The sequence below is a fragment of the Mycobacterium sp. E1386 genome, from assembly GCF_001672745.1.
Classification (GTDB): Bacteria; Actinomycetota; Actinomycetes; order Mycobacteriales; family Mycobacteriaceae; genus Mycobacterium.
In genome coordinates this window covers 1-56,228 of record NZ_LZKH01000173.1, presented here as the reverse complement: position 1 = coordinate 56,228, position 56,228 = coordinate 1, and the positions used below count along the sequence as shown (strand labels likewise).

The 56,228-nt window shown below is 66.5% G+C and carries 56 protein-coding genes and 1 riboswitch (1 of these 57 running past the window's edge); of the genes, 31 read left to right on the top strand and 25 right to left on the bottom strand.

Annotated elements, in window-relative coordinates; all coding sequences use genetic code 11:
* Positions 1–446, top strand: partial view of a carboxylesterase/lipase family protein gene (locus A5709_RS17470; protein WP_068121110.1) — the final stretch only. It extends 1,108 nt beyond the left edge of the window; the window shows 446 of its 1,554 coding nt (coding positions 1,109–1,554); its start codon lies off the left edge, out of view; it ends in the stop codon at positions 444–446.
* A gap of 16 nt (positions 447–462) precedes the next feature.
* Here A5709_RS17470 and A5709_RS17465 read toward each other — a convergent pair whose 3' ends face one another.
* From A5709_RS17465 to A5709_RS17445, 5 genes are all read right to left on the bottom strand, one after another.
* A complete protein-coding gene (locus tag A5709_RS17465; protein WP_068121107.1) occupies positions 463–825 on the bottom strand; it encodes a VOC family protein in 363 nt (120 codons plus the stop codon).
* A 54-nt stretch (positions 826–879) separates the two neighbouring features.
* A complete protein-coding gene (locus A5709_RS17460) occupies positions 880–1,980 on the bottom strand; it encodes an NAD-dependent epimerase/dehydratase family protein (RefSeq protein ID WP_067949735.1) in 1,101 nt (366 codons plus the stop codon).
* A 61-nt stretch (positions 1,981–2,041) separates the two neighbouring features.
* Entirely contained in the window at positions 2,042–2,278 is a 237-nt protein-coding gene (locus tag A5709_RS17455; RefSeq protein WP_068121104.1) for an exodeoxyribonuclease VII small subunit, read from the bottom strand.
* Complete coding sequence (gene xseA / locus A5709_RS17450; protein WP_082974138.1) at positions 2,268–3,518, bottom strand: exodeoxyribonuclease VII large subunit; 1,251 nt, start codon at positions 3,516–3,518, stop codon at positions 2,268–2,270. Before xseA ends, A5709_RS17455 begins: the two co-directional genes overlap by 11 nt.
* A complete protein-coding gene (locus A5709_RS17445; RefSeq protein ID WP_067949739.1) occupies positions 3,515–4,096 on the bottom strand; it encodes a lipid droplet-associated protein in 582 nt (193 codons plus the stop codon). The genes xseA and A5709_RS17445 overlap by 4 nt, the downstream gene beginning before the upstream one ends.
* Positions 4,097–4,185: 89 nt before the next feature.
* Here A5709_RS17445 and A5709_RS17440 point away from each other — a divergent pair, with 89 nt between their 5' ends.
* Positions 4,186–5,184 carry a 4-hydroxy-3-methylbut-2-enyl diphosphate reductase gene (locus A5709_RS17440; RefSeq protein WP_067210529.1) on the top strand — a complete coding sequence of 333 codons (999 nt, stop codon included), beginning with the start codon at positions 4,186–4,188 and terminating at the stop codon, positions 5,182–5,184.
* 22 nt (positions 5,185–5,206) lie between these two features.
* Here A5709_RS17440 and A5709_RS17435 read toward each other — a convergent pair whose 3' ends face one another.
* Positions 5,207–6,361, bottom strand: coding sequence for a DUF6542 domain-containing protein (locus A5709_RS17435; protein WP_197520184.1), 1,155 nt, complete (start codon positions 6,359–6,361; stop codon positions 5,207–5,209).
* A 131-nt stretch (positions 6,362–6,492) separates the two neighbouring features.
* On the opposite strand from A5709_RS17435, the gene ychF reads away from it, so the two are divergent.
* The 3 genes from ychF (at position 6,493) to A5709_RS17420 (ending at position 8,859) form a co-directional block, all read left to right on the top strand.
* The gene (gene ychF, locus A5709_RS17430) at positions 6,493–7,566 is read left to right on the top strand and encodes a redox-regulated ATPase YchF (protein ID WP_068007058.1); all 1,074 of its coding nucleotides are present in this window, start codon (positions 6,493–6,495) and stop codon (positions 7,564–7,566) included.
* Positions 7,567–7,605: 39 nt separating this feature from the next.
* Positions 7,606–8,181 (top strand): dihydrofolate reductase family protein, encoded by a 576-nt coding sequence (locus tag A5709_RS17425; protein ID WP_068121100.1) that lies wholly within the window; start codon positions 7,606–7,608, stop codon positions 8,179–8,181.
* A gap of 123 nt (positions 8,182–8,304) precedes the next feature.
* Positions 8,305–8,859 carry a VOC family protein gene (locus A5709_RS17420; protein WP_067949746.1) on the top strand — a complete coding sequence of 185 codons (555 nt, stop codon included), beginning with the start codon at positions 8,305–8,307 and terminating at the stop codon, positions 8,857–8,859.
* 170 nt (positions 8,860–9,029) lie between these two features.
* Here the strand turns inward: A5709_RS17420 and A5709_RS17415 are convergent, their stop codons facing one another.
* Positions 9,030–9,683, bottom strand: a complete 654-nt coding sequence (locus A5709_RS17415; RefSeq protein ID WP_068121097.1) for a TetR/AcrR family transcriptional regulator — start codon at positions 9,681–9,683, stop codon at positions 9,030–9,032.
* A 68-nt stretch (positions 9,684–9,751) separates the two neighbouring features.
* Positions 9,752–10,687: a metal-dependent hydrolase gene (locus tag A5709_RS17410; RefSeq protein ID WP_068007153.1), complete on the bottom strand. Its 936-nt coding sequence runs from the start codon at positions 10,685–10,687 to the stop codon at positions 9,752–9,754.
* A gap of 152 nt (positions 10,688–10,839) precedes the next feature.
* On the opposite strand from A5709_RS17410, the gene A5709_RS17405 reads away from it, so the two are divergent.
* The 7 genes from A5709_RS17405 (at position 10,840) to A5709_RS17380 (ending at position 15,433) form a co-directional block, all read left to right on the top strand.
* The gene (locus tag A5709_RS17405) at positions 10,840–11,856 is read left to right on the top strand and encodes a hypothetical protein (protein WP_068007068.1); all 1,017 of its coding nucleotides are present in this window, start codon (positions 10,840–10,842) and stop codon (positions 11,854–11,856) included.
* A 62-nt stretch (positions 11,857–11,918) separates the two neighbouring features.
* A complete protein-coding gene (locus tag A5709_RS27615; RefSeq protein WP_197520183.1) occupies positions 11,919–12,302 on the top strand; it encodes a hypothetical protein in 384 nt (127 codons plus the stop codon).
* 107 nt (positions 12,303–12,409) lie between these two features.
* Positions 12,410–12,808, top strand: coding sequence for a VOC family protein (locus A5709_RS17400; RefSeq protein ID WP_067949800.1), 399 nt, complete (start codon positions 12,410–12,412; stop codon positions 12,806–12,808).
* A gap of 85 nt (positions 12,809–12,893) precedes the next feature.
* On the top strand, positions 12,894–13,550 hold the full coding sequence (locus tag A5709_RS17395; protein ID WP_068121094.1) for a DUF998 domain-containing protein: 657 nt from the start codon (positions 12,894–12,896) through the stop codon (positions 13,548–13,550).
* Positions 13,551–13,725: 175 nt separating this feature from the next.
* Positions 13,726–14,085, top strand: coding sequence for a hypothetical protein (locus A5709_RS17390; protein ID WP_068121089.1), 360 nt, complete (start codon positions 13,726–13,728; stop codon positions 14,083–14,085).
* 145 nt (positions 14,086–14,230) lie between these two features.
* Complete coding sequence (locus tag A5709_RS17385) at positions 14,231–14,785, top strand: glycoside hydrolase (protein WP_068007074.1); 555 nt, start codon at positions 14,231–14,233, stop codon at positions 14,783–14,785.
* A gap of 324 nt (positions 14,786–15,109) precedes the next feature.
* Complete coding sequence (locus A5709_RS17380; protein WP_067949756.1) at positions 15,110–15,433, top strand: putative quinol monooxygenase; 324 nt, start codon at positions 15,110–15,112, stop codon at positions 15,431–15,433.
* On the opposite strand, the gene A5709_RS17375 is transcribed toward A5709_RS17380, so the two are convergent.
* Positions 15,430–16,119, bottom strand: coding sequence for a guanylate cyclase (locus A5709_RS17375; protein WP_068121085.1), 690 nt, complete (start codon positions 16,117–16,119; stop codon positions 15,430–15,432). The genes A5709_RS17380 and A5709_RS17375 overlap by 4 nt on opposite strands.
* Before the next feature lie 100 nt (positions 16,120–16,219).
* Here A5709_RS17375 and A5709_RS17370 point away from each other — a divergent pair, with 100 nt between their 5' ends.
* Positions 16,220–16,429, top strand: a complete 210-nt coding sequence (locus A5709_RS17370; protein ID WP_067949760.1) for a hypothetical protein — start codon at positions 16,220–16,222, stop codon at positions 16,427–16,429.
* Here A5709_RS17370 and A5709_RS17365 read toward each other — a convergent pair.
* Positions 16,381–17,205 carry an adenylate/guanylate cyclase domain-containing protein gene (locus A5709_RS17365; RefSeq protein WP_067949762.1) on the bottom strand — a complete coding sequence of 275 codons (825 nt, stop codon included), beginning with the start codon at positions 17,203–17,205 and terminating at the stop codon, positions 16,381–16,383. The genes A5709_RS17370 and A5709_RS17365 overlap by 49 nt on opposite strands.
* A 124-nt stretch (positions 17,206–17,329) precedes the next feature.
* On the opposite strand from A5709_RS17365, the gene A5709_RS17360 reads away from it, so the two are divergent.
* The gene (locus A5709_RS17360) at positions 17,330–18,733 is read left to right on the top strand and encodes a glucose-6-phosphate dehydrogenase (protein ID WP_068121126.1); all 1,404 of its coding nucleotides are present in this window, start codon (positions 17,330–17,332) and stop codon (positions 18,731–18,733) included.
* Between the two features lie 15 nt (positions 18,734–18,748).
* Positions 18,749–19,771, top strand: a complete 1,023-nt coding sequence (gene gnd / locus A5709_RS17355; protein ID WP_068007081.1) for a phosphogluconate dehydrogenase (NAD(+)-dependent, decarboxylating) — start codon at positions 18,749–18,751, stop codon at positions 19,769–19,771.
* Between the two features lie 68 nt (positions 19,772–19,839).
* Here gnd and A5709_RS17350 read toward each other — a convergent pair whose 3' ends face one another.
* A complete protein-coding gene (locus A5709_RS17350; RefSeq protein WP_067949766.1) occupies positions 19,840–20,706 on the bottom strand; it encodes an alpha/beta fold hydrolase in 867 nt (288 codons plus the stop codon).
* A 122-nt stretch (positions 20,707–20,828) separates the two neighbouring features.
* On the opposite strand from A5709_RS17350, the gene A5709_RS17345 reads away from it, so the two are divergent.
* The 3 genes from A5709_RS17345 to A5709_RS17335 all read left to right on the top strand — a co-directional run bounded on the left by A5709_RS17345 (position 20,829) and on the right by A5709_RS17335 (position 23,561).
* Positions 20,829–21,302, top strand: coding sequence for a VOC family protein (locus A5709_RS17345; RefSeq protein ID WP_068007083.1), 474 nt, complete (start codon positions 20,829–20,831; stop codon positions 21,300–21,302).
* A 111-nt stretch (positions 21,303–21,413) separates the two neighbouring features.
* Entirely contained in the window at positions 21,414–22,319 is a 906-nt protein-coding gene (locus A5709_RS17340) for an alpha/beta fold hydrolase (protein ID WP_067949770.1), read from the top strand.
* A complete protein-coding gene (locus A5709_RS17335) occupies positions 22,320–23,561 on the top strand; it encodes a WS/DGAT domain-containing protein (protein ID WP_068007087.1) in 1,242 nt (413 codons plus the stop codon).
* On the opposite strand, the gene A5709_RS17330 is transcribed toward A5709_RS17335, so the two are convergent.
* Positions 23,562–24,176, bottom strand: a complete 615-nt coding sequence (locus tag A5709_RS17330; protein WP_068007090.1) for a hypothetical protein — start codon at positions 24,174–24,176, stop codon at positions 23,562–23,564.
* The gene (locus A5709_RS17325) at positions 24,173–25,813 is read right to left on the bottom strand and encodes a pyruvate, phosphate dikinase (protein WP_231971932.1); all 1,641 of its coding nucleotides are present in this window, start codon (positions 25,811–25,813) and stop codon (positions 24,173–24,175) included. The genes A5709_RS17330 and A5709_RS17325 overlap by 4 nt, the downstream gene beginning before the upstream one ends.
* 140 nt (positions 25,814–25,953) lie before the next feature.
* Here A5709_RS17325 and A5709_RS17320 point away from each other — a divergent pair, with 140 nt between their 5' ends.
* Entirely contained in the window at positions 25,954–26,463 is a 510-nt protein-coding gene (locus A5709_RS17320) for a DoxX family protein (protein ID WP_068121078.1), read from the top strand.
* 208 nt (positions 26,464–26,671) lie between these two features.
* Here the strand turns inward: A5709_RS17320 and A5709_RS17315 are convergent, their stop codons facing one another.
* The 3 genes from A5709_RS17315 to A5709_RS17305 form a co-directional block, all read right to left on the bottom strand.
* Positions 26,672–27,160 (bottom strand): hypothetical protein, encoded by a 489-nt coding sequence (locus tag A5709_RS17315; RefSeq protein ID WP_231986996.1) that lies wholly within the window; start codon positions 27,158–27,160, stop codon positions 26,672–26,674.
* Between the two features lie 69 nt (positions 27,161–27,229).
* Entirely contained in the window at positions 27,230–27,556 is a 327-nt protein-coding gene (locus A5709_RS17310; protein WP_067949782.1) for a hypothetical protein, read from the bottom strand.
* Positions 27,557–27,640: 84 nt separating this feature from the next.
* Complete coding sequence (locus A5709_RS17305; protein ID WP_068007098.1) at positions 27,641–29,005, bottom strand: FAD-dependent oxidoreductase; 1,365 nt, start codon at positions 29,003–29,005, stop codon at positions 27,641–27,643.
* A gap of 117 nt (positions 29,006–29,122) precedes the next feature.
* Between A5709_RS17305 and prpD the strand changes: the two genes are divergently transcribed.
* Positions 29,123–30,631: a 2-methylcitrate dehydratase PrpD gene (gene prpD / locus A5709_RS17300; RefSeq protein ID WP_082974107.1), complete on the top strand. Its 1,509-nt coding sequence runs from the start codon at positions 29,123–29,125 to the stop codon at positions 30,629–30,631.
* Between the two features lie 92 nt (positions 30,632–30,723).
* Here prpD and A5709_RS17295 read toward each other — a convergent pair whose 3' ends face one another.
* Positions 30,724–30,942 carry a hypothetical protein gene (locus A5709_RS17295; RefSeq protein WP_067949788.1) on the bottom strand — a complete coding sequence of 73 codons (219 nt, stop codon included), beginning with the start codon at positions 30,940–30,942 and terminating at the stop codon, positions 30,724–30,726.
* A gap of 123 nt (positions 30,943–31,065) precedes the next feature.
* On the opposite strand from A5709_RS17295, the gene A5709_RS17290 reads away from it, so the two are divergent.
* Positions 31,066–32,790: a DUF3556 domain-containing protein gene (locus tag A5709_RS17290; RefSeq protein WP_068007103.1), complete on the top strand. Its 1,725-nt coding sequence runs from the start codon at positions 31,066–31,068 to the stop codon at positions 32,788–32,790.
* 68 nt (positions 32,791–32,858) lie between these two features.
* On the opposite strand, the gene metE is transcribed toward A5709_RS17290, so the two are convergent.
* Both metE and A5709_RS17280 read right to left on the bottom strand, forming a co-directional pair.
* Positions 32,859–35,129, bottom strand: a complete 2,271-nt coding sequence (metE, locus tag A5709_RS17285) for a 5-methyltetrahydropteroyltriglutamate--homocysteine S-methyltransferase (protein ID WP_068007105.1) — start codon at positions 35,127–35,129, stop codon at positions 32,859–32,861.
* Between the two features lie 135 nt (positions 35,130–35,264).
* Positions 35,265–35,458: riboswitch (cobalamin riboswitch) on the bottom strand.
* Positions 35,459–35,523: 65 nt separating this feature from the next.
* Positions 35,524–36,165 carry an SDR family oxidoreductase gene (locus A5709_RS17280; RefSeq protein WP_068121069.1) on the bottom strand — a complete coding sequence of 214 codons (642 nt, stop codon included), beginning with the start codon at positions 36,163–36,165 and terminating at the stop codon, positions 35,524–35,526.
* Positions 36,166–36,356: 191 nt separating this feature from the next.
* Here A5709_RS17280 and A5709_RS17275 point away from each other — a divergent pair, with 191 nt between their 5' ends.
* From A5709_RS17275 to A5709_RS17265, 3 genes are all read left to right on the top strand, one after another.
* Positions 36,357–37,319, top strand: a complete 963-nt coding sequence (locus A5709_RS17275; RefSeq protein ID WP_197520181.1) for an AraC family transcriptional regulator — start codon at positions 36,357–36,359, stop codon at positions 37,317–37,319.
* Between the two features lie 207 nt (positions 37,320–37,526).
* Entirely contained in the window at positions 37,527–39,155 is a 1,629-nt protein-coding gene (locus A5709_RS17270) for a GMC family oxidoreductase (protein WP_156744945.1), read from the top strand.
* A 525-nt stretch (positions 39,156–39,680) separates the two neighbouring features.
* Positions 39,681–40,388 (top strand): cytochrome P450, encoded by a 708-nt coding sequence (locus tag A5709_RS17265; RefSeq protein WP_156768089.1) that lies wholly within the window; start codon positions 39,681–39,683, stop codon positions 40,386–40,388.
* Here A5709_RS17265 and A5709_RS17260 read toward each other — a convergent pair.
* The 5 genes from A5709_RS17260 to A5709_RS17240 all read right to left on the bottom strand — a co-directional run bounded on the left by A5709_RS17260 (position 40,366) and on the right by A5709_RS17240 (position 45,598).
* Positions 40,366–41,208, bottom strand: a complete 843-nt coding sequence (locus A5709_RS17260; RefSeq protein WP_067947619.1) for an SDR family oxidoreductase — start codon at positions 41,206–41,208, stop codon at positions 40,366–40,368. The two genes, A5709_RS17265 and A5709_RS17260, sit on opposite strands and share 23 nt — an antisense overlap.
* Before the next feature lie 77 nt (positions 41,209–41,285).
* On the bottom strand, positions 41,286–42,566 hold the full coding sequence (locus A5709_RS17255) for a TetR/AcrR family transcriptional regulator (RefSeq protein ID WP_068121061.1): 1,281 nt from the start codon (positions 42,564–42,566) through the stop codon (positions 41,286–41,288).
* 139 nt (positions 42,567–42,705) lie between these two features.
* The gene (locus A5709_RS17250) at positions 42,706–43,353 is read right to left on the bottom strand and encodes a nitroreductase family protein (RefSeq protein ID WP_068007125.1); all 648 of its coding nucleotides are present in this window, start codon (positions 43,351–43,353) and stop codon (positions 42,706–42,708) included.
* Positions 43,353–44,456, bottom strand: a complete 1,104-nt coding sequence (locus tag A5709_RS17245) for an acyl-CoA dehydrogenase family protein (protein WP_067947604.1) — start codon at positions 44,454–44,456, stop codon at positions 43,353–43,355. The genes A5709_RS17250 and A5709_RS17245 overlap by 1 nt, the downstream gene beginning before the upstream one ends.
* Positions 44,453–45,598, bottom strand: coding sequence for an acyl-CoA dehydrogenase family protein (locus tag A5709_RS17240; RefSeq protein ID WP_067947603.1), 1,146 nt, complete (start codon positions 45,596–45,598; stop codon positions 44,453–44,455). The genes A5709_RS17245 and A5709_RS17240 overlap by 4 nt, the downstream gene beginning before the upstream one ends.
* A gap of 165 nt (positions 45,599–45,763) precedes the next feature.
* On the opposite strand from A5709_RS17240, the gene A5709_RS17235 reads away from it, so the two are divergent.
* The 7 genes from A5709_RS17235 (at position 45,764) to A5709_RS17205 (ending at position 54,482) form a co-directional block, all read left to right on the top strand.
* Positions 45,764–47,455, top strand: coding sequence for a nitric oxide reductase activation protein NorD (locus A5709_RS17235; protein ID WP_068121057.1), 1,692 nt, complete (start codon positions 45,764–45,766; stop codon positions 47,453–47,455).
* 109 nt (positions 47,456–47,564) lie between these two features.
* Entirely contained in the window at positions 47,565–48,419 is an 855-nt protein-coding gene (locus A5709_RS17230) for a CbbQ/NirQ/NorQ/GpvN family protein (protein ID WP_068121054.1), read from the top strand.
* Between the two features lie 20 nt (positions 48,420–48,439).
* Positions 48,440–49,552 (top strand): ABC transporter substrate-binding protein, encoded by a 1,113-nt coding sequence (locus A5709_RS17225; protein ID WP_068121051.1) that lies wholly within the window; start codon positions 48,440–48,442, stop codon positions 49,550–49,552.
* A gap of 7 nt (positions 49,553–49,559) precedes the next feature.
* Positions 49,560–50,702 carry a spirocyclase AveC family protein gene (locus A5709_RS17220; protein ID WP_068121048.1) on the top strand — a complete coding sequence of 381 codons (1,143 nt, stop codon included), beginning with the start codon at positions 49,560–49,562 and terminating at the stop codon, positions 50,700–50,702.
* Positions 50,695–51,684 (top strand): SDR family oxidoreductase, encoded by a 990-nt coding sequence (locus tag A5709_RS17215; protein WP_068121044.1) that lies wholly within the window; start codon positions 50,695–50,697, stop codon positions 51,682–51,684. The genes A5709_RS17220 and A5709_RS17215 overlap by 8 nt, the downstream gene beginning before the upstream one ends.
* Positions 51,685–51,692: 8 nt before the next feature.
* Entirely contained in the window at positions 51,693–52,907 is a 1,215-nt protein-coding gene (locus tag A5709_RS17210; RefSeq protein WP_067947596.1) for a cytochrome P450, read from the top strand.
* A 90-nt stretch (positions 52,908–52,997) separates the two neighbouring features.
* A complete protein-coding gene (locus tag A5709_RS17205; protein WP_067947595.1) occupies positions 52,998–54,482 on the top strand; it encodes an aldehyde dehydrogenase family protein in 1,485 nt (494 codons plus the stop codon).
* Between the two features lie 136 nt (positions 54,483–54,618).
* Here A5709_RS17205 and A5709_RS17200 read toward each other — a convergent pair whose 3' ends face one another.
* Positions 54,619–56,172 (bottom strand): MCE family protein, encoded by a 1,554-nt coding sequence (locus A5709_RS17200; protein ID WP_068121042.1) that lies wholly within the window; start codon positions 56,170–56,172, stop codon positions 54,619–54,621.
* Positions 56,173–56,228 lie beyond the last annotated feature (56 nt).

The following is a 56,228-nucleotide window of genomic DNA, read 5'->3' as shown; positions in this document are numbered from 1 at the left end:
GGCGCAGGGCAAGGAGTTTGAGCATCGCAACCGACGTCGGGTTCCGGATGCCCTCGGTCTGGCTGGCCGAGGGCCATAGCAGGGTGGCGCCGGTGTACCTGTACCGGTTCGATTATGCGACCCCACTGCTGAAGCTGCTGTTGGTCAATGCCGCCCACGCCACCGAATTGCCTTACGTTTGGGGCAATCTCGGGGCGCCGAAGGATCCCACGCTGAAACTGGGTGGCAGAAAGACGGCCAAGGTGGTCTCCAAGCGAATGCGCACCCGGTGGACCAACTTCGCTGCGCAGTCAAAGCCGGCGGGCCCGGCCGGCGAGCCGGACTGGCGGCCCTACGGGGAGGCCGATCGCGCCTGCCTGATCATCGACAAGCGTGACATAGTCGCTGACGATGTCGATGCGAAGATCCGCGCCGCCTGGGGCAGCGAGATGGTGGGTTTCCGCTAGCCTCGCCAAGGCCTCGTTACAGCGGCTCCGAGAGCATGAACCGGTGCCCGTCGGGCGATCGCAGACCCATCTCGCGCCGGCCCCACGGTTCGATCGTCGGGGGCTTGAGAATGTCCGCTCCTTCGGCGAGAGCGCGCCTGTAGTACTCGTCGATTCCGGAAACGGTCAAATACGCGATGTAGCTGTGGTCCCCGAGGTCGGACGCCGGCAACGACTCCGGACAGCGGCCGAGCCGAAACGTCACCGACCCGGCCGAGCAGAACGCCCAGTTGCCCGGGTCGGGCTCCGTCACCGTGCAATCCAGGATTCGGGTGAACCACCCCGCCGCGCGGTCAAGGTCGTGCACCGCGAGGACGGGATCGGCGCAGAGGAGCGTCATGGTTCCAGTCTGTCGCATTGGTTTGCCGGTGCTGACACAATGGGAATCGCGGTGCTACCCAGCCGTCTTAGCCTGCTGCGCCTGGCTTTTCATCCGATTGAACATCTCGACGTAATAGGGCAGGCATTCCGCCATCGCCTGTTCGGTGGTGAACAGGGGTTCATAGCCCAAATCGCGGCGCGCCTTGGCGATCGAGAAGTAGTTGTCCAGATAAAGCCGCTCGACGGCCAGCGGCTCGAGCAGCGGCGCCGGTATGCCGAAGCGGAAATGCAGCCGCTGCCAACCGGTCATCGCCACGCGGACCATCGGGCCATTGACCCGCATCCGGGGCCAGTTCACGCCGCAGGCCTCGACCACCGGCCGCGCGAACTCGAACATGTTGATCGGTTCGTCGTCGTTGATGAAGTACGCCTGACCCGGTGCCGTGCCCCCGGGGACGAGGTGCTGGGCGGCCAGGATGAACCCGTGAATCAGGTTGTGCACGTACGAGTTATCCAGTCGAGCGGACTTGCGGCCGATCAGCACTTTGACGTGGCCGGCGATCACGCTTTCGAACAGCCTGCGGAACATCGTCTGATCACCGCGGCCCCAGATCCCGCTGGGCCGAATTGCACAGGTCAGCATGTCGCCAATGCCGTTCTGCGACAGCACGAACCGCTCGGCGACGACCTTCGTCTCGGTATACAGATCGTTGAACCGGTTGGTGTAGGGCAGCGTCTCGTCCCCGCCGGGGATGTTCTGGCCACCCATCACGACGCTGTTGGACGACGTGTAGACGAATCGCTTCACCCCGGCCGCCTGCCCGGCGTGCACCAGGTTCTCGGTGCCGCCGACGTTGACCCCGAAGCTGCGCTGCCGGTATGCGTCGGTCACCGACGCGCCACCCATCAAATCGATGATCGCCGCGGTGTGAAAGACGGTGTCGATGCCGTCCACCGCTTGGGCGCAGATCGCTGTGTCGGTGATGTCGCCCTCGAGCACCTCCAGTTGCGGGTGCTGCGCAAGCGGCGACGGCGCCCGGTCGAACGAGCGCACTTGGTGGCCGCGCTCCAGCAGCGTGGTGACCAGGTTGGCCCCGACGAACCCGGAGCCGCCGGTGACGAGGACGCGGCCGAGTTCGGTGGTCAGTGATGCATCAGCCATGGGCCGCAGCATAACTGAAACGTGTTCCAATTTCGAAAGTGGTCATAGTTTGTGTACCGCAAAAGGGCCGAAATCAGGCGTCATCCGCCTGGCCGGCCGCGAGCGCATCCTCGATCCGCTTGCGAGCGCCAGCTAAGTGTTCTTCACACCGTTTTGCGAGTTCCTCGCCCCTTTCCCACAATTTCAGCGACGCGTCGAGGTCCAGGCCTCCCTGCTCCAGCAGGCGGACGACTTCGATCAGTTCGTCCCGGCACGCTTCATAGCCGAGCTTACTAATAGGCGTAATTGACTGTTCGCCTTCACCGGCCATCGGTCTGCCCTTCGCTCACCGCGGCTATCGCGCCGTCGGCCACCCGCACCCGCAGCCGGCTGCCGGCGGGCGCGTCGGCGGTCGACCGCAGCACCACTGGGGGCCCGGAGTCCGGCACCGCCTGTACCACGGCATAGCCGCGGGCCAGCGTGGCCGCCGGGCCCAGAGTCGCCAGCCGCGCGCTCAGATGGCCGATGCGCTCCGCCTCCGCGGCGGCCAGGCGGGTGACGTCGCGGCGGATCGCCGACCGTGCGCGATGAATCTCGTCGGCGCGCGCCGTCAGGACCGTCAGCGGTTCGGCGAGCACCGGTCGGCTGCGGACCTGGGCCAGCGCCCGCTGTTCGCGAGCCACCCAGTTGCGCAGCGCCTGCGCGCTGCGCCGGCGCAGATCATCGATCAGGCGCTGCTCGGCGGCGGTGTCGGGTACGACCTTCTTCGCCGCGTCGGTCGGGGTGGCGGCGCGCAGGTCGGCGACCAGGTCGCACAGCGGATTGTCGGGTTCGTGACCGACCGCGCTGATGACCGGGGTGCGGCAGGCCGCGATGGCGCGGCACAGTGTCTCGTCGGAGAACGGCAACAGGTCCTCGACGCTACCGCCGCCGCGGGCCACCACGATGACGTCGACCTCGACGTGGCGGTCGAGTTCGTATAGCGCCTCGACGATCTGGGCCACCGCGTTGGGTCCCTGGACTGCGGTGTTGCGCACGGCGAAACGCGCCCCGGGCCAGCGGCCGGTGGCCACCGTCGTCACGTCGCGTTCGGCGGCGCTGGCCCGGCCGGTGATCAGGCCGATCATGTTGGGCAGGAAGGGGATTGGTCGCTTGAGCCGGGGGTCGAAGAGTCCTTCGGCGTCCAGCAGCCGGCGCAGCCGATCGATCCGCGCCAGCAGCTCACCCACACCTACGGCGCGAATCTCGCTGAGCCGCAACGAGAACGTGCCCCGACCGGTGTAGAACGACGGCTTGCCGCACACCACCACCTGCGTGCCCTCGGTCAGTTTCACCGGCGCGTTGGCCACCAGGTCGCGTGAACACGTCACGGTCAGCGACATGTCGGCGGCCGGATCGCGCAACACCATGAACACCGTCTTGGAGTCGGGCCGCGCGCTGATCTGGGCGAGCTGGCCTTCGACCCATACCGTGCCGAGCTTGTCGATCCAGCTGGCGACCCGAATTGCCACCGCGCGCACCGGAAATGGGTTCTCGGCGGAGTTCGGTTCGGATTGTGCGGGCGGGGTCACTTCGCGTTCGCGCGGGTGATCCTGTTGGCGAGCAGCGTCTGGAAAGGCGCGCGGGCCTTGGTGGCCTGCTCGTATGCCAGCAGGGCTTCGAGTTCGTCGACGCTCAGCGATTGCAGACGGGCACGCAGTTGCGCCAGCGTCAGTGCCGCGTAGTCCAACTCGGTCACCACCGACGGTTGCGCAACCGCCGGCGCGTCCGAAGATTTCCTGCCCTGCTTCAAGGGGGCGGCATCGGACGCGGCGTCGGCGAGCGAGTACAACGCGAACCGCCCCTCGGTTCGGCGGTCCCCCTCGCCGATACCCTCCTCGGCAGGTGCTTCGAACGCTTCGGGCAGGTCCTCATCGAAGGTTGCCCATTCGGGCTGCTCGTCTTTTGGCGGGAAGATGTTCTCCAGGGTGCTGTCACCCTTGATCGCCAGCTCGGCGAGGTTCTGCTGAAATCGCATCACAAGGTGCGCCGCCTGACTGGCTAATGTCATGGGGTACATCAGGATGGTTTTCGGCAGCTTCATGGTCTCCTCGACGGCGACTGTCGCCGCGCCGACCAATAGCCGAACTCCATACGGTGCAGTAGCCATGGGTCCAAGATTGCCTTAAGCGACGGCTAACTCCAAGCCCGCCGGCGCGAGCTGGCAAGCCCGTGTCCGCAGAACGTACCCTGGGTGTCATGCCGCCGACTGTCGACATGGGAATTCCCGGCGCGTCCAGCTCGGTAGCCAGCGATCCAGCCCGTAAGCGAGTGCTTCTGGCCGAGCCGCGTGGTTACTGCGCGGGCGTGGATAGAGCCGTCGAGACGGTCGAGCGCGCGCTGGAAAAGCACGGCGCGCCGGTGTACGTGCGTCACGAGATCGTGCACAACCGGCACGTGGTCACCACCCTGGAAAAGGCCGGTGCGGTGTTCGTCGAGGAGACCGACGAGGTCCCCGAGGGTTCCATCGTCGTGTTCTCCGCGCACGGCGTCGCGCCCACGGTGCACGCCGCGGCCGCCGCACGCAACTTGCACACCATCGACGCCACCTGCCCGCTGGTGACAAAGGTGCACAACGAGGCCAGGCGGTTCGCCCGCAACGACTACGACATCCTGCTGATCGGCCACGAGGGCCACGAGGAGGTCATCGGGACCGCCGGCGAGGCGCCCGACCATGTGCAGCTCGTCGACGGGGTCGCCGCCGTGGACAACGTGACAGTCCGGGACGAGAACAAGCTGGTCTGGCTGTCGCAGACCACGCTGTCGGTCGACGAGACCATGGAGATCGTCGACCGGCTGCGCCAGCGGTTCCCGAAGTTGCAGGATCCGCCCAGCGACGACATCTGTTACGCGACGCAGAACCGGCAGGTCGCCGTCAAGGCGATGGCCCCGGAGTGCCAGCTGGTGATCGTCGTCGGTTCACGGAACTCCTCGAACTCGGTGCGGCTCGTCGAGGTGGCGCTGGGCGGCGGCGCCGCGGCCGCCCACCTGGTCGACTGGGCCGACGATATCCAGCCCGCATGGCTGGAAGGGGTGACCACCGTCGGCGTGACCTCCGGTGCGTCCGTCCCCGAGGTCTTGGTGCGAGGTGTGCTGGAGCGGCTCGCCGATTACGGCTACGACGTGGTGCAACCGGTCACCACGGCACAGGAAACCCTGGTGTTCGCGCTGCCGCGCGAGATCCGGTCACTGCTCTGACACGTCGGGCGCCGGTTGGCGCTCAGCCGTCGTATTCCCATTCCGTCGGGGGTCGCTGAGGCCGGCCGTATGCCCGTGAGCGGTTCCGCCGCTCGGCCTCCTCTGGTGCGCCCGCCCCCCGGTAGCGCACCTGCGAGATGGGGTGATGCGTCCCGTTGCCGTTCGGCGCGGGGCGGCGTCGCCTCGGCTCGTAGGCGGAGTCGTAGCTGTCGTAGCGGCCGAAACGCTCCCCGGGCGGGTCAAACGGGTCCCCGTACCGATCCGAGCCTTCGAAACGCGACCTCGGCTGGTCGTAGGGCCGTTCGTAGGGGCTACGGCGGCCGCGCGGCTCCCGACGGCCTTCCCGAGGCGATTGGCCGCGCGCGTCCGGATCGGCATCCGGCCTGGGGCGGCGCCGTGACCGGCGGGGCGGTTCAGCGGCGCCGTAGTCCCGGGCGCTCGTTGAGCCTCTCCGAGTCGAGCGCCGCTCGCTCGGATCGCCCGTGTCGTCCAGCGGTTCCCGCGGACGCCGCGACCGGCTTCGGGCGGAGCGAGTGGCGGTCCGATCATTGCGCGCCGTGCGGCGGGCCTGCGCGGCCGAGCTGCCCCCGCGGGTGCGCCGCGCCTTGGCCGGGGCCGCCTCGTCGGCATCGTCCTCGTCGGATTCCGGGCGCACGATCGCGCGGAGTTTGGCGACAATCCCGCCGACGACGGACTTGACGTCGGTGGACTCCGCGTCGTCGGAGCTCTTCGTCGTCGCGGTCGCCCCGTGCGACATCCCGAAGTACCACCTGGCCAACCCGATCAGCAGCACCACGCCGGCGGTTCCCAGCATCAGCGGGAAGCGCTCGATGAGCGGATAGCCGCAATTGATCAACAGATCTTTGAGATGGCCGACCTTGGCGTCGTGGAACAACCAATAAGCGCCGGGCACCGCGCAGAAAAGTATCAACGGGGGCTGGATCATCGCGGTGAAAAGCCCGTCTTGGCGCACCGCCAGCACCGCCGCCAGACAGCCGGCTATATAGAAGCCGGCGAAGACGTGCGTCAGCTCCTTGTGGCCGGCGTCGATTCCGTAGCCGATCGCGGTGGCGGTAACGGCGAGGAGCAGGGCGGCGTACCACGGCACACCTGGGATATCTGGGTGGATCGAGCGGTGGGAGGCCTCCACCGTCGACTTTGCCCGCTGTCCTGACACATGTAGACCGTACCGGGAAAGGGCGGAAAGCCCCGTAAATACCTCGTAGGGATCCCGGGCGTGCCATGACGATCGTGCACGAACGGTCCACAGCGGCCGGTGCCGCAGCCGACCCCTAGACTTGGGTCCCTGTGAGCCTGAGCCTGGGAATCGTGGGTCTGCCCAACGTCGGCAAGTCGACCCTGTTCAACGCGCTGACCCGCAACGACGTACTGGCGGCCAACTATCCGTTCGCGACGATCGAACCGAACGAAGGCGTCGTTCCGCTGCCGGATCCGCGCCTGGACAAGCTGGCCGAGCTGTTCGCATCCCAGCGCACCGTGCCGGCGCCGGTGACGTTCGTCGACATCGCCGGCCTGGTGAAGGGCGCGTCCGAGGGTGCCGGGCTCGGCAACAAGTTCCTGGCTCACATCCGCGAATGCGACGCCATCTGCCAGGTGGTGCGGGTGTTCTCCGATGACGATGTGACCCATGTGGCCGGTGAGGTGGATCCCCGATCGGACATCGAGGTGGTCGAGACGGAGTTGATCCTGGCCGACCTGCAGACGCTGGAACGTGCTCTGCCGCGCTTGGAGAAGGAGGCCCGCACCAATAAGGAGCGCAGGCCGGTGTACGAGGCGGCGGCCGCGGCACAGGAGACGCTCAACGGCGGGAAGACGTTGTTTGGTGCGGGGGTGGATGCGTCCTTGCTGCGGGAGCTGAACCTATTGACCACCAAGCCGTTTCTGTATGTCTTCAACGCCGACGAGGCGGTGCTGACCGACGCGGCGCGGATCGCCGAGCTGCGTGAGCTGGTCGCGCCCGCCGACGCGGTGTTCCTGGACGCGGCCATCGAAGCGGAGCTGAACGAGCTCGACGACGAGTCGGCCGCCGAACTGCTGGAGTCGATCGGGCAGAGCGAACGCGGGCTCGACGCGCTGGCCCGCGCCGGTTTCCACACCCTCAAGTTGCAGACATTTTTGACGGCCGGCCCAAAAGAGGCGCGCGCGTGGGTGATTCACCAAGGCGACACCGCACCGAAGGCCGCCGGGGTGATCCACACCGATTTCGAAAAGGGCTTCATCAAGGCCGAGATCGTGTCCTATGACGACCTGATCGCCGCCGGTTCGATGGCCGCTGCCAAGGCCGCGGGCAAGGTCCGGATGGAAGGCAAGGACTACGTGATGGCCGACGGCGACGTGGTGGAGTTCCGCTTCAACGTCTAGGGCTCGATGAATTCTGCCGATCGCGGAGGTCTACATACCATGGGAACCCTCTGTTACACCGCGACCATGTCTCTCGACGGCTACGTTGCCGACGGCAGCGGCGACTTCCAGTGGTCGGCCCCAAGCGATCCGGTGTTTACCGCGCATGTCGACCGCATGGCTGAGGTGTCGACCGAAGTGTTAGGGCGGAAGACTTTCGCGCTGATGCAGTACTGGGAGACCGATCCCGAGGACGAAGAATGGGCCTCGGCGGAGCGGGAGTTCGCCCAGCGCTGGCGAGGCATCCACAAAGTGGTGGTTTCGTCGACGCTGACGCACGAGATCGAATCGGACCGTGTCCGTTTGGTACCCGACCTGCGCTTGGACGAATTGAAGCAGATCGTCGCGCAGGCCGAGGGCGTAGTCGAGATCTTCGGGCCCACCACCGCGGCCGCCGCGATCCGAGCTGGCCTGATCGATGAGTTCCAGTTCTTCGTAGTGCCGAAGATGGTGGGCGCAGGTCTACGTGCCCTACCTGACGGCATGTGCCATGATCTGAGTCTCGCCGGGCACCGCCTTTTCGACGACGGCACCGCTCACCTGCGCTACCTGTCTGGCCGCGACGTTGCTCGGTGACTGAATGCGGCGGAGTTCGGCTTCAACATCGGACGTGGTGGCGCGCCGGCAGATTAGAAGGGGCTTCATTGTGAGGGTGGCGGCGCACTAGATTGCGCAGTAAAGCGGTGTTGAGGGGGCGCGATGCGGTGGCGGGGTGTGTGTCATGTCGAGTTCGCGGTGCTGGACTACGACGACTCGGTCGCGTTCTATGACGCATTGTTCGGCTGGCTTGGATACAGCAGCTTCTCATCGCTGAACATGGAGTACCAGTCGATCTATTACATGACGCGTAATGCCCACCCGCACAGCTACATCGGCATTCAGCCTGCCCGTACCGGCGGGAAGCTGACGCACCGGGATCAGGCGGTCGGGATCAACCACATTGCGTTGTGGGCACGCAGTAGGGCAGAGGTCGACCGTTTTCATCGGGAATTCCTGATCGGTCGAGATGTCCCGGTCACGGACGAGCCGAAGGAGTACCCACAATACTGGCCCGGCTACTATGCCGTGTTTTTCGACGACCCGATAAACGGCATCCACTGGGAATTGGCTTGGATGCCGAAAGTCCCTACACCGCGCCAAATTTGGTCGTTCTATCGCGCAATTCGTGCCTTCGCGGGAAGTCGGCCAGACTTGGCCAACACCGTGCCGGGCGTTGTCTCCCAGGCGCGGAGAACCCTGCCCAGCCGGCGGTGACGCGGTGGAGATCCGCTTACCAACCCAGGTGGCGTCAACGTGCCAGAACAGCTTGATGGCACCGAAACGACCGTGGCGTTGTCACTCCGCAGTTACGATGCGACAGTCGTGTAACGCGTGTCTTGCGTTCCGTCTAGGACAAATAAGGCGAATGGGGTGCCGCCAGGATGTCACGGCTGCCGAATCGGAGCGGCGCCATACGTCAGTGCATCCACTACTTGAGCCAGGCGCCGATAGATGATCGCGGGGCCGAGCCAGCGGGCAATGAACCTGCGCAACTCGATACCGTCTCGATGCGGCTGGCCTGGGTCGACAAGGATCGAATGCAAAGTGCGTAGGCCCATTTCGGCGAGCTCGTCGAGCGCGGCTTCGTCGAATCCGTGCATGTCCCAGTCAACGTCGAGACGATGCAGCATTGAGCGGGAGAACGCCCGAGCTGTGTCGGAGGTCAGGGACACCGTATGACCTTCTGGCGCTCCGCTTCTCAACAGGCGTTCGATTTGGCGTTCTCCGGCAAGGCTTTCGACGGCGAATGCGACACCTTCGACGAGCGCCGCGGCGGGTTCGGTGAGTCCGCTGATATGCTCGGCGAGCTGGTCGAGGAAACCGTGGGCCGAGCGCATCGCGCTGGCGATCATGAGAGCCTCGGTTCCCGGGAAATAGCGATAGACCGTCTGCCGGGTGACGCCCAAGGTGCGCGCCACGTCGGTGAGCCGCATCGAGAATCCTTGTTCGGCGATGATCTCGTCGGCCACGTCGAGGATCCTGTCGATGGCCTCTTCGTCACTCGCTGGGGCGTTGCCCGCCCATCCGTGGCTACGCATGGTTGAACTCTAGGGCAGCGTGGTGGCCGCGCGAGCGCTGGATGCGTTGGGGCGAAATGTGTTAACGATCATCGACCGTCCAAGCCAGTTACGGCCCCGACGGAGTACCAACGCGCCGCGCTCTTCGGTTCCTCCGCGTACCGCTGGATCCATCTGGTGGCGAATTCGGGAATGATCTCGTGTTCAGGAGTGTGGCGCGGACCCTGTGAGCGGATCAGACCGGCGATCATGGCGAGGACTTCCCTTTTGGGCACACCCGCGTAGGTCGACTGACCCGGTCGAGTAAGCGCATGCGCGGCCCCCAGTGCGGCCCGAACTGCCTTCGCGGAGAGCCCATTTGGTAATAGTTGGCCCAGATCGCCGCCGTCCTCCTTCGGCACATGCTTCTGAAAGCCGCTGGAGATGATCCCCAGGATCTCATTCATATGCCTGAGCACGCCGACTATCGTCTTTGCGCGATACAGATAGCTGTCGTGCACGGCGTTGTAGACGATGAGCGCGGAACTGCGATGCTCGATTTCTTCGACAAAGTGCCAGAGGAACAGCGACGCTACTCGCTCGTCCCCGGCCCGAAACAGCTTGTCCTCGTGGTCGAGGAAGACTTTGAAGTAGGGCGTGAACGTGGCTTCGACAACTGCGGGATAAGCGAGACGCCAGGCGAGCGGCTTGGTGGCGGTGAGGCAGTCGTAGGAGGCCACGACGTCGGCCATCGTTTCCTGCAAGCCGGGCCAACGTCGGATCAGCGCACGGATATGGCTTTGGTGAGCGGCTGAGTGCTGTGCCTCCTGACGCAAGTAAGACTCTGCCTCCTCCGCCGTGGCCGGGTCCCGCATCAGCGGTATGGCTTCCCGCGTCGCGTCGACGATGAGTTTCTCGAAGCCGGGCGCGAAGAACGAAATGGCATTGCACTGCATTGCAAACGCGGGGCGCTCCGGCTGCCAGTTGAACGGGACATCGGCGCTCGCGAAGTCGAAGCGAACGCGCCTCACCTGTAGCTCCGTCATGGCGTCGACGTTAGCGGCCAAGATCGCCAGTGACAAGACAATGATGCATAGATGTATGGCGTTATGCTGGGACGACGCCGGTCAGCCTTGACGGCCAGGCCCTAGAACCATACGTTATACACAAAACGTCTAGTCAGATGGCAGGTGTCCAGATGAACCTGATCGTGTTCAACAGCCCCGCCGGTCTTCCCTGGCAGACGAATCTGTGCGACATCATGCTGCTGACCATGTTCCTGGCGGCAGTGGCGTACAGCGTCGTCCAGTTCCGCCGCGGAAGGCGCGTCTACTGCGCATTGCTGGCGGCAGCGGCAATCTACGGGCTCGTGCTGGAACTGGTCGGGATGGCCACACTCAACATGTACAAGCAGGGCGACTTCATGTTGATGATCAACTGGCCTGCCTTCCCGTTGTGGCACGGCACCACGATGATGCCCGCGTACGTTGTGATCTTTTACCCGGTCTTTCTGTTCACCGGTTTCAAGGTCGTCGAGGCGATCGGGACCGAAAAGCGTTGGCAGGGAGCCGTCACCGGTGGGCTATTCATGATTGCGCTTGACGCCCCCTACATCATTGAGGGCAACCTGCGCCACGTCGTGTGGTGGACCTGGAATCCAAACTTTGAGTACTTCCAGTTCTGGGTCGGCTGGCCCCTGCTCGATCTCTGTTGGCAGGGCATCTGGGACGCCGTCTTCATTTACATCATGCTTTGGGCCGCACCCCGAATCGACGGCTTGGCCGGTAGCGGTATCGCACGATGGTCGAATGCGAAGGCAATGGGCGCTTTTCCACCGCTCGCAGCCCTGATGGTCCTGGTGACCGGGCCCATCCTGATGTCACCGGTCACCGTCGTCACCGCGCTCGGCGGACGTCAGTGGCCTGTGGTCGTGATGCTCGTGGTCGGCTACTGCGCGGTCACTGTGACCGCACTGCGCTCTGCCAAAGCTAATCCGTCATTCGAACCGTTCACCCTCGGTCTGGTCGTCCTATACGTGGCAAGCCTTGGGGCGATGGTGATCGCCAACGTGGTCTACGAACGCGGTCTTACCCGGTACATCCTGGTTCAGGCCGTGGGCCTGATCGTGGTGAGCGGTCTTGCATCGTTCCCTTGGATTGCCACCCGCGGAGGCTCCCGTGAACTGGCCGGGCAGGCAGTTCAAGCCGTGGCCTGATGCGTCAAAAACCTTGACCTCGCCGTCTAGCGGACGGGTCTCAAGTCGACCATGCTTGACAGATGGCGAATGTCGAGCGGGCGGAACCGTTGGTCCGGCGGTCTACGAGGATCGTGGCGGGTTGTGCGTTGGTGCTGTCGGCTTTAGGGATGGCGGGTGGCGTGGCCCAGGCCGTCCCGGCCCCGACCTCGCATTGGTGCCCGGGCAATCCGTGGGACCCGAGCTGGGGCAAGGTCTACGACTGGGACTGGAACCACTGCCACGACTGGCAAGGTCCGGCGGGCCAGAGTTTCCCGGCCGGTGCGGGCCCCTGGGGTCCACCGCCGGTGTGGGCGCCCCCGGCGCCACCCCAACCGGCATCGGCACCGGGGGCTCAGCTGATGTGGAATCCGACTGGCCCGGGCAATTGGGGGTTCTGGAACAACGGAATCTGGACGCCCGCCTGAGGGAACGCGCTGTAGTTCGCCCTTTGAGGCGGGCATGTTGTCGGTATGGCTCCTTAGCATGCCCTCGTCGCACTAACGTGCACCGCCACGGCCGCCAGGAGGGCTCCATGAAGTTCGTTTCCACCCGCATCATCACCGCCGACGTCAAGCGTCTCGTCGATTTCTACGAGACGGTCACCGAGAGCCCCGCCGTGTGGGGCAACGAGCTTTTCGCCGAAATCCCGACGCCGGTTGGCACGCTGGCGATCGGCAGCGACAAGACCGTTCCGCTGTTTGCGGCTGGATCGGCCGAGCCGGCCGCCAACCGCAGCGCGATCGTGGAGTTCATGGTCGACGACGTCGACGCGGAATATGAGCGGCTCCATGAGCGCGTCGGGGAGGTGGTGACAACGCCAACCACGATGCCGTGGGGTAACCGCGCGCTGCTTCTGCGCGATCCCGACGGGAATCTTGTCAACCTGTTCACCCCGATTACGGACGAGGCCCGTGCCAAGTTCGGAATATGACTGGTGTGCAACGAACTTCGGCTGGCTGCGTCTCGGTGGAGCTGTAGAGGCGCGGTCTAACTCAACGGTTAAGTAGGCTGGACTGGTGTCAGTTGGCGGCCGCTTACCACGCGCGCGTTCTGTTCAGCTCCTCTGTGGCGCCCTCGCCGGGCCGCTCTTCGTGACTGCTTTCACCGCGATCGGAGCCGCGCGTCGGGGCTACGACTGGCGGCGCTACCCGGTCAGTTCGCTTGCGGTCGGTCGTCAAGGCTGGGATCAGCGCATCAATTTCATCCTTGCCGGACTTCTATATTCATGTGCGGCTGCGGGTCTCGCACGTTGCGATCGGCGGCGCATTGGACCGCGTGCCGTTCCGGCGGTCGTCGCTGGAGCGGGCATTGGGTTGATCGGCTCGGGAGTCTTCGTCACCGATTATGTTGGTGATCGTCTCGGCGAGCTCTCCGCCCCGACCCGGCGCACTCGTGCGGGGCGGATGCACGACCTCTGCGGGATCCCGGTCTTTGCGGGCATCCCGGTTGCCGGCCTGGCCAGCGCGGCCACCGCCGTGCGTACCGGGGACTACCGTTGGGCCTGCTACTCGGCAGGATCGAGCACGGTGATGGCGGGGACCCTGCTCCTGTTGGGTGCCGCTATCAAGGGTCGATTCGGCCTCAGCGGCAAAAGCGGTATCTTCCAACGTATCTCGATCATTGTCGGGCTCGGATGGCTGAGCTCCGTGTCGCTCCGCGGCCTTGGTGAATGACGAACCTCCGCCGGGCGTCCACCGATTTGGCGGCGGGCCGATGGATTGGCTCGTTGCCGGCTGCGAAATCTCGGCTACTTGGTACGAATTAGTCGGAGACATGCACGGCGGGGTCGGCGCCCACGGGTATCCAGGCACTCATGCGTGGTGGGCGGCGCGGCGTTAAGATCTCGTCGTGGTCGGTGAGGACTGCCCTGAGACTCCTGAGGAGTTGGAACGCCGGGCCGAGGCGCTCGACGAGCGCGAGCGGGAACTCGCGGACCGCGATGCCGAGGTCGGACGGCGCGAGTGGATGGCCGACAGACGAGATCGGCTCGCCGACCGGCGGGACCAAATCGCTGACGAGCGCGAAGAATTAGCGGACGAACGGGAGCGCCGCGCGGACGAACGCGAGGGCACGTCCGAACAGCGTGAGCGCGACCGGATCCGGCGCGTGGGCGAACAATCGAAGCGCACCGAAGCGACGGCTCGACGCGAGCAGGCGGACATCGACCGCGAGATAGCGGACACCGAGCGCGGGTCCGAAAGCCGCTGATCGTCCGCGCAGACGTTTGCTGGTAGGCGCATCTGCCGGGGCGTCCGATTTGCTGAAAGTGCGGCGAAGGCCATTGTCCGGTTTGCGAATGACGTGCGCCACAAATTTTGGCGGATAATAACTGGCATTGCTAGCGTCCCCGGCCATGGTAGTACTTGCAACATTGATGTCATTGATCAATCAGGTATCCGGAACGCCTTATATTGCGGGTGGGGATTCTCCGTCCGGGACGGATTGCTCGGGACTCGTTTCCTGGGTTGCCAACGCGGCATCCGACAGGCCCGTCTTCGGAAACCGGTTCAACACCGGCAATGAAGAAGCGGCTTTGTTGGCGCGCGGCTTTCAATACGGAACCGCCCCTAACGCCCTCGTGATCGGGTGGAACGGCGGCCACACGGCCGCGACCCTGCCGGACGGGACCCCGGTGTCCAGCGGTGAGCACGGTGGAGTGCACATCGGTGGCGCCGGCGCCTACCAGGCCGGGTTCACGCATCACATGTTCCTGCCGATGCCGCCGGATGGCGAAGGCGCCCTTCCGCCGCCGCCGGACGCGCCGCCACCGCCGCCGGACGCGCCGCCGCCACCGCCGGAGGCGCCGCCCGTCCTGGTCGACGCCATGGCTCCCGCACCGCCCGCACCACCGGCCCCGCCGGCGCCCGAAATGCCGCCGCCCGGCGAACCGGGAATTGCGAATCCTTAACGAAAGCAATTCGCGAAAGTCTCAATCTTTCGTGCCACTATTTGACGCATATAGGACACGCAAGCAGAACAGGAGCCAGTGCACAGTGAAATAGCTCGGCTTGCGCACGGTCTGTGAGGCAGGCCACTTGCGCAGCTGCTAAGCGGTCCGCGATTCGCACGGAATCAATGCGAAAGTGCGCCCCGGGTGTTCAATTGCAACGCCCGGGGCGCACTTTGCTGAAGCCCGATCACGGCCGGCGGCGCCGACGGGCGGATATGCTGGCGCTGCCCGCCGCGACCGGGCGAGGCGCAGTATCCAGGAGCGAGCTAGGTGGGCACCGCAATGATCTTCATCGTCGTGAAGTTCGAGACCAAGCCCGAGTGGGCGGACCGCTGGCCAGAACTCGTCGCATCCTTCACCTCCGCCACTCGTGCCGAGGAAGGCAATCTCTGGTTCGAGTGGTCGCGAAGCCTGGACAACCCGGCGGAGTACGTTTTGGTGGAGGCGTTCCGTGACGGTGAGGCGGGCGGCATCCACGTCAACAGCGACCACTTCAAGCGGGCGATGCAAGAACTCCCGCAGGCACTGACGTCTACCCCGAAAATCATCAACCAGACCATCGACGCTTCCGGATGGTCCGAACTGGGTGAGATGTCGGTCGACTAGCCGGCTCCCGTTACCGTTACGGCAATTTCGTCGCCCAGCTGAAAGCCCGGAGCCAGCGGAAGCGTGTCACCGCTCCAGAACTTGCCGGGGTCAAACCAATTGGCGTCCTTGTCCGTGTTCAGCAATCCCATTTCCTGGTACGTGATCGCCACCGTCTCCGCGCAATAGGCAGTGGAAAGGCTCATCTTGCGCTCTTCCCGGCGGCGCCGGGTCTGCTCGCGAACCTTGCTGTCCACCACGGGGATTCCGCGAACCCAGTCATTGATGGTCGGGAGCCGGCCGCGGAACCAGCGACCGGTCAGCCGGGCAGTGGTGGGAAACGCGGTGCCGTCCATCCGGGCGATCACCCGCAGGAGCTTGTTTTCCTGTTCGCGGGTGGGGTGGGGTGTCAGCTGACGTAGCCAGCACCGCTGGTCGTAACGCTGCGTCCACTGCAAGACCGCCTGGTGCAGGTCGTTGAGCTGCACGCCGCGGTGGTTGGTTCCCGTCCACATGTCCTCGAGCTTGTCGCCCAGTTCGGCATGCCAAATCAACGGTGGCAGGTCGTCGATGGCCACCGTCATGCCGACGTGATTGACCGGTGCGTTCGTCAACGTCTGAATCGCGCGGTCGGGCCGGGAGCGGCCGCGAAACAACCAGAGGTCGCCCGTGCGAGTCTCGTTCAGCGCTTGATCGAGGGTGAGCATTATGAGGAGAGTACTTCGCGTCCGTCGTGAACACGTCCGCCCTCAGGCTTCGGAGTTGCAAGAGCGCACAAGTTGAACACAGCGCGAATACCCTGGGTTCATGCGCAATGTGTGGAAATGGCTTGGGCTGGCCGGCGTCGCCGGTGTCGTCGCCGGGGGCGCGCTGGTGGTTCGCGACCAACGCAAACGACGCGCCTATACGGCCGACGAGGTCCGGTCCCGCCTGCACCAGCGGCTGGCCGAATACGACGGCGAGGGCTTTCAGGCCGAATCGGGATCGGCCGGGACGTCGACGGCGAACAACCGATAGTTGCCCGAAAATCCCTTGAGTTCGACGTCGCGGCCTGCGTCGAAGCGGATGTCGTCACTGTCGGAAAGGGCATCTCGCACCGGCTGACTCACCAAGATCTCACCACCGGCCGCCTGCGCCGCAACCCTTGCCGCCATTGCGACGTTCCGGCCGAACAGATCGTCGCCGCGACGCACCGAGCGGCCCATGTGGATGCCGATCCGGACGCGAATCTCCTCGTGCCGCTTGCGCTTTGCGTCCTTGCGTAGCGCACGCTGTAGGTCGATGCCGCACCGCACCGCCTGGTCGGCGCGGGCGAATGCCACCATGAACCCGTCGCCCTGGCTCTTCACCACGTGACCAGACCGTCGCTGCACGAGCTCCGACACCAGCTTGTCGTGCGCCCCAATCAGCTTGACCCAGGCGCGATCACCGATCCGTTCGTTGAGCGCGGTGGATTCCTCGATGTCGGAGAACAGGATCACCACCCGGCCATCCGGTGTGACCCGCGCCAGGTCGGGGCGCTCCACCTCCGCCCAGTCGGCGAGGTCTTCGATCGAACTGCGCACGGCGGCGCCGAAGCCTTCTTTGCGCACTACGTTCGCGGTGTTCCACACCGTTTTGAGAGCCTCGCGGCCGCCCGACAGCAACCAATTGCGGGCGTCGGTGCGGTGCCGCAACTCGTCGATCTCCTGGCGGCTGCGGACCAGTAGCCGCGACACCACGGCGAGCGCGATAGCCTCGATCGCGGCAGCGCCGGCCAGCACGTAGACCGTGATATGCAGCGCGTCGCCCACGCAAGCATCCTGCCAAAGGCCGCGGTGGCTTGAGGTTGTCGGGTCTGTGTGCGGTGTCTAGTGTTAGGTCCGACCGCCGCGGGTAGTGAGTCTGGAAGAGCCGATGACTTTCGGAGGTGCGGGCTTGGCTGACGGCGGGGACAACTCTTCGAACAAGCTGGTGATATTCGGCATCACCGGAGACCTGGCGCGCAAGATGACGTACCGGGCCTTGTACCGGCTCGAGGCGCGCCGCATGCTGGACATCCCGATCGTCGGCGTGGCCAGTGACGACATCCCCCTCGAGAAGCTGGTCGGGCGCGCCCGCGACGCCATCAAGGCGTCGGGTGAGAAGTTCGACGACGCGGTGTTCGACCGGCTCGCGGGCCGGCTGTCCTATCTGCACGGTGACGTCACCGACGACAAGCTCTACGGCCAGCTCGCCGAGAAGATCGGCAAGGACTGCCGGCCGCTGTACTACCTGGAAATGCCGCCGTCCCTGTTCGCGCCGATCGTGGAAAACCTCGCCAAGGCCGACCTGTTGGAGTGCGCACGCGTCGCGGTGGAAAAGCCGTTCGGCCACGACCTGGCCTCTGCGCGTGACCTGAACGCCCGGCTGCGCGCGGTGCTCGACGAGGACCAGATCCTGCGGGTGGATCACTTCCTGGGCAAGCAACCCGTCGAAGAGCTGCAGTACCTGCGCTTCGCCAACAACGCGCTGGCCAAGCTGTGGGACCGGGACAGCATTTCCGAAATTCACATCACCATGGCCGAGGATTTCGGCATCGAGGACCGCGGCAAGTTCTACGACGCGGTGGGTGCCCTGCGTGACGTCGTGCAGAACCATCTGCTTCAGGTGCTCGCGCTGGTCGCGATGGAGCCCCCGGTCGGCCCCAGCGCCGATGACCTGAACGACAAGAAGGCCGAGGTGTTCCGCGCGATGCCGGCGCTGGATCCCGAGCGTTGCGTGCGTGGCCAGTACCGCGGCTACACCGACGTGGACGGGGTAACCAAGGATTCCCAAACCGAGACCTATATCGCGCTGCGGACCGAGATCGACAACTGGCGCTGGGCGGGCGTGCCGATCTTCTTGCGCGCGGGAAAAGCGTTGCCGGAGAAGGTCACCGAGGTGCGGATGTTCCTCCACCACGTTCCCGGATTCTCGTTCCTGCCCAACCGTCGGCCGCCCGCGCCCAACCAGATCGTGCTGCGCATCGATCCCGATCCGGGGATGCGGCTGCAGTTGTCCGCCCAAGTGGGCGACGAATGGCACGACGTACACCTGGACTCGTCGTTCGCGGAGGACCTCGGGGAAGCCGTGCGCCCCTACGAACGGCTCCTGTACGCCGCGCTCACCGGGGACCGCCAGCTGTTCGCCCGGGAGGACGCCATCGAGGAGACATGGCGGATCGTGCAACCCGTGCTGGACAAACCAGGCCGGATCCATCACTACGACCAGGGCTCCTGGGGACCCGAGGCCGCGCAGTCGCTGCTGCACGGCCACCGCAGCTGGCAAGAGCCGTGGCTGCCCAAGCAGACGTCACAGTAAGGAGAACAGGAAGAGATGCAGCTCGGGATGATCGGCCTCGGCCGGATGGGCGCGAACATCGTCCGCCGCGTCGCCAAGGACGGACACGAATGCGTGGTCTACGACCACAACCCGGACGCGGTCAAGGCGATGGCGGGGGAGGAGAGGACCACTGGGGTGGCGTCCCTGCAGGAGCTCGCCGAGAAGATGACCGCTCCGCGGGTGGTCTGGGTGATGGTGCCGGCGGGGACCATCACGACTGGGGTCATCGAGGAGCTGGCCAACACCCTGGACTCCGGCGACATCGTCATCGACGGCGGCAACTCGTACTACCGCGACGACATCAGCCACGCGAAGACGCTGTCGGAGAAGGGTATTCACCTACTGGACTGCGGCACCAGCGGCGGCGTGTGGGGCCGGGAACGCGGCTACTGCCTGATGATCGGCGGCGACGACGAGGCTTTCCTGCACGCCGAACCCATCTTCGCCTCTGTCGCTCCCGGAGTGGAAGCGGCACCGCGTACGCCGGGGCGTGACGGCGAGGTCGCGCGGTCGGAAAAGGGATACCTGCACTGCGGTCCGTCCGGCGCCGGGCACTTCGTCAAGATGGTGCACAACGGCATCGAGTACGGCATGATGGCCTCCCTCGCCGAGGGGCTGAACATATTGCGCGGTGCCGACATTGGCAAGCAGGTGCAAGAGGGCGACGCGGAAACGGCGCCGCTGTCGAATCCGGAGTTCTACCAGTACGACTTCGACATCCCCGAGGTCGCCGAGGTATGGCGCCGCGGCAGCGTCATCGGCTCCTGGCTGCTGGACCTGACCGCGATCGCGCTGCACGATTCGCCCGACCTCAAGGAGTTCTCCGGGCGAGTCTCCGACTCCGGGGAAGGCCGGTGGACCGCCATCGCGGCGATCGACGAGGGCGTCCCTTCGCCGGTACTGACGACCGCGCTGCAGTCCCGCTTCGCCTCGCGCTCACTCGATGACTTCGCGAACAAGGCGCTGTCGGCGATGCGCAAGCAGTTCGGCGGGCACGCCGAGAAGCCGGCGAACTAGCGGCGATCGCGAGCGCGGCGGAGCCGGGCGATGCGGGTCGCCGCCATCGGGACGCGGATCGCGGCCAATCAGTGCCGCTTGACGAACTTCACCACGGCGTCGCTGAACGCGTCGTTGTCGTCGCCGGCCGCGGTGTGCCCGGCGTTGGACAGCTCGACGAACTCCGCGCGGGGCACGCTGGCCAGGAAATGCCGGACGCCCTCGGGGCTCACCACGTCGGATAGCTTCCCGCGGATCAGTAGGACGGGAATCGAGAGGCTCTTCGCCGCCTGCTCGAACTTCTCGGTGCGCAGCTCGGGATCGTCGCCGGGCTTGGTCATGAACGCCGGGTCCCAGTGCCAGTACCAGCGGCCGTTCTCGCGCAGGCGCAGGTTCTTCTTCAGGCCCTCGGGGCTGCGCGGCTTGTCCCGGTATGGGAGGTAGGCGGCGACGGCGTCGGCGGCCTCCTCCAGGGAGTCGAAACCGTCGAGGCCGCTGATCATGAAGTCGCGAATGCGGGCGCTGCCGCCCTTCTCGAATCGGGGCACCACGTCGACGAGGACCAGTCGGGTCACCACCGCGGGCCCCGCCCGGTGGGCGGCGAGGATGCCGGTCAGCCCGCCCATGCTCGCGCCGATGATCATCACCGGCCGGCCGATCGCCTCGATCACCTTCAAGACATCGGCGGTCAGGGTCTCGACGTCGTAGTCGGCATTGGGTGCGCGATCGCTGTCACCGTGTCCCCGGCTGTCGACTGCGACGACGTGCAAGCCCTCGTCGGCGAGCGTTTGGCCGGTGTTTTTCCAGGAATGCCGGTTCTGGCCGCCACCGTGCAGCATGAGGACGCTCGGGCGCCCCGCGCCGTCGGTCCCGCCATTCCATTCGTCGGCGACCAGGGTGATGCCGCCGACACCGGAAAACTCGACCGTCTGAGGGAGGCTGCTGACGGTGCTCATGCGACCTGACGTTACATAGGGGGCTTAAGCACCGTCTCGCGGGTCGGCGACGCGATGAGTTTTCCCGCTGGCCGGGGTCTACCCAGTGACAACACCAACGATCAAAAAGGAGACCCGGGCCTATGCCATCGATCACCCCGTCGCTGTGGTTCGACCATGACCTGGAGGAGGCGGCCAGGTTCTACACCTCGATTTTCCCGAACTCTCACATCGAGGGCCTCAACCGAACCACGGAGGCCGGACCGGGCGAGCCGGGCACCGTCCTGTCCGGCAGCTTCGTGCTGGACGGCACCCGGTTCATCGGCATCAACGGCGGCCCGCACTTCCACTTCACCGAAGCGGTGTCGTTCACCATCCACTGCAAGGACCAGGACGAGGTCGACTACTACTGGGAGCGGTTGACCGACGGCGGCGAGGAATCGCAGTGCGGTTGGTGCAAGGACCGCTTCGGCCTCAGCTGGCAGATCGTCCCGGACCGGCTCTACGAGCTGATCAGCGACCCCGACCGGGCACGCGCGGCGGCCGCCACCCAAGCGATGTATGGCATGCGAAAGATCGTCATCGCCGATTTGGATCGGGCCGCCGCGCAGGTTTAGCGAAACTCCCTGTGGCAGCACCGCTTTGACCGCTTGGGGCATGCGGTCGGTGCGTCGCGGGCCCGCACGCGTTAGGTTGGTCCGTGCGGACGCGCCGAGCAGGGAGTGGACATGGGTGAACCAGGCTGGATCGACGTGCCCAGCCCTGCGGGGGACCTGAAGGCACTCACCTGGGGGCCACGCGGTGGCCCCATCGCCTTGTGCCTGCACGGCTTCCCCGACACGCCCTACGGGTTCCGCAAGATCGCTCCCCGGCTCGTCGAGTCCGGCTGGCGGGTGGTGGCCCCCTTCATGCGCGGATACGCGCCGTCGTCGATCCCGGCCGACGGCAGCTATCACGTCGGCGCAATGATGGACGACGCCTTGCGGGTGCGCTCGGCAGCCGGCGGCACCGACGGTGACGTGGTGATCGGCCACGACTGGGGTGCGATCGCCACCACCGGTCTGGCCGCCATGCCCGACAGCCCGTTCACCAAGGCCGTGATCATGTCGGTGCCGCCGTCCGCGGCCTTCCGCCGCAAGGCAGGCGCGGCGGAGCGCGGACGGCTGGCCGGCCAACTGGCGCGTCAACTGCTGCGCAGCTGGTACATCATGTACTTCCAATTGCCCTTGTTGCCAGAGCATTCCGCGTCCTGGGTGCTGCCGCTGCTGTGGCGGCGGTGGTCACCGGGCTATCGTGCCGACGAGGATCTGCGCCACGTCGACGCGGCGATCGGGACGCCGGAGAGCTGGCGTGCGGCGCTCGGACCGTACCGCGCCACGATCCGCAACACCCGGCCGCCGGCGCAGTATGCCGAACTGAACGAGCTGTGGACAGCGGAGCCGGTGTGGCCGTGCCTGTACCTGCATGGCCGCGACGACGGCTGCATGACATCGGCTTTCGCCCGCTGGGCGGAGAAGGTGTTGCCGCCGGGCAGCGAGATGGCGATCGTGGATCACGCTGGGCACTTCCTGCAGCTCGAGCAGCCCGACAAGGTCGCCGACCTGATCCTCGGGTTCATCGGCTCACCCGGCTGAATGGCGCCGCAGCGGTTGGCCGCTGTCGATGCGCAGTTCTACTGGATGTCGGCCAAGATTCCCAACGACGAGTTCTTGCTCTACGCGTTCGACGGCGAGCCCGTCGACTACGCCCACGTCATTGAGCAACTCCGCCGGCGGGCCAGCGAGGATCCGGAGCTGGCGCTGCGGCTGCGGGATCGCGGCCCGCTCGTGTATCCGCAGTGGGTTCCCGCGGCCGTCACGCCCGACCAGGTCGTCCGCCACGACCTCGAGGACCGCAGCTGGGCCGGCTGCCTGGCCGCCGTCGTCGCCCTTGCCGGCGACCAGCTGGACGTGCGCCGGATGCCCTGGCGGCTGCATGTCTTCAGCGCGGTGCTGGGCATCCCGGGCGTGACCGGACCGGGGAGCGTGGCCGTAATGCAGGTCGCGCACGCGCTGGCCGACGGGGCCCGAGCCTCCGCGATGGCGGGTTGGCTCTTCGGCCGGCCGGACCACGTGCCCGGGGTGCGGCGGCTGCGGGCCGGATTCTTGCCGTGGCGAGCCGCGCAGGCGGCTCGCGCCCATCGGCAGTTGGAGTGCGACACTCGCGCGGGTCTGCTGACCGCCAAGGCAGATCCCCGGCCACTGCTGCCGACGAATGCGCGGCCTGGCGCGGCCCGGTCGGTGCGCACGCTGGTGCGGCACCGCTCGCAGTTGCGCGGCCCTACTGTCACGGTGGGCGCGCTGACGGCGATATCCGCGGCGCTCTACGAGTTGCTGGGCGACGCCGCCGATACGCTGGGCGCCGAGGTTCCGATGGCCAAACCCGGTGTCGCGCATGCGTATAACCACTTCGGTAACGTCACGGTGGGTCTGTATCCGAAGCTGGGGTGGGAAGCCCGCGCCGAGCGGATCGCGGCGGAGCTGGCCAACGGCCGGCGCCGCTTCGCGCATCCGGCCACGCGTTACGCCGACCGAGCCTTCGCGGCGGTACCCGCAGCCCTCTTACGTTGGGGCGTAGCCCAATTCGATTTCGATGTCCGCCCCGAGCAGGTATCCGGCAACACCGTGTTGTCCAGCGTGTACCGCGGGCCGGCCGATCTGACCTTCGGCGGAACCCGGGTGGTCCTGACGGCCGGCTACCCGGCGCTGTCGCCGGTGATGGGGCTGACGCATGGCGTGCACGGCATCGGCGACACCATCGCGGTCAGCGTGCACGCCGCCGAGTCGGCCGTCCCCGACATCGATGCCTACGTGCGGCTTCTCGACGCGGTGTTGTAGCTACTGCGCGTCACCGGATCGGGCGGCTTCCTCCCGCGTGAGGCCGACGGCGGAGATCAGCTCCTCGTGCAGCTCGAACCACACGGTGTGGTAAGAATCGATGAGCGGCCTGGTCAGCCATGCCGTCTCGCCTGCCCGCACTTTGCCCAGCGCCGCAACCAGTTTCGCCGGGTATGCGTTCAGCCGCGGCAGCTGCGCCGCGACCGACTCGATGATGGGCAGCACCCGCGCATGCAAATCGTCGAGGCGGGCCAGCACCGCCGCGTCGTATTCCGCGTCGTCGTGCGCGTTCGGGGTGCCGTCGGGACCGCCCTTGAGCTGCCAGTCGGTGACCAAGGATTTGAAATCGGCGTTGACGGGCCGAAAGTCGTCGTAGGCGGCGGCCAGCGCCGCCCGGTCGGCACCGCTGCGCTCCTCGGCCAGTAGCGTCGCGAGCCGGTCGCGCCCGGCGGGGGTGATCCGCACGGTCGCCTCGTTGACCAGTAGGCCTGCCGCGGTCAACTGTTCGACGACGGCCGTCACGTCGGCGAGGTCTTCGTTGAGTGTCGCGGCAAGCTCGGCGGGACGTAGCCGGCCCTTCAGCCGAACCGCTTGCAACACCGCCAATTCGGTCATGGCGTGGTCTCGCCCGCGAGCCGCAGCGCGGTCAGCATGACGATCAGCGGGGTGGCCGAAACGACGTCGGTGTGTCCGCGTTTCATCGCCTCCGCGACCGCGTCGTCGGTGGCGTCATCCAGCCGCATGTGGCCGCCAGAGGTGTGGGCGCGCAGCGGGCTGAGCCGTCGGGCGATGTCGGCCAACTCCCGCAGTTCGGGTGTATCGCTTTCGGACCACGCGGACAGGCTCAGGTTGCCCTCGCGCACTTCGCCTTTCGCGCCGTCGACGGTGATCAGCTTGCCGGCCAGGGATGCGGCGACCCCAGGGCCACAACCCACCACAGCCACCCGGCCGAGTTCGCGGCTGACCACCGCCGCGTGGCTGGCCGCCCCGCCGACCTCGGTGACGATGCCTTGCGCGGCGAGCATGCCGGAGACGTCTTCCGGCCGGGTGTGATCGCGCACCAGGATCACCGGCTCACCTCGCTCGGCGGCATCGAGCGCCTCGTCGACGTCGGTGTATGCCCTGCCCGACGCGACGCCCGGGCAGGCCGGCAATCCCTTGGCCAGAAGTCTTGCCGACAAACGTATTTCCGGCTGTAATGCCGGTAGCAGCAGAGTTTGTACGTGCGCCGGGGTCACCCGTCTCAGCGTCTCCGCGTCGTCGATGAGCCCCTCGTGCCGCAGCTGTAATGCGAGGCGCACCGCTGCCTGCGCCGACCGCTCCGCGCCCCGTGTCTGCAGCAGCCAGAGTTTGCCGTCTTCGACGGTGAACTCGATCTCTTGAACGTCGGACCCGAGTCGCTCCAATCTGCGGGCGGCGTCCATCAAGTCGTCGTAGACGGCCGGCTGCTCTTCGCGCAGGGCGGTGACCGGCTCGACGTCGACCGACCCGGACACCACGTCGTCACCCTGTCCGCCGGGTAGCCATTCGCCGAACGGTGTGCGGTCGCCGGTGACGGGATTGCGTGAAATGAGAACGCCCGCACCGGAATCGGGGCCGTGGTTGCCGAACACCATCGCCTGCACGACGACAGCCGTGCCGCTCTGATCGTCGCCGCCGGAATGGGCGCGGTAGGCGAGGGCCCGGGGCGAGTTCCACGAGGCGAACACCGCCTCGATGCCGGCGCGTAGCTGCGCATAGGGGTCGGCGGGCGCCGATTCTTGTTCGTCCAATCCGACGATGCGCCGATACATGCGGTCGAACCGCCGGCGCGTGTCGCGGGCGAACGCGGCGGCGCCGGCGGCGGCGAGCGCCTGCTCGACATCATCGTTCATGCCGAGGTCCAAGATCGTGTCCATCATGCCCGGCATCGACTGGGTGGCCCCCGAGCGCACGCTGACCAGCAGCGGACGCGGGCCCCGACCGAACGTGCGCGAAGTCTGCGCCTCCAGCCAGCTCATCCGGTCCAGCACGTCGGCCCAGATCGCGTCGATGGTGGCCCCGGGGTCGGCGAGGTACCGCAGCCCCACCTCGGTGGTGATGCAGAAGGCGGGCGGCACCGGCAGACCGTGGCGGTGCATCACCTCGATGCCGTGGCCCTTGTTGCCCAGCAGCGCCCGCGGATGACTGGCCGTGCCGTCCAGTAACACCACGGAATGCCCGTCAGGCGAGGCGCTAGACGCGCCACAGGGAGCGCCGCTGCCTCGTGCGATACGAGCCGTGGTGCACCCCCTTCTGGTCGGCTGCCGATCGGCCAATGTCGGAACGTCCGCAATGTTCCCACACGCGCCGCGGGAGTTAGCTGCTCGGCGGTCCTGTTATCCGGTCCGCCCGATGATCTAGGTTTGCAGGTATGACTCCCTACGACGTCGGGTTACTGATCTTGCGGCTGGTGTTGGGCGTGACGTTGGCCGCGCATGGCTACAACAAGTTCTTCGGTGGCGGCCGCATCCCGGGCACCGCGCGGTGGTTCGAAAGCATCGGCATGAAGCCGGGCAAGTTCCACGCCACCGTGGCTGCCACGACCGAGATGGCCGCCGGGTTGGGCCTGGCCGCCGGTCTGCTCACCCCGATCCCCGCCGCCGGCTTCGTGTCGTTGATGCTGGTCGCGGCCTGGACGGTGCACCGCGTCAACGGCTTCTTCATCGTCAAGGAGGGCTGGGAGTACAACCTGGTCCTGGCGGTCAGCGCCGTGGTCGTCGCCACCCTGGGCGCCGGAAAGCTGAGCCTGGACTACGTCGTGTTCGGGCACAACTGGATGGACGGCTGGCGCGGCTTACTCATCTCTGTCGTGCTCGGCCTGGCCGGAGCGCTCGGCCAGCTGGTGATCTTCTACCGTCCTCCCGCTAAGCAGGCCGGTTAGCTGGCGACCGACCGCGCCGACGTGCGATGGCCGCGGCGAGTACTTCTATCCGCTGGCGCGACTGACTGATGCCAGCGCTCCGGGTGTTCCGATGGATAGCGGTGTGAGTCCTGCGGGATGAGCGGCTTACCGGGATCGCGGACGCCGAGCGCACTTGAAGTCGCGCTATCCGTAGCGATGTGTCTCGACTTTGATACCGCGGCCAAGGTCAGCTCTGCCGGTTCACCTGCGGAGTGGATGGTTCGCTGACAGCCCTCTTCCTTTTGGCAACGATAAGCGTGGCGCATACCACCAGTACGCCGGTGGAGGCGGCTTCGGCGATCAACGCCCAGGAGTTCAGCACTTGCCGGTCGGGGACCACGGATATGCCTAATTCGTTCTTGGCGTCGCCGGCGAGTACGGCCGGATACGCCAGACACAAGACGGCGCTGAGGAATGCGACGACCGCGCATCCGCACGCCACGAATCCGAGCACCCGCACTCGGCTCGCGCCAAGCAGCGCGCCGCCGGCGGCAATCGAGGCGATCAGTACGACCCACCCCGGCGTGCCGTTGACCAGGCCGGTGAACAGGCCACCATAGTGATCGCCGTGCTCGCCGATGTAGATGCCCAGACCATTCCAGCGAATGGGCAGGCCCAACGGGCTGACATCGACCCATGGCAGAAGAGTCAGTGCGGCCGACGCGATGGCCGCCACGACGGCCACTACATCAATTACCCTGGTACGCAACGGTTCCCCCTCGATCCATTCAGCCGCCGATTTCTGTCATGAGTTGGGCATGATCTCAACGGGATTTTCGCTCAGGGGCTCAATCACGATGGCGACGTCCTTCATCAGCTCGATCGAGCGATTAGTTTCGAGGACACTCTGTACGTCTCCCTCGAGAATCATGTAGCCCGCACGATTCATCTTCTCAAAGAAGTCGATAAGCGACTCCCTGCTGCGGAACACCGGGAAGAACTGCATTTCGCCGCGTCCTAGTAAGAAAGCCTTTTGTCTGCCGTCTTTAGTGTTGCCAAAAGGGGTGGAGTAGTAGACCTTTTCCGCACTGAGAGCTTGTGCGGAGTGACTTTTCTTCCTGAAGAAGCCCACAGTGTCTCCTCCCCCCGTGCCGCTGGTCGGCCAGCCAGTGCGACGTTACATCCAAACCGCGGGCCCTGAACCAGAAGTGGCCGGCTAGGCGACCGCCGCTGTCTCGGCCTCCCGCACTTCGGTCGCCGCGCGCTCACCGGAGCGGATCGCGCCGTCGATCCACCCGCACATGACGGCCGAGCTTTCCGTCCCCGCCCAGTGGATTCGGCCGCAGGGCTCGCGCAGGGTGTAACCGAATTCGGTCAGCACGCCGGTCGGGGCGTGGCTGATCATCCCCCCGCCGGAGTAGCGCTCGACGGTCCAGTTCTGCTCGTGGTACTCCTGCGGCGTCCTCGCCTTCTCACCGAACCGGTCCACCAGCTCACCGACGAGCGCCGCTCTGCGCTCGGCCTCGTTGAGCTTGGTCAGCCGCCGCGCCGCGGGCCCTTCGGTGATGACGCACATGACGCCGGGGTCACCGGTGTCCGTGCAGGCGTCGATCGTCAGGGTGGCCGGGGATCCCGGTGCGGCCGATTGACCCGACAGCCCGTCGGCGCGCCAGAACGGCTCGTCGTAGATGATCGACGTCTTGATCACCGCGCCGCTCGGCATCCGATGGTGCAGCATCGCCCGATCCACCGGCAGCAACGGCTCGTAGACGATCGAGGCGGCGATCGCCAGCGGGATCGCCACAATGACTCGCCGGGCGCGCACCGTCAGGTCGGCGGCGGTCACCGTCACGCCGTCGGAGTCCTGGGCGATTTGCCGGACCGGTTGCGAAAGGTGCACCGCGTCACCCAATTCGGCCGCGATGGGACCGTAAATCGCGCCCATTCCCCCGACCGGGCGGGCGTCCTGGGAGCCGCCCTTCCCCGAAATCGCGAACGTCAGCCCGCCCGCGGACGCCGTCTGCAACAACCCCCACAGCAAGGACGTCTCTGACGCCGCCGAGGTGTAGAGGCCGGCAAAAGCCATGTCCAGCATTTCGCGGGCCTGCTTGGACATGGTGTTCTGCTCGATCCACTCGCCCAGGCTGATGCGGTCCCACTCGTCGGCGTGTTTGGCGTCCCAAGGCGCCTCGCACGGAAGCGATTTGGCCATTTTCTCGATCGACAGCAAACCGACGCCGAGGTTGGCGACCGCCCATGGGCTCATCGTCCAGGGGACGGTGCCGCCGTAGCGGTGCTTCTTGCCGTCGACGATCATCATGGCGTCGCCGTCGTTGTGCTGCTTGTACTCGGAGACGCCGAACTCGTCCATCAGCGCGTAGATCCGGTCCTGGCCCGGTCCGATCCATGCGCCGCCGCGATCGATCCACGTACCGTCGGGGCGGTACTCGGTGAAGGTGCGGCCGCCGACCCTGTCGCGCGCCTCCAGCAAGGCCACCGAATGACCCGCCCGCTTCAACCGCAGGGCGGCCGTCAATCCCGCGAATCCCGCTCCGACCACGCAATAGTCGACCTCTGACATGGCTGGCTCCTCAACCTATGCCCCACCCAGCAGCAAATTACACCGCCGGCGGCATCGGCAGGAGCGGGTTCACGCAGATTTCCGCACGCATTATCGCCACCCATAGGGTGCCAATTTGTGTTGGTGCATACGGTTCGGACACGGCGCAGCTCCGACGACTTTCCCCGTCCCGAACACCTCGCCGCCAAGATCGCCGAAGTCGCCGCCGACCTGGTTGCCGTCGAACCGGAAACCGCGGAGATGGTGGCGAACCGGATCATCGACAACGCGGCGGTGAGCGCCGCCGCCGTGCTGCGCCGGCCCGTCACCGTGGCGCGACAACAGGCGCTGGCCCGTCCCGTGCGCTGCGGGGCCAGGGTTTTCGGCGTCGACGGAACCTATTCGGTCGAGTGGGCGGCCTGGGCCAACAGCGTCGCGGTGCGCGAACTCGACTTCCACGACACGTTTTTGGCCGCCGAGTACTCCCACCCGGGTGACAACATCCCCCCGCTGGTCGCTGTCGCCCAGCAGCTGGGCCTGCCCGGCGCCGACCTGATCCGCGGCCTGGCCACCGCCTACGAGATACAGATCGACCTGGCCCGCGGAATCTGCCTGCACGAGTACAAGATCGACCATGTCGCGCATCTGGGGCCGTCCGTGGCGGCTGGCATCGGGACCATGCTGCGGTTGGACACCGAGACGATCTACCAGGCGGTCGGGCAGGCGCTGCACCTGACCACCAGCACCCGCCAATCCCGCAAGGGGCTGATCTCCAGTTGGAAGGCCTTCGCCCCGGCCCACTCCGGCAAGGTCGCGATCGAGGCCGTCGATCGGGCGATGCGCGGCGAGGGATCTCCGGCGCCCATCTGGGAGGGCGAGGACGGGGTGATCGCCAGGCTGCTGGGTGGGCCCGAACGTGAATACCGCGTGCCGCTGCCCGCTCCCGGCGAGCCGAAGCGCGCGATTCTGGACAGCTATACCAAGGAGCACTCGGCCGAATACCAGAGCCAGGCGCCGATCGACCTGGCCCGACGGTTACGCGAGCGCATCCGCGACCTCGGTGAGATCGCGAGGGTCGTACTGCACACCAGCCACCACACCCATGTAGTCATCGGAACGGGCTCCGGGGATCCGCAGAAGTTCGATCCGGACGCGTCGCGGGAGACGCTCGACCACTCGCTGCCCTACATCTTCGCCGTTGCGCTGCAGGACGGCAGCTGGCACCACGAACGCTCCTACGCTGCCGAGCGGGCCCACCGGCCCGACACCGTCGAGCTGTGGCACAAGATCTCGACGGTGGAGGATCCGGAATGGACCCGCCGCTACCACGCGACGGATCCCGCCGAGAAGGCGTTCGGGGCACGCGCCGAGGTCACGCTGAAGAGCGGGGAAGTGATCGTCGACGAGCTGGCCGTCGCCGACGCCCATCCGCTGGGCGCCCGGCCCTTCCGGCGTCCGCAGTACGTGCAGAAGTTCACCGAGCTCGCCGGCGACGTGGTGGAACCGGCCGAGCGGGAACGGTTTCTCTCCACCGTGGACGCGCTCGCCGATCTGCGGTCGGGCGATCTCGGCGCGCTCAACGTGACGGTTGATCCGCGGGCGCTCGGGCGGGCGCCGGTGACGCCGCCGGGACTCTTTCGTGAGTGAAATCGCTTGTGCACAAACGGTTTTCAGTGTGCGTCCAGCGCGGTAATTTCACGTGGTTCCCGCCCTCGGCTCACCCGGAAAGCGCGGGCGAGCTAGGGGCTGGGGGCGGGCCCGCCGTATTGCCACACCAGGTCGTGGGTGCCCGTCATCGTGGGGTTGCACCACATCGTCCTGTTGTTGGCATCCTGGGTGGTCGCATGCAGGACCGTGCAGGCATCACCGGGCGCGGGCGCGTCGGCGCGGGCGACGGGCACGGCACTGACGAACGCCGCCAGCGCTGCGGCCGATATGAGAATTTGAAACCTGGTCATGGTGGACGCCTCCTAGGGGCCGCGCCGATCCGGTTTCACGCTATCCGGGGGCGTCGTCGCAGGCAAAGCCTTCTTGCCGGGCTTGGGTCACGCGCGCCTAGAACACGTTCTAATCTGACCACCATGGGATTTCTCAAGCCCGAGCTGCCGCAGCTCGACATGGCCGAGTGGAACAAGGGCACCCGTAGCGAAAAGATCCGCCCGATGGCCAGGCACTGGGCCGAGGTCGGCTTCGGCACGCCGGTCGCGCTGCACCTGTTCTACGTCGTCAAAATCCTGCTCTACATCCTCTTCGCGTGGCTGTTCGCCTCGGCCACCAGGGGCCTGGGTGGGTTCACCCACGTCGCGTCGTGGTGGTCGGAGCCGATCGTCTTCGAGAAGGTCGTGCTCTACACGATGCTGTTCGAAGTGATCGGGCTCGGTTGCGGCTTCGGGCCGCTGAACAACCGGTTCTTCCCGCCGATGGGCTCGATCCTGTACTGGATGCGGTTCGGCACCATCCGACTGCCACCCTGGCCGGACCGGGTCCCGCTTACCGCGGGCACTAAGCGCAAGCCGATTGATGTCGCGCTGTACGCGCTGTTCCTGCTGGTGACTTTCGCGGCGCTGTTCGCCGACGGTACCGGACCGATGCCCGAGTTGGGCACCACGATCGGGCTGCTGCCCGTCTGGAAGATCGTCCTCATCCTGCTGCTGCTCGGCGTGCTCGGGCTGCGCGACAAGGTGATCTTCCTGGCCGCCCGCGGCGAGGTGTACGCGACGATGGCGGTCACCTTCCTCTTCGGTGCGCCCGACATGATCATCGGGTCCAAGGTGGTGTTCCTGGTCATCTGGATGGGCGCCGCGACGTCGAAGCTCAACAAGCACTTCCCGTTCGTGATCTCCACGATGATGTCCAACAACCCGCTGGTGCGGCCCCGGTGGCTGAAGCGGCAGTTCTTCGAGAAGTTCCCGGACGATCTGCGGCCCGGGCGGTTGTCGCGGTGGGTGGCGCACCTCAGCACGGCGATCGAAATGCTGGTGCCGCTGCCGCTGTTCTTCTGCCACGGCGGCTGGCCCATCACGGTTGCCGCCATAGTCATGGTCTGTTTCCACCTGGGCATCCTGGTGTCGATCCCCATGGGCGTCCCGCTGGAGTGGAACGTCTTCATGATCTTCGGGGTGCTGTCGTTGTTCGTCGCGCACGCCCGCCTCGGTCTGCGCGACCTGAGGCACCCCGTGGTGGTGGCGATCTTGTTCGTCGTCATCGCAGGAATCGTCCTGCTGGGCAACATGTTTCCGCGCAAGATCTCGTTCCTGCCGGGGATGCGGTATTACGCCGGCAACTGGGACACCACGCTGTGGTGCATCAAGCCCTCGGCCACCGACAAGATCACCCGCGGCATCGTGGCGATCGCGAGCATGCCGCAGGCCCAGCTGGAGCGGTTCTACGGCAGCCCGGAGGCCGCGCAAATCCCGCTCTATATGGGATATGCCTTCCGCGGGTTCAACACTCACGGCCGTGCCTTGTTCACGCTCGCGCACCGCGCGATGGCGGGCCAGAACGAGGACGACTACGTCCTGACCGACGGCGAGCGCATCTGCAGCACCGCCATCGGCTGGAATTTCGGCGACGGCCACATGCACAACGAACAGCTGATCGCCGCCCTGCAGGAGCGCTGCCACTTCGCGCCGGGCGAGGTGCGAGTGGTCCTGCTCGACGCGCAGCCCATCCACAAGCAGACCCAGGCCTATCGGCTGGTGGACGCGGCGACGGGCGAGTTCGAGCGCGGCATCGTCCGGGTCGCCGACATGGTGACCCGGCAACCGTGGGCCGACGACGTCCCCGTCGAGGTGCTGTCGGGATAGGTTCGCGAGCGTAACCGCACTGCGAAATAACCGCGTGAAAAGCGCGGTGCGGTTACGCTCGCGGAACGCTAAGCCCCCGCCCGCACCTCCCGCGCGGCGGCGACCATGTTCTTCAGCGACGCGGTGACTTCGTCGGAGTTGCGCGTCTTCAGCCCGCAGTCGGGGTTGACCCAGAGCCGTTCCGCCGGAACGGCTCTCAGCGCCGCGCGCAAGGACTCAGCCATCTCGGCGGTGCTCGGCACCCTCGGCGAGTGGATGTCGTAGACGCCGGGGCCGACGCTGTTGGAGAAGCCGATCGAGTTGAGGTCGTCCAGCACCTCCATGTGTGAACGTGCCGCCTCGATCGACGTCACGTCGGCGTCCAGGTCGGCGATCGCCCCGATCACCTCACCGAACTCCGAGTAGCACAGGTGCGTGTGGATCTGCGTGGCGTCGGCGACGCCGGAGGTGGCCAGCCGGAAAGACCCTACGGCCCAACGCAAGTAGTCCTCCTGATCGGCGCGGCGCAGCGGCAGCAGCTCGCGCAGCGCCGGCTCGTCGACCTGGATGACCGCGATGCCGGCCGACTCCAGGTCCACGGTCTCGTCCCGGATGGCCAGCGCAACCTGGTTGGCGGTGTCGGCCAGCGGCTGATCGTCGCGGACGAACGACCACGCGAGGATGGTGACCGGGCCGGTCAGCATGCCCTTCACCGGCTTGTCGGTCAACGACTGCGCGTACTTGATCCACTCGACGGTCATCGGGTGGGTGCGAATCACGTCGCCGTACAGGATCGGCGGCCGCACGCAGCGGCTGCCGTACGACTGCACCCACCCGTTCTGCGTGGCGAAAAAGCCCTCCAGCTGCTCGGCGAAGTACTGCACCATGTCGTTGCGCTCCGGCTCGCCGTGCACCAGCACGTCGAGCCCGAGTTCCTCCTGCAGCTTGATCACGTCGGCGATTTCCTTCTTCATCCGCTTCTCGTATTCCGCCTGGTCGATCTCGCCGGAGCGCAGCGCGGCGCGCGCCTTGCGGATCGCGGAGGTCTGCGGGTAGGAGCCGATGGTCGTGGTCGGCAGCGGCGGCAGGTGCAGCCGCTCGTCCTGGCTGGCCCGGCGCCCCGCGGCGTCGCCACGGTGGGTGCCCGACGCGACGATCGAGTCGATGCGTTCGCGTAGCCGGTCGTTGTGCAGCCGCGGATCGCTCGTGCGGGAGGCCACCGCGGCATTGGACGCCGCGATCGCATCGGCGACGGCATCGCGTCCGTCGCGCAGTGCGCGCGCGAGCGTCACCACCTCGGCGACCTTCTCCTGGCCGAACGCCAGCCAGCTGCGCAGCGCGTCGTCCAGATCGGTTTCCGGTTCCAGTGAGTACGGCACGTGCATCGTCGAGCAGGAGGTCGAGACCGCCACTCTCGCAGCGCAATCCCGCAGCTTAGCCAACTTGACGAGCGCCGCCTCCAGGTCGGTGCGCCAGACGTTGCGCCCGTCGACGACTCCGGCCACCAGGGTCTTGCCGGCCAATTCCGGTATGCCCGCCACCGCCGTGTCGGGGCCGTACACCAGGTCGACGCCGATCGCCTCGACGGGGGTGCGGGCCAGCCCGGCCAGGGCGGCGCCGGGGTCGCCGAAATAGGTGGCGACGTAGATGGCGGGGCGGTTGCCAGCCTTGCCCAGCGCGCTGTACGTGGCCTCGGCCAGGGCCGGAGCATCGGCGGAGATGTCGGTCACCAACGCGGGCTCGTCGAATTGCACCCACTGCGCACCGTTGTCGACGAGCAAGGACAACAACTCCGAGTAGATCGGCATCAACTCCTGTAGCCGCTCGATCGGAGCATTACCGCCGTTGACCGCCTTGCTCAACAGCAGGAAGGTGATCGGTCCGATGACGACCGGGCGGGCGGGAATCCCTTGCCCGAGAGCTTCTTTCAGCTCGGAGAGCACCTTGTCGGGGTTGAGCGAGAACGTGGTCGCGGGCTCTATCTCGGGAACCAGGTAGTGGTAGTTGGTGTCGAACCACTTGGTCATCTCCAGCGGCGCGACGTCGGAGTTGCCGCGCGCGGCGGCGAAGTAGCGGTCCAGATCGTCGGATGCCTGCGCGGCCCGGGACGGCAGGGCGCCCAGCATCACCGCCGTGTCCAGCATCTGGTCGTAATAGGAGAAGGTGTTCACCGGTATCGAGTCCAGGCCGGCGGCGGCGAGGCCGGCCCACATGTCTCGGCGCAGCGTGGCGGCAACGGATTCCAGCTCCGATCGGCTGGTGCGCCCGGCCCAGTAGCCCTCGGTGGCGCGCTTGAGTTCGCGTTTTGGCCCGATACGGGGGGAGCCGGTGACGGTGGCGGTGAATGGTTGAGCGGTCACGGTCTGGTCCTATCAATCAGCGGGGTGGTCACCGCCGGAGGACGCGCAGCCGATCCGTTGCGGTGTGCACCTTGCGCACAACAGCAACGTATTCAGCCAAACGCCCATTCCACGAGGCGATGAGCCGCCGGACGCGGCGCGCCCGGCACAGCTGGCAGGTCTTCGGACTCGCAGGCGCGCACCGGGTGGTGCTCCTACTGACCGTCGCTTCCCAGTCTTGCGACCAGTGCTTGTGTGACGGCGGTCGTTCCTGCATACCGCTGCGGGACAGTCCCGGGCTCTCACCGGGTTCCCTCTCGCGGGGCGCTACTAACGTGCCTCGCTCGATGCCGAAGCCGCGTGGTGCGGCGACGGCAGACCAGCTGCGTAGCGGAGCTTACGCCCGTCGTGCCGGTCAGCTCGCCAGCGCCTCGGCGATCGGCACCTCGCCGTTGTTGAAATCGATCGTTCGGCCGACGGTCGAGTCGTCCGCCAGTGCGGCCGCCGCCACGAGGGCGACGTCGGCCCGCGACACTTCACCCTTGCCCCGGCCGAGGGTGATGCGCCCGGTGGGCGGTTCGAGGGTGAGCCGGCCCGGTCCCAGCACGGTCCAGTCCAGGCCGCTCGCGCGCAGGTGGGCGTCGGCCGCCGCCTTGGCTTCCGCGTAGGCGAAGAATGAATCACCTTGCGGCACACCATGATCAGGTCCCGCGCCGAAGTAGGAGACCATGACGAATCGCTTGACACCTTCGCGTTCGGCGGCATCGATCACCCGGATGGCGGCGTCGCGGTCGACGGCGTAGGTACGTGCCGGGTCGCCGCCGCCGGCGCCCGCCGAGAAGACGACCGCGTCGTGGCCGGCCAGCAGGCGGACCAGGGCATCGGTGTCGAGCTGTTCGATGTCGGCCACCACCGGCTTGGCCCCGGTGGCCGCGACGTCGTCGGAGTGGTCGGGGTTGCGGAACACCGAGCTCACCTCGTCGCCGCGTTCGGTGAGGATGCGGGTCAGCTGCAGCGCGACCTTGCCGTGGCCGCCGATGACGATGATCCGTGCCATGCACCCGACGGTAGCTTCCGCGAGGATCGCCCGCGCTCAGGCTGCGGTCGGTGGCTCGCAGTCCCTCGATCACGAGTTCGCCGGCGGACAACGACGCGATGAACCGCTGGCCGTGCTCGGCCGTACATGCAGAGGAGCGTTTTGTTGACCGAGAGGGAACGATGGGGCGGGTAGCTTCCGATGGCGACGGATTGACCACCTTTCGCACCCGGTCACCCGAGCACGCGATCCATCTGTGTGAATCGGCGTTCCATCCCCACAAACTTCGCCTGCTCGGTCCGTCGAAGGATTTCGGCTTCACTCAACGACTCGTGCAGGCCGGATCGATCACGCTGGCCGACCTCACTTACGACACCGACGTGTCGCTCGGTTTCGCGGAGGGCCGCGACAGCTACTACGTGCACGTTCCGATTCAGGGCTGGCTCGAGTCGCAACAACTCGGGCAGGAGCTGGTGTCTTCTCCGACCACCGCGTCGATATACCGCCCCAATGCCGACATGGCGGTGACCCGATGGCCCGGCGGCAGTCGTCATCTGGGGGTCAATATTGATCGACTGGTTGTCGACACTGCGCTTGAGACCCTCCTGGGCCGCCGGCCGGAGGCCGCCGTCGCATTCGACCCGACGTTGCCGCTCACGGACGGCCCCACCAGGAGTTGGGTGAGTCAGCTTTTCTGGATCAACCGAGAACTGGGCCGCGTCGACAACCCTTTGCGGCACTGGGCCGTTCTAGACCGACTGGCGGAGAGCCTGGTCTACGGATTGCTCTTGGTAGCGAACCATCCCCATCGCGAGGAGCTGGCGTCCGCGGTGCGGCCGGCCAGACCGGCAGCTGTGCGCGAAGCGATGGACATCATCGAAAGAGCGCCGCAGTCGCCGTTGTCGACTGCGGCGCTGGCGCGACAATGCAACGTCAGCGTGCGGGCACTGCAGGAAGGCTTCCAGCGAAGCCTCGGGATGTCGCCGATGGGTTACGTTCGTGCGGTCAGGCTGCGCCGTGCGCACGCCGATCTGCGTGCGGCGCATTCGTCGCAAACCACCGTCGCGGCCATCGCCCAGCGTTGGGGGCTGGGCCACCTCGGTCGGTTCGCCGCGGCCTACCAAGCCACGTTTGGCGAGACGCCGGTCCAAACCCTTCGCGCTAGCGCCGACTGACGCGGCCTCGCGGGGCGGGTCCGGTCGCGTTCGGCGGCCCGCCCGGCATATCCGGAAAACGCGGAGCGGTAGCCGGCCACCGCGCCTGTCCGCGCCGGACATCGCCAGTGATCACGCCGCCGGTGTAGCCATGAAACATGGCTGGAACCAACCGGTTTCGACGAACGTCGATTACCGCCCCGCCAGGTTGAGGAGATGAGGAACGAAATGACATCGGCATCCGATGAACGAGGATTTCTCGCAGCGGTATTCGCGGATCGCGCGCATCGCAATCAGAGGCGACTTGCTGCCCGGCTGAAGCCGCAATACGACTTCATCGTGTGCGGATCCGGGTCCTCCGGATCCGTGGTCGCCCGCCGGCTGGCGGAAAACCCTGACGCCAGCGTCCTCGTCCTTGAGGCCGGTGGCTGCGACGACGGGCCCGAAATCAGGCAACCGGAGATGTGGCTTGCGAATCTGGGGAGCGACCGCGACTGGAAGTTCACCGCCGAGCCGAATTGCCACTTGAACGGGCGCGCCATCCCGTACTCGATGGGGAAGGTCTTGGGTGGTGGCTCCAGTATCAATGTCATGGTGTGGGCGCGGGGGCACAGAAACGATTGGAATTACTTCGCCGCTGAAGCCAAAGACCCGCAATGGAACTATGATTCGGTGCTGTCCATCTACCGGGCGATCGAGGATTGGCACGGTGTTCCCGATCCAGAACACCGTGGCACGGGTGGGCCGGTATATGTCGAACCCGCAGCCGAGCCCAGCCCGATCGCGCGTGCGGGGCTCGCGGCCGCAAGCTCGCTGGGCATCCCGACCTTCACCAGCCCGAACGGTGCTCTGATGGAACGAGAAGGCGGCGCGTCGATTGTTGACCTGCGTATCCGTAACGGGCTGCGCCAGTCGGTGTTTCGCACGTACCTGTACCCGCTGACGGACCGGCCGAATTTGACGGTTCTGACGGGCGCGTTGGTTACTCGAGTGGCGCTCGACGGCGGGCGCGCCACCGGCGTGGAGTTCATTCACGGCGGCAAGTCGCACCGCATCGAGGCGAAATCCGAGGTGGTTCTGTCGCTCGGAGCGATTCACACACCCAAGGTCCTCATGCAATCCGGGATCGGTGACCAGAATGAGTTGCGACCGCACGGTATTCCGGTCGTACAGCATCTGCCGGGCGTCGGCCGAAATCTCCAGGACCACCCGGGATTCTCCTGCGTCTGGGAGTACCGGGAACCGCTACCCTGGCGCAACAGCGGTGGGGAGATGACGGTCTTCGCCCGAAGCGACTCCAGTTTGCGCACGCCGGACCTGCAGGCTTATCAACTCGAGTTTCCGTTCTCCAGCGAGAAGAACGCCGAAAGATTCGGCTTACCGGAGTCAGGCTGGAGCATGTATGGCGCAGTGGTGCGCCCGAAAAGTCGCGGACAGATTCGGCTGACCGGGCCGAACCCGGACGACCCGGTGCGGATCCACGCCAATCTCCTCTCGCACCCCGACGACCTCACTGCCGCGGTGTCGTGTCTCGAACTGTGTCGCGAACTTGGCAATTCGGGGCCTCTTCGTCGATTCAGCAAACGCGAAGTCATGCCGGGGAGCCTCACCAAGGCTGACCTCGCGCGCTTTATCCGCAACGAAGCCACGACTTATCACCATCAGACAAGCACGGCGAAGATGGGTCGGGACAGCATGTCGGTGGTGGATGCTGCCTTGAAAGTGTATGGCGTGGAGGGCCTTCGGATCGCGGATGCGTCCATCATGCCGCGTGTCACCACCGGAAACACCATGGCCCCTTGCGTCGTGATCGGCGAGCGCGCCGGACAGATCCTGCGCCACCGGCACGCTCTGTGAGCCGACTCGGAGAAATGAAAATGGGATCGAAACCCTTGGTGGACCTGACCGGTAGCTTTACCAGACGGATGCACGACGTACTCGCCGAGGCCGCGCGACGCGGACCGTTGGCGACAGACGAGACAACCGGCGCAACCGTGGTGTTGCGGCATCGCGACGTTGAAACACTGGCCCGCGACGAGCGGCTGAACGGAATCGGGCTGGCCCTGTTCGACACCATGGGCATCAGCGACGGGCCCCTGCGCGACTGGTACAGCAAGCTGATGTTCACCACCGAGGGTGATTATCATCGCCGCCTGCGGTCGCTGGTCTCCCGCGCCTTCACCCCGCGCTCGGTCGAGGAGCTGAGGTCGACCGCAGCGGACATGGCCGCCGCTGCCATCGCTTCGGCGATGCTGAACGGGGGAGACCTGGTGGCTTCCTGCGCCGGACTGTCAACCCGGTTGATCTGTCGCCTCCTCGGAGTCCCGGACAGCGATGTCGGTGTGTTCTCCCGATGGGCGGACGCTCTGAGTGTTTTACGTGATGACGCCCGACCAGATCGCGGGGGCGACGAGCGCGATCGTCGAATTGCAGCACTATGTCGAGGCGCTGGCGCAGCGCCGAACCGAAGACCCCGGTCCCGATCTCATCACCGGCTTGTTGACCGCCGAGGCCGGCGGGGAGATGCTCACCCGCGACGAGACCGTGGCGATGATCGCGAATCTTCTTGTCGCCGGCCATGACACGATGGGCAGTCAGATACCGTGCAGCCTGCTGATGACGTTGCAGTACCGCGACCGCCTCACTGAGGTGGCGCACGATGACACGCGGCTTGCGAGTGCTGCCGCTGAGACCATGCGCCTCGAGCCCAGCATCCCGCTCATACCGCGCACCGCCGTCGCGCCGATCGACCTGCACGACACAACCATCTCGGCGGGGGAGATGGTGCTGCTCTGCATCGCCTCGGCATGCCGGGACGCCTCGGCGTGGCGGTCGCCGAACTGCTTCGATCCCGAGCGGTTCACCCGTGCGGGCACGCCCCGGCTCATGAACTTCGGTGCCGGAGCGCATTACTGCCTGGGTACCTCGCTCGCGAAAGTCGTGGTGGAGGAGTGCGTACGCGCCGCGCTCGCCGCACGGCCCGCCCTGCACTTGGGGCAGGACCCCGCCCGCATCCCGTGGCGCCGCATGCTGGGCCGGTACGCCTGCTCATCGGCGTCGACGAGAGCTAGAGCTTTACCCGCCCCATGATGATGTCGATGATCGGCTTGCCGGGCGGATAGGCGTTGGTGAGCGAGGCCATCGTGTGCCCGTAGTCCACCAGCAACGTGATCCCGTTGATGCCGAAGGCGGCGGCGCTGTTCAGGAACGCCATCACATCACCCATCTGCTCCGGGGTGTGCACCTTCGAACCGGTCTCTTCGCGATAGTCCTGCGCGAAGGTAAGCCAGAGGTCGGCGTTGGCCTGGGCCAGCGGGGTGTCGGTGGGTCCTGGGCAGATCGCGTTGATCCGGATGCCCTTCTTCAGCAGCGGGTAGCCCTGGGTCGCGACGTAGGCGTTGACGACCTTCTTCGAGAAGCCGTAGTGGATGATGCCTTCGGCTTCGTGCGCCTTGACCCACTCTTGCGCCGAGGCGAAGTCCGGCGTGGCGAGGAACTCCGTCAGCAGCTCCAGGTCGTTCTCCCAGCCCATGCCGGCGACGGACGAGATGAAGCAGATCGCCGAGCCCGAGGGGAGCTGGTTCTTTGCGACCAGGCGGTCGATGAGATGGCGGTGGCCGATGAAGTTGATCGCCATCAGGTCGGTTGTGCCTTCGGCGATGCCGGCGGCCGAGAACAGGGCGTGGATCGGGCCGTCCAGCTGCTCGACCGCGGCGTCGATCGACGCAGGATCGCGCAGGTCCACCTGGATGGACTTGGCGACGTCGTAGTTGACCGGCGCGTAATCCATCACGATCACTTCGGCGCCCAGCTCTGCGGCCGACTTGGCCGCCGCGGCGCCCATGCCGGTGGCGCCGCCAACGACGAGAGCCCGCTTGCCGTCGTAACGCAACCGATCGACAACAGTCATGGAAATCCCCTTCTCATCCACTGCCAACGCGATTCTAATCGCCCAACTGTATGGGTAACAGTTTTTTGGTTCAACACCTACCCGGCGCGAACCGCGACACCACGCAATACCGTGTCCCGCACGTGCACCAATGCCGCGCGTTTGCCGACCTCGGCAAGGATGTTCTCCGGTATCCACTGCAAGCCGATGACGCAGCGCGCCAGCATCGCCGTCGACGCGCCGTCCACACTGATCTCGCCGGATCGGATGCCCTCGGAAAGTAGCGTTTTCATCTGCCGGAGTCGGGTCGCGTACAACCACCCCGGGTTGGGAGTGTCCGGCGGCGATTGACGCATCCAGGCGAGCTGGATGCGGAACTCGTCGGAAAACCGATCGAGCGCATTGACGTTGACCCAGCTCAGTGCATCCAGCTTCGCGATCGGCGTGGCATCCGAACGCAGGACGTTGACCCAGCCCGCCTCGACTTTCCGGCCGAACGATTCCATGATCGACGCGAGTAGCTCGTCCTTCGATCCGATCACCCGGTAGACGGTTCCGGTCCCGAGGCCGGCCGCGGACGCGATGTCCCTGATGGTGGTGGCCTCGTAGCCTTTGCGGCCGAATTCCGTTCGCGCCACCGCACGAACGTGCGCCGCTTTGTCGCTGGGATCGGCGTCGCTGTCATCCGACCAGGTCTCGATGACCTCCCTGGCGGCGGCGAAGGCGTTGGACCGGTCGAGCTCCGAGTCGGTGGGCGGCCGGGTTGCCAATCCCTGCAACATGATTCGGCACAGCAGCGCGGCGACCTGGTCAGGGGGCGACTTATGCCGCATGACGTCGAGGCCAACCTGCAGCATGGTTTGGCAGATCCGGTCGGCCAACGTGGGCAGATCGATGTCGGGTTTGATGTAGCCGCTCCACCTGCCGGCGCGCAGGGTTTGCAGCATCGCCTCCTGGATCGCCACGGGCCGCTGCTGCGTGAGCTTCATCAACTCCGGGTCCGTGCTCGGCCCCTCGTAGAACGACATCTGCAGCGCGGCGCGGTGCCGCACGGCGCAGTCGGCGATGGCCGAGCCCAGTTCGACGATCTGCTCGGGAACCGGGCGGGGGTCGGGTTTGTCCAACTTCGCTTGCGCGGCTTGCCCGATCCGGTCCAGATCCTCCTGATAGCGGTGGATCAACTCAATGAGGATCGCCTCTTTGGACTCGAAATGGTGGTAGAGGCTGCCGGGAAGAATCCCCGCGGCGTCGGCGATCTCCTGCAACGAGGTCCGCAAGCCTGACTGCGCGATCAACGAGGCGGCGGTGGTGAGGATCTCGGTCCGGCGAGTCCCCAAATCGGCTGTGACGCCGGCTCGCAATGACTCCGCTCTCGGCATGATCAGCCGGGCGCACGTCCGGACGATTGCGGACTGGCATCCATTCGCACTCGTCCCTCTCACCGAACCAAATCTTTGTTAAAGGCTATCAGACCCGGAGTGACGAATGCGCTGCATAACGGCGGTGCCGGGGACCATTCTAAAGCGCGGGTCCGTCCCAACCGTCACACGCGACCACCTCGTCGACGGGTCGTCGCCGGGCGGGCCGGAACGTGTGCCCGGCGCGCAGCCGGCCCACCGGAAGCAGGCATCCCTGGACATAGCTTTCGGGAATCCCCAGCAGCCGCCGCACCTCCGCCTCGCGATGCAGGTGCAGGGTGGTGATGCAGGTTCCGTATCCGCGGGTGTGTAGCGCCAGCTGAAAGTTCCAGACCGCCGGGTAGATCGAGCCGTACAGCGTGGCCTGGTGAAACGATTCGTCGCCCTCGATGCGGGGCAGGTAGGGCTGATAGCAGGGGATCACCAGCAGCGGAACCCTCGACATGTTCTCGACCAGCCACTCCGTCGACGACATGATCCGGTTCTCCGGCGTTCCGGCCGGCATCAGGTCGGCGATCAGCTGGCCGCCGACCCGCAGCAGGTAGGCCGCGCGGTACAGCTCGGCGATCTCGGCGCGTAACGCCGGGTCGGTGACCACCAGCCAGCGCCAGGACTGCTGATTGGAGCCGTTGGCCGCCTGCAAGCCGATGCGCAGGCACTCCCGGATGTCCGCGAGGTCGACCGGCGCGTCCAGGTCGAGCGTCTTGCGTGCCGAGCGGGTAGCGGTGAGCAGGTACTCGATGTCCATCACCGGTTCCCCCTGTTGGCAAGGCGCGCACCGAGTTCGGTGAGGTATCGATCGGGCCCGGCCAGGAACGCGCTCCAGCTGAGCAGGCGCTTGAGGTAGAGATGCGCGTCGTGCTCCCAGGTGTAGCCGATCCCGCCGAACACCTGGATCGCCGTGTCGCCCACCGTGGCAAGCCGCCCGGCGAACGCCTTCGTCCGGATGGCGGATTGGTGCCGTTCGTCGGCGTCGGCGTTGTCGGCGGCCCACAGCGCGTGGATCATGCCACTGCGGGCCAACTCCACGGTCTCGAACATATCGACGCACAGATGCTGGACTGCCTGGAACGAGCCGATCGGCTGCCCGAATTGCGTTCTGGTCTTGGCGTATTCGATGGCCGCGGTCATGACGGCTCGTGCAGCGCCGAGTGCGTCGGCCGCCGTCGCGATCAGCACATCGTCGATCACCGCGGCGACGTCCCCCGGGGCGGCCGCGGCCAGCCGCCGCGCGCGCGCTGAGTCGAGCGTGACCCGGAAGCGCTTGCGGGTCTGGTCGATACCGCGCTCCGGCGCAACCGAAACGCCCGGCGAGTCGGTGCGGATCGCGAAAAGCCCTCGACCGCCGTCGTCCCCGGCGAGCGCCAGCAGCACGTCCGCGGCGGCGACGTCGGGGACGGCGGTCATGTCGCCCCGTAAGACGACATCATCGCCCCGCCGGCTCGCGGCCACCGGCGCGCTTTCGGCATCGAGGAAGCCGACGGTGGCGACCGTGGTGCCGTCGGAGATCCCGCTCAGCAGCTCGGCCGCGGCGTCGGTTGGCCCGAGCCGCGTCAGCGCCCGGGTGGCGGCGACCGCGGTCGACAACCATGGCCCCGGGTGCAGGGCGGCACCGAGCTCTTCGGCAACGATTCCGGCCTCGACCATCGTCATGCCGGCGCCGCCGTGGGCCTCCGGCACCAGCAGACCGGTGGTCCCGAGGCCGGTCAGGCCGCGCCACACGGGCTCGGTGACGCCGGTCGGGTCGTCGAGCAGCGGGCGCACATGGTCGGCGATGGAAGCTTTTTCGGCGAGATAGCGTCGGGTGGTGTCGCGCAGCGCGACCTGCTCGTCGGAGAGTTCGAGGTTCATTTGCGAGGCAACCCGAGTACCCGCTGGGCGGTGATGTTCTTGGTGATCTGGCTGGTACCGCCCGCGATGGTGAGCGAGCGCGACGTCAGGCGGTAGTTCGCCCACGGCGCGCCAGCGCCGCTCGTGCCCAGCACGTCAAAGGCCAGCGCGGCCATGTCCTGTCCGATCTCACCCCACACGGTCTTGGCGAGGCTCGCCGATCCGAAGGCGTCACCGCCATGCAGCGTGGCCGAGATCGAGCGCTGGCAAAGGACTTCCAGATACTTGATGCGCAGCGCGATTTCGCCGAGGCGCCGCAGCGTCACGGGGTCTTCGAGCGCGTCGCTGTGCGCGGCGATGTCGTCGGTCAATTCTTCGAGCCGCACCTGCATCTCGGCGTACAGCCGGGCGGCCCCGGCCCGCTCGTGGCTGAGCGTGGTGGTTGCCACCTGCCATCCCCCGTTCAGCGGACCGAGCAACGCGTCCGCAGGCACGCGCACGTCGTGAAAGAACACCTCGGCGAAATCGGCGTCGCCGTTGAGCGTTACCAGCGGACGGACTTCGATGCCCGGCAGTCTCATGTCGACGATCAGGCAGGAGATGCCTTTGTGCTTGGGCGCTTCGGGGTCAGTACGCACGTAGAGCTGGCACCAGTCCGCCCGATGCCCCAGCGACGTCCAGATTTTCTGGCCGTTGACGACGAAGTCGTCACCGTCGCGCGCCGCGCGGGTGCGCAGTGCGGCGAGGTCGGACCCCGCTTCGGGTTCCGACATCCCTTGGCACCAGATGTCGTCGGCCCGCATCATGCGGGGGAGCAGCGTGAGCTTCTGTGACTCGGTGCCGTATTGCATGATGGCCGGCGCGATGTTGTTTAGGCCAATGACGTTGAGCGGCATGGGGGCTCGCGCCCGCGTGGTTTCCTCGGTGTAGACGAGTTGCTCGAGAACCGTCGCGCCGCGGCCGCCGTACTCGCGAGGCCACGAGACCGCGGCCCAGCCGGCATCGGCCATCGTGGCGCTCCAGGCGCGCAGCATCTCGAAGGCGACGTCGTCTCGTCCGGCGGGCCGACGGGCGGCCACCAGCTCGTCGGTCAGGTTCTTCGATAGCCAGTCGCGCAGCTCGGCGCGGAACTGCTCCACTTCCGCCGGGTATGAAAAGTCCACTTTTCCTTGTTTTCTGGTGAATTTGCGACCTTAGCCGGACTTTACGGTTGAGCGGATAGCCGGTCAACAACGGCGGCGGCGCCCGGCGATTGACTGCGGTGGCACCGGACTCTACGGTGGAACAGATATTTGGTCAACGGAGTCCAGGCGGTTCGGAGATTGAGTATGTCCACCGACGTTCGCGGTGACCGACTGCCGGGTCTCGGCATGCTCGCATCCGCGCTCGCGGGCCGGGCCGTAGCGGTGGCCGAACTGCGTCCGGGCGAACCGTCGTGGACCGACGGCCAGACCATTCACGTCGACGCGGGTGCGAGCGCCCGCCGGCAGCTCGAAGCCGTTGCCGTGCAGGCGTCGATGATCGCGGCCGGCAGCCTGGATCCGGACGTGATGCGCCCCCTACTGCGCCGCCCTCGGGTGGCCAAGCGCTACCTGGCGGTGGAGGGGCACCGCGCGCTCGCGGCCAACGCCGACCTGTTGCCGGGCGTTCTGGCTTCCCTCGCCGACCCCGACGCCGCGGGGCGGAGCGATTCGCCCGCCACTTCGCTGCGGCTCGCCGACGGGCGGGAGCCGATCGGTAACCCCGCACCGGAATTCGGCATCATTCGCGCCGGGAAGGTGCTGGCCGCGTCGGCCCGGGCGCCCGAACGGCGAGAAAAGGAACAACCCGGGCATATCCCGAGGAGCGGCGGCACCGACGATCTGAAAGAACTCGCCGTGGACGAGACCGACGACTCCGACGACCCCGACATGTTCACCAGCCCGGTGGGTGGGGGCGGTTTCATCGGCAAGTGGCTGAAGAAGATGCTGTCTTCGGCGCGCAACACCGCTAACGGCGGCGGACCACCCGGCGCGGACACCCCGACGCATCGGACCGACTCCGCCAGGCGCAGGTTGCACGCGGTGACCTCGCTGGCCCCCACGTCGAGCGGGGACGGCGAAGATCAGCCGAAGCCCACGGACGGCTTCACGTATCCGGAATGGGACGCCGGCCGCAAGAAGTACCGCTCAGCGTGGTGCACGGTGCGCGAGGTCGAGGCGGGGATCAAACCGTCCGTGACGCACGCGATCGAACCCGCCATCAGCGTGCGCCGCCCACTCTCCCGACTCGGGATGGGCCTGCACCGCCGCCACCGGCAGTCGCAGGGCGACGACATCGACATCGACGCGGCGGTCGAGGCCCGGGTTGAGGTGCTGGCGGGATCGGTGCCTGACGAGGCGGTGTACCTGGACAGCCTCCGCCGCAGGCGAGACCTGTCGGTGCTGCTCCTGCTCGACGTGTCGGGGTCGGCGGCCGAGCCGGGCACGGTGGGGCGGACGGTGCATCAGCAACAGCGGGCGGCGGTCGCCAACCTCACCGTCGCACTTCACGACCTGGGCGACCGGGTTGCGCTCTACGCCTATTACTCGCAGGGGCGGCGCGCGGTGACCGTGGTGCCGGTGAAGCGGTTCGACGACCACCTCGACACGCGAGTCATGAAGCGGCTCAACAGCCTTGAACCCGGCGCGTACTCACGCCTCGGTGCGGCCATTCGGCACGGGTCGGCGGTGCTGGAGGCGCGCGGTGGCACGTCGCGGCGGCTGCTGATGGTGGTTTCCGACGGGCTCGCCTACGACCACGGGTACGAGCGGACCTACGGCGCCGCCGACGCGCGCCGCGCCCTGAGCGAGGCCCGCCATCGTGGCACCGGCTGCGTCTGCCTGACCGTCGGCGCGGGAACCGACGTGGCGTCGCTGCGCCGGGTCTTCGGCAGCGCCGCGCACGCCACCATCGCGCGCCCGGACCAACTCGCCGGCGTGATCGGGCCGCTGTTCCGGTCCGCACTGCGCTCGGCCGAGGTCCGCCGCAGGGTGTCGTGACATGCCGCCCGATCGCATCGCCGAACTTAAACATGCTCGTCAGAGCGCTTGAAACAAATATCTGTTCCGATATAGGCTGCATGCACCGTCGGTAGCAGAAGGGGAAGCTATGGCCAACGAGTCCGGGCTTGCGCACCGGAACGGCGCGGTCCCCGAAGCCGGCGGAACGCGGCCGTATTACCAAGCGATCGGCGGCGAGGAAGCCATTTTCAAGGCCGCGTACCGCCAGGGGCTGGCCGTCGTCCTGAAGGGCCCGACGGGATGCGGCAAAACCCGATTCGTTGAGGCGATGGCCCATGACCTCGGGCGGCCGCTGATCACCGTCGCCTGCCATGACGACCTCACCACCGCGGATCTCGTCGGCCGGTATCTGCTGCGGGGCGACGAGACGGTGTGGCTGGACGGACCGCTGACCCGGGCGGTGCGCGAGGGCGCGATCTGCTATCTCGACGAGGTGGTGGAAGCGCGGCAGGACACCACCGTGGTGCTGCATCCGCTCGCGGATCACCGGCGACAGCTGCCGATCGAACGACTTGGAGTCACGCTGGACGCGGCACCCGGATTCGGCCTGGTGGTGTCCTACAACCCCGGCTACCAGAGCGTGCTGAAGGACCTCAAAGATTCCACCCGGCAGCGGATGGTCGCCATCGAATTCGATTTCCCCGCAGCCGATGTCGAAGAAGGCATCGTCACGCACGAGGCCGGGGTGGACCCTGCCACCGCCGCCGAACTGGTGCGGTTCGGACAAGCTATCCGCCGACTGGAAACCGGAGGACTGCGCGAAGTCGCGTCAACCCGGGTACTGATCGCGGCGGGCCGGCTCATCGTGGAGGGGCTGACGATGCGCGAGGCGGCTCGCGCCGCGATCGCGGGGCCTCTCACCGACGACGTGGCGGTGGGCAGGGCGCTGGGCGAGATGATCGAAATCTATCTGGGCGGGGCATCGAATGAATTGCCGCAGTGAGCTAGTCACCGGGAGGTCAGATGTCCTACGAAAGCAGCGCTGAGCCGATCAAGGTCGGCTACCTGATGGATTTCACGCTGCCACCGGGGTTCCCGGAAGAACTGATGGCGAGTTTCACGCGGTGCTTCGACCTCGTATTCGAAGAAGCCGTCGAACAGGGCCTGATCGATCGTCCGGTGCAGATGATCTACCGCGAGGTGGAGGGTTTACCCAAAGGTTCGGTCAAGTCGGTGATCGACGCTTTCGGCGAGCTGGTCGACGAGGGCTGTCTGGTGGTGTTCGGGCCGCACATCACCGACAACTGCGTGCCGACCCGCGAGGCGATCGAGGAGCGGTTCAAGGTGCCGGCGATCAGCGTCACCGGCACCGACGACTGGCTGGGCGAATGGACCTTCGCCTTCCCGCAGGGCTCGATGACCGACGAGCCGATCTTCATCGCCGACCTCGTCGCCAAACGCGGACTCTCCGAGATCGGAGTACTCGTGGAGCAGAACCTGATCGGCGAAAGCTACCTGAAGAACCTGCGAACCGCATGCCGCCGCAAGGGGATCCGAATCGTCGCGGAAGCGGCGATCGCCCAGACCGCGCAAGACATCAACGACGCCGTCCGCGCGCTGCACGACGCCAAGTCCGAGGCGGTCGTGCATCTGGGCTTCGGCTTCGGCATCGTGTTTATCAACCCCGCGCTGGAAGCCGTCGACTGGGATCCACCGCGATTCACCACCACCGCTTTTCAGAACGCCTGGGTGAACCCCATCATGTGGGACGCGTTCATGGGGTGGGTCGGGGTCGACCAGTATGACGAGGCGAACCGGCTCGGCCAGGAATTCCTCGACCGGTACGCGATGAAATACGACGGCAGCCGGCCCGAATATTGCGTATCGGTGGTCAACCATGACGTTGCCGCCACACTTGTCCGCGCGTTTTCCGACGCTCACCCACTCAGCCCGCGCGGCGTCAAAGAGGCATTGGAGCGGGTGAAGATGATGCCCGCCGCGTCGGGCGCACCCGGCATCCGCGTCTCCTTCGGGAAATGGACCCGCCGTGCCTGGATGGGCGCCGGCTATCTGGTCGCACGGACGCTCGACGCCGACCACACCAACTCGCATCTCGTCGATCGCTTCGGAGAGTAAGGCTGACATGAGCACCGAACAATCGACACCGCCTGCCGCACAAGAAGAACCGGTATCGCCGCGAGGTACCGAGAAACGCGCCTGGGGCGGTTGGACCGCCGGCGCCGCGCTGGCCGCGTTCGCGCTGTTCTTCATCGCGAACTGCCGCGTCGCCCTAGACCCGCGCGTCGCCAACCCGAACGTGCAAGGCCGGCCCCGCCCCGTCAAGTTCATCTTCGGCCTGGACTACATCACCTTCCTGCACATCGCCACGTGCGTCATGCTGGTCGTCCTGCTCGTGGTGTTCATCAGGGGCTGGCGCCGCAACCCGGGCAGCCCGGTGATGCTGATGTTCCTGTGCACCACGCTGATCGTGTGGCAGGACCCGATCATGAACTGGGCCCCGTTCGCGGTGTACAACCCCGACCTCATCCACTGGCCGGAGTCCTGGCCGCTGGTGTCGCTCTCGCCCACCGTCGAGCCTTTCGTCGTATTCGGCTACGTCACTTTCTATTTCGGGCCCTACTTTCCGGCGATCTGGATCCTGCGCAAGCTGCAGGCCAAGTACGGGCCGACGTCGTTCGTGTCGCGGCACCCGCTGGTCAGCCTGGGGCTGCTGACCTGTGCGATCGGCTTCGTCTTCGATGCCTGGCTGGAGATCCAGCTCGTCCACATGGGCATGTACGTCTACTCCCAGGTGATTCCGTGGGGCTCGGTGTTCACCGGCACGACGTTCCAGTTCCCGCTGATCTGGGAGTCGTTCTCGGTGACCTTCGTGATGGTCCCCGCGGCGATACTGTGCTACCGCGACGACACCGGCAAATCAGTGGCCGAGAAGCTGGCCGCGAAGGCCAGGATCTTCCCGGCGCGCCCGGTGCTCGGCACGTTCCTGGTGATGTTCGCCATCATCAACGTCTCCTACTTCACCTACGGGGCGTGGTTCTGGGTCATCAAGGTCAGCCATGCGGCGACTTCCGTCGCGTGCCCGTGGCCTTACCCCGAGGCGAAAGTCTATGACCCGCAAGGCTATTACGAGAAGGCTGGCGCGCAAGGCCCCTACTCGGTCGGCATCTGGTCGACCTGGGCAAGCGGGGAACCCAATGGGCGACCACATGTGGATCCGCCGCCGCCGGGCGAAGGTTCCTGCGCAAACCCGAGCACGCATGGCTGAGCCGCGCACCGTCGTCATCACCGGTGCGTCGCGCGGACTGGGGTTCGCCTCGGCCGTGCGCCTGCACCGCGAAGGCTGGCGCGTGGTCGCGGCCATGCGGACGCCCGATCGCGCCCTGCCGCTGCTCCGGGAGGTGACTGGGGCGGTGGAAAACGATGACCGTCTGATCTGCGTGCAGCTCGACCTGTTAGACCCCGCGTCGGTCTCGTCGGCGGCCAAGGCCATCGAAGAGGCCGTCGGGGCTCCCTATGCGCTGGTGCACAATGCCGGGATCTCCGCCGCCGGAATGGTGGAGGAGACCGATATGGCGCTGTGGCAGAACATGTTTGCCACCAGCGTCCTGGGCCCCGTCGCGCTCACCCAGGCTCTGCTGCCGTCGATGCGGGCGGCGGGCGAGGGCCGCATCGTTCTGGTATCCAGTGCGGCCGGGGTGCGTGGCCAGCCGGCCACCGCGCCGTACTCGGCGGCCAAGGGCGCGTTGGAGCGGTGGGGAGAGGCCATGGCGTGCGAGATCGCGCCCTTCGGATTGGGCGTCACCGTATTGATCGCCGGGACCTACGACACCGCGATCATCACCGACGCGGGAACCACCGACGATCGCGACTTCGGCGGTCCGTACGCACGGTTGCACACCACCATGAACACCCGGGGCAGGGCCGCGATGAAATTGGCCCGGCCGCCCGAGCGATTCACCGATGGCCTGCTCAAGGCGCTCGATGACCGGGAGCCGTTCCGCCGCCGTGGCGTTGGTCCGGACGCTTCGATGCTGTTGGCCGCCAATAGGATCCTGCCCGCTCTCGGCATGCACCACATGTCGCGTGTCGTGCTCGGCATACCCAGACAGGGTTCGATGCGGGACGGAGCGTGGCCGCTGACGGTGGGCCAACGGGCGATGGTGTTCGCGGCGCGCGTGTTACCGCAGCCGGTGTTGCAACGCGTGGCCGCGGTGGCGGCGAAGCGCAGGGAAAGGCAAGGGGGCTGAACGAAAGTATGGAACAGCTTTTCGACGACCTGGAGGACTTCGGCGCCTTCGACGATGCGGTCTCCGGCGATGTGCGCGACCCGTACACCGAACTGGCGCGACTTCGCCGCGAGGAGCCCATTCAACGGTTGGATGTCTCCGGGATGCCGCATGAGGAGTCCAAGCCGGTCTTCATCGTTTACCGCCACGAAGATGCCCAGCAGATGCTTCGTGATAACGAGACGTTCTCGTCGGCGGCGGTCATCGCGGCGTTCGGTCCGGTGTTGGGCGAGCGGGTGATGCTGGGCATGGACGAGCCGGTGCACGGGCGGTTGCGATCGCTGGTGTCAAAGGCCTTCTCGCAGAAGGCATTGGCACGATGGCAAGACGAGTTGGTCGGGCGGGTGGGCAACAGCCTGATCGACAAGTTCGCCTCGAACGGCAAGGCCGATCTGGTCAAGGAATTCACCTTCGACTACCCGAGTCGGATCATCGCGGGCCTGCTGGGCCTGCCGGAGGAGGACTACCCCCAGTTCCAGCGATGGTCCATCTCGTTGCTGAGCTGGATCCTGAATCCCGAACGTGGCCTTGCCGCGTCGGCCGCGCTGTGCGATTACTTCGCGCCGATCCTGGCATCCCGCCGCCTCGAACCCCGGGACGACCTGATCAGCGCGCTGGCCGAGGCGGAGATCGACGGGGAGAAGCTCGCAGACGAGGAAATCTACTCGTTCCTCCGCCTGCTGCTCCCCGCCGGGGTGGAGACGACGTACCGGTCCCTCGGCAGCCTGCTGCTCGCGCTGCTGTCGGCTCCCGCGCAGCTGGATGCCATCCGCGCGGACCGGTCGCTACTGCCACAGGCCATCGAGGAGGGTGTGCGGTGGGAACCGCCCCTGCTGACCATCACCCGGGTGGCCACCCGCGACACCGAACTCGGCGGGGTGCCGATACCGGCAGGCTCGACGGTGATGCCGATGCTGGGTTCCGCCAACCGGCAGGAAGACCGCTACCCCAATCCGGACACCTTCGACATCTTCCGGCAAGCCAGGGCGCACCTGGGGTGGGGGCACGGCGTGCACGTCTGCCTTGGCATGCATCTGGCCCGGCTGGAAATGCGCACCGCCATCAACCTTTTGCTCGACCGGCTACCGAACCTGCGGCTGGACCCCGGTGCGGACGACCCGCATATCCGCGGGCAGGTTTTCCGCTCGCCGACGTCGGTACCGGTGCTGTTCGACCCCCGATGACCAGCCCCGTAAAGGTTGCGCCTTGCCAATCGGCTAGTTTCCGGTAAGGCTCTCCGTAGCCCCTCCGCGATTTCAAAGAGAGTGACAGATATGACTGAGGCTGTAAAGGTTCGTTTTGAGCCGAAGATGATGATCGACGGCAAGCTCGTCGACGGGCAAGCCGGCACCTTCACGAACATCAACCCGGCGACCGAGGAGCCACTCGGGGAGGTCGCCGACGCATCCAAGGAGGACATGCACCGGGCCATCGACGCCGCCCGGCGCGCCTTCGACGAGAGCGACTGGTCGACCAATCGCGAGCTGCGGAAGCGCTGCCTGTTGCAGCTGCACGAGGCGATCGAATCGGAGAAGGAAGAGCTGCGCGAGGAGCTGATCCTGGAGGTGGGCTCGCCCCGGGCGATCACGTTCGGCCCCCAGCTGGACGCCCCGCTGCAAGACGGGCTGAAGTATCCGGCGAGGTTGATCGACGAGTACGCCTGGGAAACCGATCTCGGTGATCGGGTGATCAGCCTCACCGGCACGAACACCACCGTCAAGGTATGGCGCGAACCGGTGGGCGTCGTCGGCGCGATCGTGCCGTGGAATTTCCCCTTCGAGGTCACGCTCAACAAGCTCGGCCAGGCGCTGGGCACCGGCAACACCGTGGTGCTCAAGCCGGCGCCCAACACGCCGTTCAACGCGACCCGCCTGGGCCGGCTGATCGCCGAGAAGACCGACATCCCCGCGGGCGTCGTGAACGTCGTCACCGCGTCGGATCATTTTGTCGGCGAGGAGCTTACGCTGTCGCCGAAGGTCGACCTCATCTCGTTCACCGGGTCCACCACGGTCGGCCAGCGGATCATGGAAAAGGGCGCCGCGACGATGAAGCGGCTGTTCCTGGAGCTCGGCGGCAAGTCGGCAACCATCGTCCTGGAGGACGCCGATTTCGGGATGGCGTGTGCGATCGGCATCGCGCCGTGCATGCACGCGGGGCAGGGCTGCGCGAACCCCACCCGGATGCTGCTGCCGCGGTCCCGCTACGACGAGGGTGTAGAGATCCTGAAAAGCATCTACGAGAACGTCACGTGTGGCGACCCGCAGGACCCCGGAACGCTGTGTGGGCCGGTGATTTCGGAGGTGCAGCGCAACCGCGTGATGGGCTACATCCGCAAGGGCGTCGAGGAGGGCGCCACCGCGCTGGTCGGCGGACCGGACGCGCCCACCGGGTTCGACAAGGGTTTCTATGTCAGGCCAACGCTTTTCACCGACGTCGACAACTCGATGACGATCGCCCAGGAGGAGATCTTCGGCCCGGTGCTGGCGGTCATTCCGTTCGACGACGAGGAGGACGCGATCCGGATCGCCAACGACAGCAAGTACGGGTTGGCGGGCAATGTGATGTCGGGCTCGCTCGAGCGTTCGCTGGCGGTGGCCCGGCGGATTCGCGCCGGCTTCATGGGCGTCAACGGCGGCGCACCGTACGGCGCCGACACCCCGTTCGGCGGTTACAAATACAGCGGGGTGGGCCGCCAGAACGGGGTCGCCGGGTTCGACCAGTACACCGAGGTCAAGTCGGTCGGCTATCCCGCCGGCTGAGAGGGTTATTCTTCGGCGAGATTGCCGTCGTGGCTGTGGTTTTCGCTCGACCGCGACCCTGGCGGCAATCTCGGCGCGGGTGCGGGTAGCGGGGCGCGACGTCGTGCGATTCGCGTGACGCTGGAGCCGGCGGGGTTCAACCCGGTGGCGCCAGCATGTCCTTCCACCCGTCGTCTCCCGTTCCGCTCGAATTTCTGACCGTGTACCTGACACCGTCGGGCCCCACCAGTTCGCCGCTTTGGGGTAGGTAGACGGCCGGGGGAGGGCCGCCGGGGGTGTAGACGCATGGATTCGGCTGCTGCCCGTTGCATTTCACGGTTCCCGATCCCGGCCGTTGCAGTGGATCGCTGATCGGCGGTGGCGTCCCGGCCACCCTGTCGGAGGGCGCCGGGTTGAGGCCGTTGTTGACCGACGGAGCGGGTATCACCAGCCCCGGTTTCACCGGCTGGTCGCAGCGCGCCGCGGGCGCCGGGCAGGTCACGAGCTGGTTGGGTTCGCCGTACCACGGGTTGGTGCCCAGCGGGACATAGGGTTTGGGGTCGCGGCATTCCCGCGGCGTCGCCGCGCGTTTGCCGGGGACATCGACGCATGGAAGGTTGCGCGCCCCGCGCACCACGTTGGCGGGGGTGTCCTGCGGGATCTTGCAATAAAAAGTTCCGGACGGCAGCGGGGCCGGGCTGGTATCCGCGGGAGACCGCCACTGGGAGGCCGGGAGAAACCCGGTCAGGCACGGCGGGGGTTGGTTCGTCGTCATCGCGGTGTCGAGTGCGGCGTAGCCCGGGAACGGCGTTGTGATCGTCTGACTTTCCGCGGCGCCCTGCGGATAGGCCACCAGCAGTTGCTCGACGCCCTTGTGGTAGCGCTTGAGCATGTCCAGCGTGATTTCGAGGTTTGCCAGTGTCTGCGGCAGTGTCTCGCGGACATCACTGAACACCGAGTTGACCTGATCAAGGGTCGGTGCCGCACGGGCGAGGATACGTTGCACGCGCTGATCGTTTTTCCCGCCCTGCGTGGCCAAGCTGTTCAGGTTGTGTGCCCAACGTTCGATCGAGTCACCGGAGTTGACCTGGCTGTCGATAATGGGCCCGGAGTTTTGGATGATGTCGTTGATGTCGGAGATGTTGGTCTTGAAGTCGCCGGCGATCGCCTGGCTCGAGTCGACCAGTCGCTGCAGCGCGGGGCCCAATCCGCCTACCGCTTGGGCTGATTCGTCGAGCAGCGCGGCGAGCTTGTCCTTGGGCAGTACGTCCAGCTGGCGGTTGGCGGCGTCCAGCGCCGGCCCGATGGGTGTGGGCACGCTGCCCTTGGTAATGGTCTGACCGGGCGAGAAGTATTGGCGCGGATTGCCTACCGACACGAGGTCGAGATACTGCTCACCGACCGCCGACACCGAATGCACGTTCGCCGATGCGTCGACGGGGATCTGGTAGCGGTTGGCAATCGCCATGGTGACCCGCGCGCCGGTCCTTGTTGGCTCGACTGCGGTGACCTTGCCGATTGTTTCCCCGCGATACGTCACGTTGGCGGTCCTGTATAGGCCACCCGACGCGGGTAGGTCCGCCTTCAGCGTGTACTGGCCGATCCCGGCCGCAGTGGGAATCTGCAGGTAGTACCAGCCCAGCGCAATCGCTGTGATCGTGGCCAGGATGCTGAGCAGAATCAGCTGGCTCTTGATGAAGCGGGTCAGCATTGCCTATCCGCCCTTTCGACCAGCGGGCCGCCCGGGGCGTCGTTCGGATTGGACGT

Bases quoted from the DNA above. Each gene is read 5' to 3' on its own strand.
- A5709_RS17465 (WP_068121107.1), bottom strand. From the start codon at position 825: ATGACGCTCCTCTGCGCCGATCCCGTCCTCGCGGTGCACGACCTTGAC.
- A5709_RS17460 (WP_067949735.1), bottom strand. From the start codon at position 1,980: ATGCTGCGGCCCATGGCTGATGCATCACTGACCACCGAACTCGGCCGC.
- A5709_RS17455 (WP_068121104.1), bottom strand. From the start codon at position 2,278: ATGGCCGGTGAAGGCGAACAGTCAATTACGCCTATTAGTAAGCTCGGC.
- A5709_RS17445 (WP_067949739.1), bottom strand. From the start codon at position 4,096: ATGGCTACTGCACCGTATGGAGTTCGGCTATTGGTCGGCGCGGCGACA.
- A5709_RS17440 (WP_067210529.1), top strand. From the start codon at position 4,186: ATGCCGCCGACTGTCGACATGGGAATTCCCGGCGCGTCCAGCTCGGTA.
- A5709_RS17425 (WP_068121100.1), top strand. From the start codon at position 7,606: ATGGGAACCCTCTGTTACACCGCGACCATGTCTCTCGACGGCTACGTT.
- A5709_RS17420 (WP_067949746.1), top strand. From the start codon at position 8,305: ATGCGGTGGCGGGGTGTGTGTCATGTCGAGTTCGCGGTGCTGGACTAC.
- A5709_RS17415 (WP_068121097.1), bottom strand. From the start codon at position 9,683: ATGCGTAGCCACGGATGGGCGGGCAACGCCCCAGCGAGTGACGAAGAG.
- A5709_RS17410 (WP_068007153.1), bottom strand. From the start codon at position 10,687: ATGACGGAGCTACAGGTGAGGCGCGTTCGCTTCGACTTCGCGAGCGCC.
- A5709_RS17405 (WP_068007068.1), top strand. From the start codon at position 10,840: ATGAACCTGATCGTGTTCAACAGCCCCGCCGGTCTTCCCTGGCAGACG.
- A5709_RS27615 (WP_197520183.1), top strand. From the start codon at position 11,919: ATGGCGAATGTCGAGCGGGCGGAACCGTTGGTCCGGCGGTCTACGAGG.
- A5709_RS17400 (WP_067949800.1), top strand. From the start codon at position 12,410: ATGAAGTTCGTTTCCACCCGCATCATCACCGCCGACGTCAAGCGTCTC.
- A5709_RS17385 (WP_068007074.1), top strand. From the start codon at position 14,231: ATGGTAGTACTTGCAACATTGATGTCATTGATCAATCAGGTATCCGGA.
- A5709_RS17380 (WP_067949756.1), top strand. From the start codon at position 15,110: ATGATCTTCATCGTCGTGAAGTTCGAGACCAAGCCCGAGTGGGCGGAC.
- A5709_RS17375 (WP_068121085.1), bottom strand. From the start codon at position 16,119: ATGCTCACCCTCGATCAAGCGCTGAACGAGACTCGCACGGGCGACCTC.
- A5709_RS17370 (WP_067949760.1), top strand. From the start codon at position 16,220: ATGCGCAATGTGTGGAAATGGCTTGGGCTGGCCGGCGTCGCCGGTGTC.
- gnd (WP_068007081.1), top strand. From the start codon at position 18,749: ATGCAGCTCGGGATGATCGGCCTCGGCCGGATGGGCGCGAACATCGTC.
- A5709_RS17350 (WP_067949766.1), bottom strand. From the start codon at position 20,706: ATGAGCACCGTCAGCAGCCTCCCTCAGACGGTCGAGTTTTCCGGTGTC.
- A5709_RS17345 (WP_068007083.1), top strand. From the start codon at position 20,829: ATGCCATCGATCACCCCGTCGCTGTGGTTCGACCATGACCTGGAGGAG.
- A5709_RS17340 (WP_067949770.1), top strand. From the start codon at position 21,414: ATGGGTGAACCAGGCTGGATCGACGTGCCCAGCCCTGCGGGGGACCTG.
- A5709_RS17335 (WP_068007087.1), top strand. From the start codon at position 22,320: ATGGCGCCGCAGCGGTTGGCCGCTGTCGATGCGCAGTTCTACTGGATG.
- A5709_RS17330 (WP_068007090.1), bottom strand. From the start codon at position 24,176: ATGACCGAATTGGCGGTGTTGCAAGCGGTTCGGCTGAAGGGCCGGCTA.
- A5709_RS17320 (WP_068121078.1), top strand. From the start codon at position 25,954: ATGACTCCCTACGACGTCGGGTTACTGATCTTGCGGCTGGTGTTGGGC.
- A5709_RS17305 (WP_068007098.1), bottom strand. From the start codon at position 29,005: ATGTCAGAGGTCGACTATTGCGTGGTCGGAGCGGGATTCGCGGGATTG.
- A5709_RS17295 (WP_067949788.1), bottom strand. From the start codon at position 30,942: ATGACCAGGTTTCAAATTCTCATATCGGCCGCAGCGCTGGCGGCGTTC.
- A5709_RS17290 (WP_068007103.1), top strand. From the start codon at position 31,066: ATGGGATTTCTCAAGCCCGAGCTGCCGCAGCTCGACATGGCCGAGTGG.
- A5709_RS17280 (WP_068121069.1), bottom strand. From the start codon at position 36,165: ATGGCACGGATCATCGTCATCGGCGGCCACGGCAAGGTCGCGCTGCAG.
- A5709_RS17270 (WP_156744945.1), top strand. From the start codon at position 37,527: ATGACATCGGCATCCGATGAACGAGGATTTCTCGCAGCGGTATTCGCG.
- A5709_RS17265 (WP_156768089.1), top strand. From the start codon at position 39,681: ATGACGCCCGACCAGATCGCGGGGGCGACGAGCGCGATCGTCGAATTG.
- A5709_RS17260 (WP_067947619.1), bottom strand. From the start codon at position 41,208: ATGACTGTTGTCGATCGGTTGCGTTACGACGGCAAGCGGGCTCTCGTC.
- A5709_RS17255 (WP_068121061.1), bottom strand. From the start codon at position 42,566: ATGCCGAGAGCGGAGTCATTGCGAGCCGGCGTCACAGCCGATTTGGGG.
- A5709_RS17250 (WP_068007125.1), bottom strand. From the start codon at position 43,353: ATGGACATCGAGTACCTGCTCACCGCTACCCGCTCGGCACGCAAGACG.
- A5709_RS17245 (WP_067947604.1), bottom strand. From the start codon at position 44,456: ATGAACCTCGAACTCTCCGACGAGCAGGTCGCGCTGCGCGACACCACC.
- A5709_RS17235 (WP_068121057.1), top strand. From the start codon at position 45,764: ATGTCCACCGACGTTCGCGGTGACCGACTGCCGGGTCTCGGCATGCTC.
- A5709_RS17230 (WP_068121054.1), top strand. From the start codon at position 47,565: ATGGCCAACGAGTCCGGGCTTGCGCACCGGAACGGCGCGGTCCCCGAA.
- A5709_RS17225 (WP_068121051.1), top strand. From the start codon at position 48,440: ATGTCCTACGAAAGCAGCGCTGAGCCGATCAAGGTCGGCTACCTGATG.
- A5709_RS17220 (WP_068121048.1), top strand. From the start codon at position 49,560: ATGAGCACCGAACAATCGACACCGCCTGCCGCACAAGAAGAACCGGTA.
- A5709_RS17215 (WP_068121044.1), top strand. From the start codon at position 50,695: ATGGCTGAGCCGCGCACCGTCGTCATCACCGGTGCGTCGCGCGGACTG.
- A5709_RS17210 (WP_067947596.1), top strand. From the start codon at position 51,693: ATGGAACAGCTTTTCGACGACCTGGAGGACTTCGGCGCCTTCGACGAT.
- A5709_RS17205 (WP_067947595.1), top strand. From the start codon at position 52,998: ATGACTGAGGCTGTAAAGGTTCGTTTTGAGCCGAAGATGATGATCGAC.
- A5709_RS17200 (WP_068121042.1), bottom strand. From the start codon at position 56,172: ATGCTGACCCGCTTCATCAAGAGCCAGCTGATTCTGCTCAGCATCCTG.